The sequence below is a fragment of the Roseateles subflavus genome (assembly GCF_030285365.1).
GTDB classification, from domain to species: domain Bacteria; phylum Pseudomonadota; class Gammaproteobacteria; order Burkholderiales; family Burkholderiaceae_C; genus Roseateles_B; species Roseateles_B subflavus.
Genome location: NZ_JASVDS010000003.1, coordinates 559,516 through 615,251 on the forward strand (window position 1 = coordinate 559,516; position 55,736 = coordinate 615,251).

Sequence of the window (55,736 nt, forward strand, 5' to 3'; positions counted from 1 at the left end):
TGAAGTGGCTGGCGTACTTGAGCGAGGTCGTGCAGATGCCGGCGGAGAGGCCGAAGGGCGTGTCGTTGGCCAGCGCCAGGGCGTGCTCGTAGCTGTCTGCGGGGATCACGCTCGCCACGGGGCCGAAGATCTCCTCGCGGCAGTGCTGCATGGCGTTGTCGCAGTCCGCGAAGAGGGCGGGCTGCAGGTAGAAGCCGGGCTTGTCGAGCGACAGGCGCTCGCCGCCGCACACGAGGCGTGCGCCCTCGGCCTTGGCGATGTCGATGTACTTCAGGTCCTGCGCCAGCTGGGCTTCGTCGACGACAGGGCCGATCTGCGTCTGCGGGTCGAGCGCGTCGCCCACGCGCAGCGCGCGCGTGGCCTCGCCCAGGGCCTGGACGAAGCGCGGATAGATGCCTTTTTGCACGATGATCCGCGAGGAGGCCGTGCAGCGCTGGCCCGTCGAGAAGAAGGCGCTTTGCAGCACCGAGTTCACCGCGACGTCGAGGTCGGCATCGTCCAGCACCACGCAGGGGTTCTTGCCGCCCATCTCCAGCTGGAAGCGGGCCCCGCGCGCCACCGCGGCCTGCGCCACGCGCTGGCCCGTGCCCACGGACCCCGTGAAGCTGAGCGCCGCCACACGGCGGTCGTCCAGCAGGGTCTGGCCGACCTGCGAGCCCGGGCCCATCACCAGGTTGAAGACCCCGGCCGGCAGCCCGACGCGGCTGATGATCTCGGCCATCGCCCAGGCCGAGCCCGGCACGAGGTCCGCCGGCTTGAGCACGACGGTGTTGCCGAAGGCGAGGGCGGGGGCGAGCTTCCAGGCCGGGATGGCGGCCGGGAAGTTCCAGGGCGTGATCAGGCCGACGACGCCTAGCGGCTCGCGGGTCACCTCCACCTCCACGCCGGGGCGCACCGAGGCGAGCTTGTCGCCTCGCAGACGCAGCGCTTCCTGGGCGAAGAACTTGAAGATGGCGCCGGCGCGCGCCACCTCGCCGATGCCCTCGGGCCGCGTCTTGCCCTCCTCGCGGGACAGCAGCGTGCCCAGCTCGTCCTTGCGGGCGAGGATCTCGCTGCCGATGCGGTCCAGCGCGTCGGCCCGGACCTGCGGGCTGCTGAGGCCCCAGGCCGGCGCGGCCTCGGCGGCGGCGGCCATGGCGCGTTCGGTCAGGGCGACGTCCGCCTGAGCGTAGCGGCCGATGACGTCCCGGGTGTCGGAGGGGTTGAGGTTGTCACGCTGGCGCGGGCCGTCCAGCCATTCGCCGCCGATGTAGAGAGGGTGCAGGGGAGCGCTCATGGGCTTGTCTCGCAGGAGGAATGAGGGAGTCTCGATGCGAATATTGTAAATATATTTGAATCGATCGGGTGTCCCGCATGATGCCCCCGAAGCGCGGCGCTGTCATGGGGCGAGGTCAAGGCCCGCCGGATTCGCTGCGGTGGGCGCGACCGGGCCCAGCGCTGCCGGCGGCGCGGGCCGCGCCGGCTCATCCGGCCCGGCCAGCGCCGTGAGGGCCCGCACCAGGCCGCTGCGGCTGGGCTGGTCCACGAAGACGCAGCGCTTGCCATGCCGCTTGCAGTGCTCCTTCACGCGCCAGTAGGCGTCGTGGCTGATGCAGCCGGTCTGGCAGATGACGAGGTCGGCCGCCGCCAGCGTGGCGTCCAGCTGCGTCACGGCGTGTTCCTCGCCCCCATCGTGATGCAGGAAACGGGCGCCGCGGGCCTCGACGAGGCGGCGGTAGACCGGGACCGTCGCGGCGCGACCCCCGACGCACAGCACGGCCTGGTGCTCCAGCGCCACGAGCGGCGCCGCCGGCAGCGACGGGGCGGGGCGCTCCTCGTCCGGCAGCGGCGTCTCGATGGCGCGCGCGGTCGCGACCTGGCCCTGCTCGGCCTGGCGCAAGGCCCGCCGCACACGCTGCAGGTCCTGCTCGAGCTGCTGGATGCGCGCCTGACCGTCGAGCAGCTGGCGCTCCCGCAGCAGCGCCTGGCGCAAGGCGGGCTGGGTGGCGTGCAGCGTGTCCAGCTCGCTCTGCAGGGCGGCGATGCGGCTGTCGCGCAGCACCAGCTCGGCGCGGGCGCGCAGCTGCTGGGCGAGCAGCTCGTCGATGCGGCGGTCACGCTCCGCGATGAGCTGGGTGCTGCGCTGCTGCGCGCGCCCGAGCTCCGCGCCGAGCACGCCGTTCTCGTGGGTCAGGGCCTGGATGCGCTGGAGGTCGGCGCGGTGCGAGCTGCCGACCTGGTGCTGGATCATGTGGATGTCCTGCAGCACCTCGTCCTGGAGCAGCGCGTCGCAGCGTGGATGGCTCAACGTCGCCCACAGCGCGCCGGCGACCTCCGCGCCGGCCGACGCCTGGCGCCAGGCGTCGCGCAGCTGCACCGTGGTCTTGAGGCGGGCGGCCTGCCGGACGGCGATGGCGTAGCGCTGGTCCAGCTCCCGGTTCAGGAGCTCGGCGATGCGACCGCGCTGCTTGCATTCGTGGATGGCGCCGCAGTGCAGTTCGTAGTCCTGCACCAGCGCCTCCCCGCCGAGCGCCTTGCCGACGCGCTTGCGCAGCACGGCCAGTGGCAGGCAGGCGCCGATGACGGGGCACAGCGCCTGCGACGGCAGCTCCCACAGCCGGCGGCGTCGGGAGCCGAGGACATGGTTGGGCAGGGTCAGCTCCGGCGGCGCCACGGGGGCGTCGGGCAGGGGGGCGGTCACCGTCTTGGGATCACACATGACGGGGCCCTCCGGGGAGGACGGGTTGGCGGGAAGTCGTGAGGCTCAGCATGCGCGGCTCCTGGCAGGGGCGTGGGTGCCCGCGTGGGGGAGTGGAGGCTGGCGGCAGCTGGCGAGAGAGCAAGAAGTGCGTCGGCAGTGGCGCGCGACGGCGGCGCGAGGCTATTTGGTCAGGATCAGCTTGCCCAGCTGCGTGAGCCGCAGGCGGTAGAGCTGGCCGGCGTGCTCGATCTCGAGTTCGCGGTCCTGGCCCAGCAGCTCGCGGCTGTGCAGGCGCCGGGGCGGCGGGCTCGGCAGGCGCTGCGGCAGTGCGGCCGAGGGCGTGGGGGGGATGAAGGAAGGTTTGTCCATGCCTGAATCATAAATGCGAATAATTCGCAATTGCAAGCTGTCAATGATTGCAGGGGCGGGTCTGCGAACACCCGCCGGCGGGGCCACAATCAGCCTCCACCGCTGCCGCCACTCGGGGGCAGCCCGCGCCAGCCACAAGACACCGCACAGGAGCCCGCCATGAAAGGTGATGCCAAGGTCATCGAGTACTTCAATGCCCAGCTGAAGAATGAGCTGACGGCCATCAACCAGTACTTCCTCCATTACCGCATGCTGAAGAACTGGGGCCTGGAGCGCCTCGCCAAGCATGAGTACGAAGAGTCCATCGAGGAGATGAAGCATGCCGACAAGCTGATGGACCGCATCCTGATGCTGGAGGGCCTGCCCAATCTGCAGGACCTCGGCAAGCTGTACATCGGCGAGAACGCTGTGGAGATCCTGCATTGCGATCTGCGCATCGAGACCGGCTCCCACCCCCTGCTGAAGGAGGCCATCGCCTACTGCGAGAGCGTGCGGGACTACGTCTCGCGCCAGGTGCTGGAGGAGATCCTCGCGGACACCGAGGAGCACATCGACCACCTCGAGACCCAGATCGAGCTGGTCAACCAGCTGGGCGAGCAGAACTGGCTGCAGTCCCAGATGGGCGCGGGCAGCGGCAGCTGACGCGCGTGCGGCGGTCGGGGATGGCCCCGCCGACGTCAGGGTTGGTAATTGAGAAACGTTCGCGTTTGCGTTAGCATCTGCGTACTGATTCACCGACCCGAGCCTCGGACCATGATCGTCTGCCTCTGCCACCGCGTTTCTGACCGCGACATCCGCCGAGCCGTCGCCGAGGGCACGTCCAACTTCGACGTCCTGCAGGATGACACCCGCGTGGCCTCGGCCTGCGGCGCCTGCCAGGATTGCGCCCGCGAAGTCTTCGACGAGGCGCTGGCGAAGCAGGGCTCGGTGCCCGCCGTGATGGCCGCGCCCCTGGCGCAGACCCGTCGCGTGATCCGCCTCGCCACCGCCTGAGCGGGCCTTCCCCGCGGGACGGCGCACACGTCGGCCCCCTGAAGACCGGACCGCTGTCCGGTCTTTTCATTTGCAGCGGAGGCCTCGTGCCTCAGAAGGCCAGCGCCGCGGCCGCGAAGGCCAGCCGGCGCGTCGGCAGCTGAGCGATCATGCTGTCGGCCGGCCCGGCCCACTGGCGCAGCCCGGCCTGCAGGTTCCATCGATCGCCCTGCCAGGCCACGGAGGCCGTCAGCAGGCGCCCGCCGTCCTGCGGGGCCCACAGCACATCCCCCGCCCAGCTCCAGGCGCCGTGCGTGCCGCTCAGCCGCGCAAAGACGTTGTGGCGCTGCAGGCTGCTGCTGGCGAAGCCCTGGGCCTGCCAGGCGAGGTTGCCGGCAATGGCCGCGTGCAGCGCGGCCGGCGCATGCAGGCCTTGCTGCACCAGCGCCGTGCCGCGATCCCGCCAGGCGTCCGCGTCCGCGCGGGACATCGCCTGCGAATCCCACCAGTACTCCACCAGCAGACTGAGCTGTGACGCCGTCGTCCACGTGCCGCCCAGCAGCAGCTGGCTGCTGCCCGACTGCGCCTCGCGACGCCAGGGCGAGGCCGCCGCGGGGATCGGCGCGTGCGTGTCCAGGCGCCAGACGAGGCTGCGCTCGTTGACCCGCGCCGAAGCATGCAGCTCCAGCGCGTCGCTGGCGACCCATGAGAAGGCGGCGCCCACGCTGGCGCGCTGTTCCCGGCCCAGGCGGGCGAAGCCGTGCCAGTCCCAGGCCCCGGCGCGCTGGTAGACGCGCAAGGCCAGCGCCTCCTCGTCCGCGCCTTGCCCCGCCGCGTCCGCCGGGTTCACCCAGACGAGGCTCCAGGCGGTCTCGGCGCTGAAGCGCTCCAGCTGCAGCACCGGACGGCCGCGGCTGTATGTGCCCAGCAGCGTGCGGCGCTCCTCCTGCGCCACCATGTCGTTGGGCCGGAAGGCGTAGCCCACGTCCCAGCTGACGAGCTTGCGGCCGAGGCTGTACTGCCATCCGTCCGCGCCGCCCCAGTCGCCCGAGGTGTAGAGCTCGTTGACGGCCGCGTGGCTGCGGGCGGCGCCGTGGTCGCGCTGCAGATGCTGGGCGTAGAGGGTGGCGTTCACCGGGCCACGGCGCGCCCGCCACTCGGCCTCCAGCAGCAGCGTCTGGCGCGGCGCGCCGTCGATGCCAGGCTGCAGCGCCTCGGCCGCCGCCAGCGGCCCCTGCCGGCTGCGCTCCGCGGACTGGACCTGGCTGCGCCACTGCACGCTGCTTTCGTCCAGGACGTCCGCCTGCGCTGCGCCCAGGCCCATGGACAGCGCCATCACGAGAAAGTGCCGGCTCATCCGCCTCACTCCAGGTTCGGGCTGCGCGCCAGGAACATCGGGTTGAACCAGGCCTCGGGCACCTCGCGGGGCTTGCGGGCGAGGTAGCGCACCTGCGTCAGCTTTCGCTGCGAGAGCGCGTCCTGCAGCAGCATCTCGCTGATCAGCGGGGTGCCCTTCTCCAGCTTCTCGTAGCGGAACTCGGCCGTCTTCGCGAGCTTGTCCGACTGCACATAGAGCTCGGCCCGCAGCGGTTCGTGCCGGGTCTTGCCCACCCACAGCAGAATGCGCTGGTAGCTGACGCCCTTGCGCGTGGCCTGCAGCGAGAGCTTGAGGCAGGCCTGATCGCCGCATCGTTCCTCGGCCAGGATCTCGCCGCCGTAGTCCTCGCTCCAGGACAGCGTGGCCACATCGCCGGTGGAGGCGTCGCCCAGCAGCTTCTGCAGCGGCGTGATGCGCAGGGGGCGCTGGCTGGCGGGCATCAGCAGCCAGAAGTCGTCGCCCAGCATCAGCACCTTCTGGCCCTTCTCCGCCGGACTCTGCATGAGCACCAGCGAACGGTGGTCCGTCTGCGTGAGCACCGTGTAGCGGCGTTCCTTGTCGAGCGAGCCGTCCGCGTGGAGCACGCGGACCTCCGTTTCGACCTGCTGCTGCGTCGCGCCGCCGGTGCGGTAGGCGTCGGCATGGCGCAGCACCGTGCTCGCGTCCAGCGCGTGGGCGGCAGGGGGGGCGATCAGGGCGGCGCACAGCACCGCGAGGGCATTCAGGGGCTTCATGGGCGGTCTCTTTCGATCGGGGAGTTCAGACGTGGGCCAGGGCGTCGACCACGGGCTGGTGCACGGTCCTGCGGGCGACGAGGGCGGCGCTGAGGCCGGTCAGCAGCAGCATGACGAGCAGCGTCCAGCCATAGAGCGGGCCGTCAATGGCGATGTGCAGCGGGTAGCCCTTGGTGGAGCCGGGCGGGGGCGGCATCATGACCGGCACCACCATCAGCAGCAGACTGATGCCGAGGGACAGCAGGGCGCCCAGCACCGCGCCGCCGCCGCCCAGCACGAGGCCTTCCAGGGACAGTGTCGTGAGCAGCTGCCGTGGCGTCGTCCCCAGCGCGCGCAGCGTGCCGATCTCCCGGGTGCGCTCGATGATGGCCATGGCCATGGCGTTGGCGACCACGAAGAGCACGATCAGCGCAATGATCAGGCCCAGCGCGCCGAAGATGCGGTTGTAGAGGTCGCGCACGGCCTTGTAGAAGGTCGCGAGATCCAGCCAGGTCTTGACCTGCAGCCCGCCATGCGCCCCCTGCAGACGCTGCTGCAGCGGGGCGGTGCTGGCCATGTCCTTGAGGAACACGCCGAGTGTCGAGACGCGCTCCGTGGCCAGCAGGGCCTGGGCGCTGGGCAGGTCAAGGTAGACGAGGCGCTTGTCCAGCTCGGCGATGCCGGTGGACACGACCCCGCGCACCGTCACGTCGACGGCGTTGAGCGCCCCTGCGGTGGTGCTGGCCAGCAGGGTGAGGCTGCTGCCGGGGCCGGCCTTGAGACTTTTCGCCAGGCCCTCGCCCAGCATCACCACCTGGCGCTCACGGCTCAGGATCACCTCGCCGGCCTTGACCTGCAGGAAGGGGCCCTTCACGGCGAACTCGGCGTCGGCGTCGATGCCGTTGGCCATCATCACCGTCGACTTCTCGCCGTTGGAGATCAGCCCCGTGAACTCCACCCGTGGCAGCACCTGGCGCACCTCCGGCTCGGCCAGCACGGCCCGGCGCAGGGGCTGCCAGTCGTCGAGGCCATGCTGCAGCGGCGTGTCCTCATCCTGGCTGAACTGGGCCGGCGTGCCCATCACCAGGTGGCCGGTGCTGCGGGCGGCGGACTGCGCGAGGCTCTCGTAGGTGAACAGCGCGAAGCCGCTGGCCAGCAGCAGGCCGGCGGTGCCCAGCGCGGCGATGGACAGCGTCACGGCCGAGCGTCGCTTGTTGCGCAAGGCGTTCAACCAGGCGAAGTGCATCCATTTCATCAGGGCGTTCATGCGTGGGCCTCCTGGGCGGATGCGGTGGATGCGGGGAGGTGGCGAGACGTGTCGTCGCCAGGTGCCGCGGCACGGACGATGCGGCCGTCCAGCAGGCCGATCACGCGGTCGCAGCGGCGCGTCAGCCGTTCGTCGTGGGTGGCAATGAGGAAGGCGGCGCCGCCCTCGTGGGCCAGGCGGCGCATCAGACCCAGCACCTGCTCCGCGGTGTGGGAGTCGAGGCTGGCGGTGGGCTCGTCGGCGATCACGAGGCGCGGCCGCTTGACCAGCGCGCGGGCCATGGCCACGCGCTGGCGCTGGCCACCGGAGAGGGCGTCCGGCCGGTGGGCCGCATGCGCCGAGAGCCCGACCTGCACCAGGGCCTCATCGACACGTCGGCGACGCTCGGCGGCCGGCACGCCGGCGAGGAACAGCGGGTAGTCGACGTTCTCCGCGACCGTCATCACCGGCACGAGGTTGAAGCTCTGGAACACGAAGCCGATGGCGTCGCGCCGCAGCAGCGTGGCCGCGAGCGCCTGGCGGGCGTCGACCGGGCGGCCGTCGAGCAAGACCTGACCCTCGTCGGGACTGTCGATCAGGCCGCAGAGGTTGAGCAGGGTGCTCTTGCCGCTGCCGGACGGCCCGGTGAGGGCCAGCAGCTCGCCTGCCTGGACGTCGAGGTCGACGCCCTGCAGCGCCGGCACCACATGCTCGCCGAGCCGATAGGTCTTGCGCACGCCGCGCAAGACCATCACCGAGGCGGCACTCACTGCACGCCCTTCAGCGCGGCCTGGGCGTCCCCCGCCTGGGGCAGCTGGCGGGCCAGCACCTGCTGGTACAGGCCGCGGGCACGCGGCAGGTCCTTGGCCTGCTCGGCCTGACGGGCGGAACGCATGAGGACGGCGCCCTGGAATCCGCCCGGTGCCTTGGCGAACAGCGGGCTGGCCTGGATCTCCTCCAGCAACTGCCGGCCGCGCGGACCGCGGTTGAACATCTCCGGCAGTCCGAGGAAGGTGTTGGCTGCGACGAAGCGGGTCTGCAGGCTGACCGGCGTGCCCTGGACCAGGGCTTGGTCATGCTCCGGGCCCAGCAGGCCGATCGCCTTGTCGATCAGAGCCAGCCCATCCTCGGCATAGCTCATCTTCTTCCACGGCGCCCAGGCGTCGCGCGCCTTGAGCGTGGTGGTGGCGCCGAGGTAGCTCATCAGCAGGGGGTGACCGGGCTCGGCCTTGAGCAGGGCCTGGAACTGCTCCGAGCTGGCATCGGTGGCATCGGCCTTGCCCTTGCTCGCCTCGGTGAACTGGGCGACGGCGGCCTGCAGCGCGGCCTCCGGCAGGGCGTGGGCGCTGGCGATGCACAGGGCGGCGGCGCAGCCGCCGAGGGCGGCGAGCAGGGAGCGTTGGGGGCGGTGGTTCATGGCGTCCTCATGTCGGGGTGGGTACATGGGACGCAGCGTAGGCAACGGGCCTGCGTCGGGCGAGGCCGACGCGACGGGGTGGCCTGCCGTGCCGCGAAACGCCGTCGCAGCGGCGCGAGATGCAGCGCCAAAAAGAAAGCCGGCACACGAGGTGCCGGCTCAAGGCGGCCGGAGCCGCCAGGACATTCCGCTGGGTCAGGGACGAGGCTTACTTCTTGGGAGCCTCGGTCTTGCTGTCCGTCTTGGCCGTGGCGGGTGCCGGGGTGGCGGCCGGGGTCACGGGGGCGGCAGGCTTGGCTTCAGCAGCCGGGGCCGCCTCCTTGGCGCCCTCCTTCGCGCCCTCCTTGTGGCTGGCCTTGTGCACATGCTTGTGCTCCGCCTTGTGCTCCATCTTGTGCATGGGCTTGGCCTCGGCCGTCTTCTCCGCGACAGGCGCAGCCGGGGCGGCGGTGCTCGCGGCGGCGACGGGCTTGATCTGCGGCGCTGCCGTGGCCGGCGCGGTGGCCGGGCTGGTGGCCGCGGGCTTGGCGGCCGGCGTGGTGGTGGCGGCAGGCGCCGTGGCAGCCGGCGTGGCGGCCGGAGCCGTGGTGGCCGGAGCGGCCGGGGCCTGGGCGAAGGCGGCACCGCTCAGGGCCAGCAGGGAAGCGATCAGGGTGGTCTTGGTGTTCATGGTCAGGTCCTTGTCGTGAGTGAAGGAAATCGGGGTGTCAGGAAGGCGGCGGAGGGCTTGGGGCCGCTCAGCCCGGGGTCTTGGTCGGGGCCGGCTTGACCGCTGCGGCGGGCGAGGGGGCCGGGGTGGCTGCCGTGTCAGGGGCGGCCTTCACCTGGGCACCGGCTGCGTGCTTGCCGGTGGCAGTGGCGGGCGCGGAGCCGATCGGGGCGGGGGTGCTCGCCGCAGCCTTCGTGCTCTTCTCGACCGCCGGATTCTTGGGGCTCGCGGGCTGCGCAGTCTGCGTGCTAGCGGTTGCCGTGGCAGCTGGTGCTGCGCTCGTCCCGGATGCCTGCTGGGCCGATGCCACCGTGGCGATCAGGGCCAGCATCGAGGGGATCAGTGCAGTCTTCAGTGCTTTCATCTGGGGGCTCCAGGGTTGGTGAACTTGTGCCTCCTCAACGAGACCCGACGAGCGCCAGTTGACGCCGGGAAGCGCCCTTTCAAAGCGTTACATCTGTGTTGCAGATCTGCAAAACGAGCCGGCGAGAGGCGAAGCAGTGGGGTCAGGTCTTGCCTGATGCGCGGCGGCAGTCGGGTGACAGAATCGACGCCAGCACAGGAGACACCCATGACCCACCGCTTCGATTGGCACAACCCCTACGCGAGCACGCGCAGCCCCGTGTTCGCGCGCAACGTCGTGTCCACCTCGCACCCGCTGGCGGCTCAGGCGGGCCTGCGCATGCTGGCCGCGGGCGGCAATGCGGTGGATGCGGCCGTGGCCTGCGCGGCGGTCATGACGCTGGTCGAGCCCTGCAGCAATGGTCTGGGCTCCGACGCCTTCTGCATCCTGTGGGACGGCCAGCGCCTGCATGGCCTCAATGCCTCCGGTCCCGCGCCGCAGGCATGGACGCCTGCCCACATCCGCCGCCGCTATGGCTGCGCGCAGGACGCCATGCCCAAGCGCGGCTGGGGCGGCGTGACGGTGCCCGGCGCCGTCGGGGCCTGGATGGCGCTCAGCGAGCGCTTCGGCCGGCTGCCCTTTGCCGACCTGATGGCGCCGGCCATCGAGATCGCCGAGCGCGGCTATGCGGTGCCCGTGGGTGTGCAGGGCAAGTGGGCGATGGCCGCGGCGCTGGAGGAGCTCACCACGCAGGCGGGCTTCGCGCAGGCCTTCCTGCCGCGCGGGCGCGCGCCGGCGGTCGGCGAGCTGTTCCGCTTCCCGGACGCCGCCCGCAGCCTGCGGCTCATCGCGCAGACGAAGGGCGAGGCCTTCTACCGCGGCGAGATCGCCGCCGCGCTGGCGGCCTTCGCGCGCGACACCGGTGGCGACCTCACCGAGGCGGATCTCGCGGCCTACCGCCCGCAGTGGGTCGATCCCATCCAGCAGACGCACGCCGGCCACGCATTGCACGAGATCCCGCCGAACGGGCAGGGCATCGCGGCGCTCATCGCGCTGGGCATCCTGCGGCACACGCGCTACCGCGAGCACGGCCCGGACGATGCGGCCGGCCTGCACCTGCAGATCGAGGCCATGAAGCTCGCCTTCGCCGATGTCTACCGCTACGTGGCCGAGCCCGCGGCGATGGACCGTTCCGTCGAGGCGATGCTGGACGAGGCCTACCTGGCCCGGCGGGCGGCGCTGATCGACCCGTCGCGGGCCATGGACTTTGCGCCGGGCAACCCGGTCAAGGGCGGCACCATCTACCTGACCGCCGCCGACGAGCGCGGCATGATGGTCAGCTTCATCCAGAGCAACTACATGGGCTTCGGCTCCGGCCTCGTGCTGCCGGGCTACGGCGTCTCCCTGCAGAACCGCGGCCACTGCTTCACGCTGGCGGACGGCCACCCCAACCAGGTGGCGCCGGGCAAGCGGCCCTTCCACACCATCATCCCGGCCTTCCTCACCCGGGACGGCCAGGCGCAGATGAGCTTCGGCGTGATGGGCGGCAACATGCAGCCGCAGGGCCATCTGCAGACGCTCGTGCGCATGCTGGACCACGGCCAGCAGCCGCAGGCGGCGTGCGACGCGCCGCGCTGGCGCTTCAATGCCGGGCGCTCGATCAACGTGGAGCCGCACATGGCACCGCAGACCGTCGCCGCCCTGGCCGCCCTGGGCCACGAGATCGGCGACATCCACGACAGCTACCAGGACTTCGGCGCCGGTCAGTTCATCTGGCGCCTGGGCGATCCGGCCGTCGAGGGCTATGCCGCCGCGAGCGACCCGCGCCGCGACGGGGCGGCCGTGGGCTTCTGAACGCGCCCCCGGGGGGGGGGGCGCCGGAGCGCGTCCTGGTGCGCCGCCCCTGACCATCAGCACTGCATGAACAGGGGACATTGTGCGAAGCTGGCGCCGCCGTGCTTGTGGTCGCCCCCGTGCCGCTGCTAGCATGCCCGGACCCTCCCACCCTGCCGCAGGACGCCCCATGACCAAGCTGCTCGACCGCACCAGACGCTGCACCCGCCGTGCCGTCTCGGCGCGTCCGTGCGTGCCGGGGCGAGGTCGTTCGCCGCATTGAAGTCTGGCGCCGAGCTTCGGCACTGACGCTCGGCACTGACCCTCGGCACAGACGATCGGCCTGGTTGCGGCGCTGCCGCGACGGCCTCTTTTCCTGCAAGCCTGCGCACCCGCAGGCAGATGCCGTCTCCACGAGAGCCGGCCTTCGGAGATTTTCATGCAAGCCCAAGCCACCGGCTGGCTGGACCGGATCAAGCAAGCCCTGACCCTCCCCGACGGAGACCTGCTGCGAGACCGCGTGTACCGCCGGCTCTGGACCTCGATCCTCATCAGCTCCCTCGGGGGGCAGATCACCCTGCTCGCGCTGCCGCTCACCGCGGCCGTGCTGCTCAACGCCACGCCCACGCAGATGGGGCTGCTGACCTCCATGGAGATCGCGCCCTTCGTGCTTTTCTCGCTGCCCGGCGGCGTGTGGCTGGACCGCGTGCGAAAGCTGCCCGTCTACATCGTCGGCGAGGCCGTGCTGGGCCTGGCCGTCGGCACGGTGCCGGTGGCCGCCTGGATGGGCTGGCTCACGATGAGCTGGCTTTACGTCGTCGGCTTCATCCTCGGCACCATCTACACGATCGCCGGCAGCGCCGCGCAGATCGTGCTGACGCAGGTCGTCACCCGGGACCGCCTGGTGGAGGCGCACGCGAAGAACGCGCTGGCCTCGTCCGGCGCCGAGGTCGTGGGGCCGGGTCTTGCCGGGGCGCTGATCAAGCTCCTCGGCGCGCCCATGGCCCTGGCGGCGGACGCCTGCCTGGTGATGGTCTCCGCGCTGATCCTGCGCGGCATCCGCGTGCGGGAGGAGCTGCACCATGTCTCGGGCGCGGACTTCTGGCGCGACCTCAAGGCGGGCGTGCGCTTCGTGCGGCACCAGCAGCTGCTGGTGGCGCTGGCCTGCGCCGTGGGCGGCTGGCAGTTCTTCTACAACGCCGCGCTGGTGGTGCAGATCCTCTTCGCGACGCGCACGCTGGGCCTGTCCGGCGAGACGGTGGGCCTGTGCTACGTGGCGCTCGGTGCCGGCACCGTGATCACGAGCGTGCTGGGCCATCGGATCAGCAAGCGCCTGGGCCCCGGCCCGAGCCTCATCGCCGGCTTTGCCACCTGTGGCCTGGGCTGGCTCGTGCTGGGCCTGGCCCCGCTGGGACCCTGGGGCGTGGCGGCCTTCGCCTTCATGCTGTTCACCTTCGGCGTGGGCGCCGTGCTCATCTTCATCAACTTCCTCTCGCTGCGCCAGGCCGTGACGCCCGCGCCGCTGCTGGGCCGCATGACGAGCACGATGCGCTGGCTGATCCTGATCCCCGCCGGCCCCGGCGCCCTGCTGGGCGGCTGGCTGGGCGAGCACGTGGACCTGCGTGCCTCGCTGATGTTCGCGGGCCTGGGCGGCCTGCTGCTGAGCGCGGTGGTGTGGCGCCTGGGCACGATCCGCGGCGTGGCCGTGCTGCCGGTGCTGCAGGACCTCGGCACGGAGTCCACCCTCGGGGCCGAGGCCCAGCCCGGTCTGATCCCGGACGTCGGCGCGCAGGGCGTCTCGGCGAAGTGAGGCGCGTGCGATGAGTGATGTGAACACCCCCAGCGCCGTGCCGCCCCTGGTGCTGCTGAAGGTGCCCGAGGAGCTCAGCAGCGAGCGGCTCGTCCTGCTGTCGGCCCGGGCCGGCTTCGGGCAGGCCGTCAACGCGGCGGTGGTCGAGTCCTTCGAGCAGCTGCGCCCCTGGATGCCCTGGTGCCAGGCCTTGCCTGCCGTGGAGGACAGCGAGGCCGTGATGCGCCAGATGCAGGCCCGCTTCCTGCTGCGCGAGGACCTCTGCTACTACTTCTTCCGCCGGGGCGAGGACGGCCGCCCGGGCCGCCTGCTGGGCGGCTGCGGCCTGCACCGCATGGACTGGGCGCTGCGGCGCTTTGAGATCGGCTACTGGGTGCGCAGCTCCGCGCAGGGGCAGGGCTACGTCAGTGAGATGGTGCAGCGGCTCAGCCGCCTGGCCTTCGAGCAGCTGCGGGCGCGCCGGCTGGAGATCCGCTGCGATGCCCGCAACACGCGCAGCCGCGCCGTGGCGGAGCGCAACGGCTTCACGCTGGAGGCGGTGCTGCGCCACGCCATGCTGGGAGTGGACGGCGAGCCGGTCGACCAGTGCATCTACGCGCGCTGGCCCTGAGCGGCGCGCTCAGGCGGCCGGGCTGAAGCGGTCCACGGCGTCGGTGATCAGCCCGTCCAGCCCCAGCGCGCGCAGGCGCTGCGCGGTGGGCTCGTCGTTGACGGTGTAGACGAGGGCCCGCATGCCGGCCGCGTGGATGGCGTCCAGGCGCGCGGCGTCCATCAGCAGGTAGTTCGTGATGACGGCACAGCAGCCCAGCGCCTTCGCCTCGTCCAGCCAGCTGTCGCGAGGCAGGTTCAGCAGCAGCGCGCGGCGCTCGTCGGGCGCGCTGTGGCGCACGCCGGCCAGCGCCTCGGGATCGAAGGAGCTGAAGACCGGGCGCAGCGTCTGGCCGGCCCACAGGCGCGTCACCTCGCGGCCCAGCACCTCGCCCGTCTCCCAGGCCTGGCCCGGATTCGGCTTGAGCTCGATGTTGATCGCCAGCTGGTTCGCGATCAGGAAGGCGGCCATGGCCTCCAGCGAGGCGAGGGGCTCGCCCGCGTGCTGGCGGCTGTGCCAGCGCCCGGCGTCCAGTCTGGAGAGCTGACTCCAATCCTGCGCCCCGGCCGGTCCGCGGCCGGAGCTGGTGCGGTCCAAGTCATCGTCATGCAGCAAGAAGGGCACGCCGTCCCGCGAAAGCTTGAGGTCGCATTCGAAGGCGCGATAGCCGAAGGCGGCGCCCGCGCGGAAGGCCGCCAGCGTGTTCTCCGGGGCCAGGCGGCCGGCGCCGCGATGGGCGATCCAGAAGGGCAGGGGCCAGGGGGGGGTGTCGGTGCTCATGAGGTGCGATGGCAGTGGTGGTTCGATTCTGAGGGGTTCGCAAGGGGCCTGAACAGCCCCGGATCTCCTGGGGCGATGGCCTCGGCGGGGCGTGTGCGCATGGTGCACTGCGGTAGGATTCAGGCCCGATGCCCAGTCAGGCAAAGGCGGTTCCCACGCGGAGCCGCGATGCCTGCGCCGGCGCCGGGCTGCCGGGTGCGATCCGCCCGGGGCCTCGGTGGGGCGGGTCGGGAAGGGGCGCAGGGCCCGCTCGCACCCGGAGCGCGGCCTGACGAGGCCCGGTTCCACTGTTCCAGCCACGCCCGCGGCAGCTTGCCGCCGCGGACAACCAGGGCCCCCGACCGGGCCCGGACGCCATGAATGCACCGCATCCCCTGATGCCCGAGATCCTGGACCCCGCCATCGCGAACGAGGCCGCGCACGAGGCACCGCGCCTGCGCGAGATTCCCTACAACTACACCTCCTTCTCCGACCGCGAGATCGTCATCCGCATCCTCGGCGCCCGCGCCTGGGACCTGCTGAACTCGCTGCGCGAGGAGCGCCAGACGGGCCGCTCCGCCCGCATGCTCTACGAGGTGCTGGGCGATGTGTGGGTGGTGCAGCGCAATCCCTATCTGCAGGACGACCTGCTGGACAACCCCAAGCGCCGCGGCCAGCTGATTGAGGCCCTGCACCACCGCCTGCACGAGGTCGAGCGCCGCCGCAAGCCGGAAGCCGACCCGCAGCGCGACGCGTCCGTGGGCGAGCTGCTGCAGCTCGCCGGCCAGGCGGTGCGCCAGTTCGCCGACCAGTTCGAGGAGGTGGCCGAGCTGCGCCGCCGGGCCACCAAGGCGCTGGGCCGCCACACGGCGCGCGACAACATCAAGTTCGACGGTCTGTCCCGCGTGGCCCACGTGACCGACGCCACCGACTGGCGCGTCGAGTACCCCTTCGTCGTGCTCACGCCCGATTCCGAGGCCGAGATGGCCCGCCTGGTGAAGGGCTGCATCGAGCTCGGGCTGACCATCATCCCGCGGGGAGGCGGCACCGGCTACACCGGCGGCGCCGTGCCGCTCGTGTGGAAGAGCGCCGTCATCAACACCGAGAAGCTCGAGGCCCTGCGCGGCGTCGAGATGATCCAGCTGCCGGGCCTGGACCGGCCCGTGGCCACCGTCTTCAGCGAGGCGGGCGTGGTGACGCAGCGCGTGTCCGACCTCGCCGAGCAGCACGGCTTCGTCTTCGCCGTGGACCCGACCAGCGCCGAGGCCTCCTGCGTGGGCGGCAACATCGCCATGAACGCCGGCGGCAAGAAGGCCGTGCTGTGGGGCACCGCGCTGGACAACCTGGCCAGCTGGAAGATGGTGACGCCCGAGGCCAAGTGGCTGGAGGTGATCCGCCTCAACCACAACCTGGGCAAGATCCATGACGTCGAGACCGCCAGCTTCGAGCTGCGCTACTACGACGCCTCCGGCAAGAAGCTCGAGCGCACGGAGCGCCTCGACATCCCGGGCAAGACCTTCCGCAAGGAGGGCCTGGGCAAGGACGTCACCGACAAGTTCCTGGCCGGCCTGCCCGGCATCCAGAAGGAAGGCTGCGACGGCCTGATCACCAGCTGCCGCTGGGTCGTGCACCGCATGCCCAAGCATGTGCGCACGGTCTGCCTGGAGTTCTTCGGCAATCCGAAGGAGTGCGTGCCGTCCATCGTGGACATCAAGGACTTCATGTTCGCCGAGGCGAAGGAGGCGGGCGGCGCCATCCTCGCGGGCCTCGAGCACCTCGACGACCGCTACCTCAAGGCCGTCGGCTACGCGACCAAGAGCAAGCGCGGCGGCCTGCCCAAGATGGTCCTGATCGGCGACATCGTCGGCGACGACGAGGACCGCGTCGCCCGCGCGACGAGCGAGGTCGTGCGCCTGGCCAACGGCCGTTCGGGCGAGGGCTTCATCGCTGTCTCGGCCGATGCGCGCAAGAAGTTCTGGCTGGACCGCAAGCGCACGGCCGCCATCTCCAAGCACACCAACGCGTTCAAGGTGAACGAGGACGTGGTGATCCCGCTGCCGCGCATGGGCGAGTACACGCTGGGCATCGAGCGCATCAACATCGAGCTCTCGCTGCGCAACAAGCTGGCGCTGGTGGACCGCCTCAAGACCTTCTTCCGCCAGGACCGTCTGCCGCTGGGCAAGACCGACGACGCCAGCGAGATCCCCAGCGCCGAGCTGCTGGAGGACCGCGTGCAGCAGGCGCTCGCGCTGCTCGACGAGGTCGGCGCGCTGTGGCAGGCCTGGAAGGACGGCCTCGACGTCGTCCAGCCGGACACGCAGCGCAGCTTCTTCGACCAGCTGCAGGACAAGAGCCTGCGCGCCTCGTGGAAGACGCAGATCTTCAAGCCGCTGCAGTCGATGTTCGCGGGCGCGGCCTTCGCCGAGATCCTCGACGAGTGCAAGCGCCTCCACCAGGAAGTGCTCAAGGGCCGCGTCTGGGTGGCCCTGCACATGCATGCCGGCGACGGCAATGTGCACACCAACATCCCGGTGAACTCGGACAACTACGAGATGCTGCAGACGGCGCATGAGGCCGTGGCCCGCATCATGACCCTGGCGCGCTCGCTGGATGGCGTCATCTCGGGCGAGCACGGCATCGGCATCACCAAGCTGGAGTTCCTCACCGACGAGGAGCTGGCCGACTTCGCCCAGTACAAGGCCGAGGTCGACCCCGAAGGCCGCTTCAACAAGGGCAAGCTGCTGCGCCCGAACGCCAGCACGCACGGCACCTTCGCCGACCTGACCAACGCCTACACGCCCAGCTTCGGGCTGATGGGGCATGAGTCGCTGATCATGCAGCAGAGCGACATCGGCGCCATCAGCGAGAGCGTCAAGGACTGCCTGCGCTGCGGCAAGTGCAAGCCGGTGTGTGCCACCCATGTGCCGCGCGCCAACCTGCTCTACAGCCCGCGCAACAAGATCCTCGCCACCTCGCTGCTCGTCGAGGCCTTCCTGTACGAGGAGCAGACGCGCCGCGGCGTGTCGATCAAGCACTGGGAGGAGTTCGAGGACGTGGCCGACCACTGCACGGTCTGCCACAAGTGCGCGACGCCCTGCCCGGTGAAGATCGACTTCGGCGACGTCACCATGAACATGCGCAACCTGCTGCGCAAGATGGGGCAGAAGAGCTTCCGCCCGGGCAATGCCGCGGCCATGTTCATGCTCAACGCCACGAACCCCGAGACGATCAAGATGGCCCGCACGGCCATGGTGGGCGTCGGCTTCAAGGCGCAGCGCTTCGCGCACGACCTGCTCAAGGGCCTGGCCCGCAAGCAGACCGAGGCACCCCGCGCCACGGTGGGCACCGCGCCCATCAAGGAGCAGGTGATCCACTTCATCAACAAGAAGCTCCCGGGTGGTCTGCCCAAGAAGACGGCCCGCGCACTGCTGGACATCGAGGACAAGGCCTACGTGCCCATCATCCGCGACCCGGCGAAGACGACGGTCGATTCCGAGGCGGTGTTCTACTTCCCCGGCTGCGGCTCGGAGCGCCTCTTCAGCCAGGTGGGCCTGGCCACGCAGGCCATGCTGTGGCATGCCGGCGTGCAGACCGTGCTGCCGCCGGGCTATCTGTGCTGCGGCTACCCGCAGCGCGGCTCGGGCCAGTTCGACAAGGCCGACAAGATGATCACCGACAACCGGGTGCTCTTCCATCGCGTCGCCAACACGCTGAACTACCTGGACATCAAGACCGTGGTCGTGTCCTGCGGCACCTGCTTCGACCAGCTGCAGGGCTACAAGTTCGAGGACATCTTCCCCGGCTGCCGCATCGTGGACATCCACGAGTACCTGCTCGAGCGGGGCATCACCCTGGACTCCAAGAAGGCCTACCTCTACCACGACCCCTGCCACTCGCCCATGAAGCAGCAGGAGCCGATGAAGACGGTGCGGGCCCTGGTCGGCCCGGAGGTGGTCAAGAGCGAGCGCTGCTGCGGCGAGTCCGGCACCCTGGGCGTGACCCGGCCGGACATCTCCACGCAGATCCGCTTCCGCAAGGAGGAGGAGCTGCGCAAGGTCGAGACCGAGCTGCGCGATGCCGGCAAGGTCGGCACGCAGGAGGACCTCAAGATCCTGACCAGCTGCCCCAGCTGCCTGCAGGGCCTGAGCCGCTACGGCAATGACCTGCAGAACGGCCTGCTGGAAGCCGACTACATCGTCGTCGAGATGGCCCGCCAGATGCTCGGCGAGCAGTGGATGCCGGACTATGTCGCGCGGGCGAATGCCGGGGGCATCGAGCGAGTGTTGGTTTAACCCCCCCCCTACTGGCTTCGCCAGCCCCCCCAGGGGGGCGAGGGTGGCTGCCCGGCGGAGCCGGATCAGCACCCTCCGTGCGGGGCGAAAAGGCCTGGCTGCTGCGCAGCAGGCCTTTTCTTTCTTATGGCGGGTGCTGTGCGTGAGGGCCTGGCTACTGCGCAGCAGGTCCTTCTTATTTTTGGCGGGTGCTGTGCCTGAGGGCTTGGCTGCTGCGCAGCGGGCCCTTTCCTTTCGGCACGGGCTACGTGATCGTCGCCGTGCTCGATGTATCGCCCGGCCTCAGCCCCGCCCGCGGCTGGGCGCCTTGTGGGGTGCCGAGGAGCGGAGCGGGCCGGAGCAGCGCGCGACAGCGCGCATCGTCATCTGACTGGGCGCGTTTGTCCGAGCGCAATGAGCGCAGCGAATGCAGCGAGTTACGCGCCCGCTCCGGACCGTGAGCACCGCAGGGGAGCCGGGGGCCGCAGGGCCGGCCGGTCCACATGAAGCCCGGCCGCGGGTGGGGCTGAGGCCGGGCCGCCAATGAGCGCAGCGAATGCAACGAGTTACGCGTCCGCTCCGGACCGTGAGCACCGCAGGGGAGCTGGGGGCCGCAGGGCCGGCCGGCCCACATGAAGCCCACCCGCGGGTGGGGCTGAGGCCGGGCCGCCAATGAGCGCAGCGAATGCAGCGAGTTACGCGCCCGCTCCGGACCGTGAGCACCGCAGGGGAGCCGGGCCGCAGGGCCGGCCGGCCCACATGAAGCCCAGCCGCGGGTGGGGCTGAGGCCGGGCCGCGCCAGCCGTCGCGGGAAGCTATTCCGCGGTGATCTTCCGGGACTTGATGAGCGCATGCCAGAACTCGGTCTCGCGCTGGATGTGCTTCGCCAGGGCGGCGCCGTCACTGGGCGCGACTTCGAGGCCGAAGTCTTCGAGACGGGTCTTCAGCTCGGGCACGGCCAGCGCCTTCTGCAGCTCGGCACTCAGGCGCTGGATGACGGGCTCGGGCGTACCCTTGGGCACGAAGAGCCCCTGCCAGGCGGACAGCTCGACGTCCTGGATGCCCAGCTCGGCAAAGGTCGGCACATCCGGCAGCGTCGCGACGCGCCGGGCGGACAGCACGGCCAGCGGCTTGAGCTTGCCGCTGCGGAAGTGGGGCAGGGCGGCGGCGGTGTCCAGCACGCCCATGGGCACGACGCCCGCCAGCATGTCCTGCGTGGCGAAGGCGGTCCCACGGTAGGGCACGTGGACGATGAAGCTGCCGGTGCGCTCCTTGATCAGCTCCATCGCGAGGTGATGCGGGCTGCCGATGCCGGGCGAGGCATAGCTGAACTGGCCGGGGTTCTTCTTCACCAGCGTCAGCCACTGCGCGGCACTCGTGATGCCGGACTGCGCATTGACGCTCAGCACCAGCGGGAAGCGGGCCATGAAGCCCACGGGCACGAAATCGCTGACGGCATAGGGCAGCTTGCGGAAGAGGGCGCCGTTGAAGACCATCACGCCGTTGTCGCCGCTCAGCAGGGTGTAGCCGTCGGGCGGGGACTTGGCCGCGTTGTCCGTGCCGATCTGGCCCGCCGCGCCGGGGCGGTTGTCGATGACCAGGGTCTGGCCCAGCTGCCGGCCCAGCTGCGGCGCCAGCTGGCGGGCGAGAAAGTCTGAACCGCCGCCGGCCGGGTAGGCCACGACCCAGCGGATCGGCTTGGCCGGCCAGGTGTCGGCCTGGGCGGACGAGGCCAGGAGGGGCAGGCTGGCAAGCCCGGCGAGCAGCGTCAGCACCTGACGGCGCAGGAGCAAAGGGCGAGGCATCGGCATGGGGTCTCCGTTGAATGGCTTTTCTGGTGCCGGATTCTGGCCCAGCCCGGGCGGCGATGACGGCTCCTTCGGTGGCGCAGTGCCTCGCCGGCGCTGGGGGATACTGCCCGGATTCCCGCTTCCGAGATGTCGCCATGAGCGCCCCTTCCCCCCCGACGGACTGCCCGCTGTGCCGCGAAACCGGCGGGCATCTCGTGTTCCAGGCGCCGCACTGGCGGCTCATCCGTGCCGACGAGCCGAACTTCCCGGCCTTCTACCGCCTCATCTGGCAGGCCCACGTGGCCGAGTTCAGCGACCTCCCACCGCCGCAGCGGCAGGCCTGCATGGAGGCCGTCTGCGCGGTGGAGCAGGTGCTGCGCGACGCGCTGCAGCCCACCAAGATCAATGTGGCCAGCCTGGGCAACGTGGTGCCGCACCTGCATTGGCACGTGATCGCCCGGTTCGACTGGGACAGCCATTTCCCCAACCCGGTCTGGGGCCAAGCCGTGCGGCAGCTGCCGTCGCCGGCGGTGCAGCGCCTGGCCATCCCCCTCGCCGAACTGGACCAGCGCCTGGCGCATCGCCTGCAGGCGATGCCCGCCCAGCCGGCGCCCTGACGGGCGCGCGCCGCGTGCCGGGCATCGCCGGCGAAGGCGCGAGCCTGCTACTTGCTGCAACAGTGGCACGCGGGCGCCGATCGGCCGCAGGGCCGATGGGCAGGGGCATCCAAGGGGTCAGGACTTGCCTTTTCCGTGCCCGGGCTGCTTGCATCTGCATACAAGTGGGGCCCTGTCAGAGCTAACGTCTGGAAGGTCTTACAGCTTGCCGCAACCCCTCCGAAGGGCGATGCTTCGTCTGCAAGTCAGCGCCTATCGGCGCAGGCCTGCGGATCCCTCCTCTTCGGCCCCGCTCGCGCGGGGCCCTTTTTTTGTGGGTCCCCGATGCGCCCCGGGCGCTTGGCCCGCCCGCCCCAGCCCTGCCGCCGGCCGGGCTTTGCCCCGCCTGCAGGGCCAGCCGCTACACTGGGACCCCCTAGGACCGACTCCCTCCTTCCCATGGCTGGCCTCAGCGCAGCAAGCCCCCTGCCCACCGAACTCACCGTGCACCAGCAGTCCCGCCGGCTGGAGATCGCCTTCGATGACGGCGCCCGCTTCTCCATCCCCTTCGAGCTGATGCGCGTCCTCAGCCCCTCGGCGGAGGTCAAGGGCCACGGCCCGGGCCAGGAAGTCCTGCAGACGGGCAAACGCGAGGTGCTGATCGAGGCCCTGAGCCCGGTCGGCCACTACGCCGTGCAGCCTCGCTTCTCCGACGGGCACGACAGCGGCCTGTACACCTGGGACTACCTCTACGAGCTGGGCCTGCGCCAGGACGAGCTCTGGGCCGAGCACCTGGCCCGCCTGGCCGCCGCCGGCCTGGACCGTGACGCGCCGATGGCCCCCAAGGGCGGCGGCCATTGCGCCAGCCATTGAGCACCGACGCTCCATCCCGACCTCCGCATTGATCGAGACCCCCATGAGCAGCACCCATTTCGGCTTCCAGACCGTTGACGAGCAGGAGAAGGCCGGCCGCGTGCGCGGCGTCTTCGACTCGGTGGCTTCCCGCTACGACATCATGAACGACCTGATGTCCATGGGCCTGCACCGCGCCTGGAAGGCCTACACCGTGGCCGTCGCCAATCTCAAGGAAGGCGATCGCGTGCTGGACATCGCCGGTGGCACGGGCGATCTGTCCCGGGCCTTCGCCCGCCACGTGGGCAGCACCGGCATGGTCGTGCACACCGACATCAACGAGGCCATGCTGCGCACCGGCCGCGACCGCCTCTTGAACGAGGGTCTGGTCCTGCCGACCAACCTCTGCGACGCCGAGAAGCTGCCCTACAAGGACGCCAGCTTCGACCTCGTCAGCGTGGCCTTCGGCCTGCGCAACATGACGCACAAGGACGTGGCGCTGGCCGAGATGTGCCGCGTGCTCAAGCCGGGCGGCCGCCTGCTGGTGCTGGAGTTCTCGAAGGTGGCCGCGCCGCTGCAGAAGCCCTACGACTGGTACAGCTTCAAGATCCTGCCCCGCCTGGGCCAGATGATCGCCGGCGACGCCGAGAGCTACCGCTACCTGGCCGAGTCCATCCGCATGCACCCGGGCCAGGCCGAGCTCAAGGCCCTGATGAAGCAGGCCGGCTTCGGCCATGTGGATGTGCACAACCTCAGCGGCGGCGTGGTGGCGCTGCATGTCGGCATCCGTTGCTGATGTCGGCCTGATCCCGGACGCGAAGTCGCGAAATATCGGCAGTTCTGCCGGGCGCCAGGGGGGCTGAACTGCCCGGCGGCGCCTGCAAGCCTCGTTACACTCGCCCCGTACACGCCGGGCCGCCCAGGGCGGAGCCGGGCATGCCCTCGCGGCTGCCGCCGGATCTGCGGTGTCGGGCGCATGCGCCCGGCCGCGTCGGTCGGGCGGTGCACGCTGGGGTGCAGCAAGGTTTGGAGCGCTATGAAATCGACGAAGCAACGGGTCCTCCCTCTCCGCCTGATGCGGGCTGGCAGCACGGCTGTGGCCCTGGCCGCCCTGCTGGCGGCCTGTGGCAGCAAGGAGGATGGCGTGACGCAGGCCGCCGCCAAGGTCAACAAGGAAGAGATCACCGTCCACCAGATCAACCAGCAGCTGCAGCGCCAGCCGGGCCTGACGGCCAGGCTCGGGGAGAAGCAGGCCGAGGCGCTCTCGCGCCAGGTGCTGGAGCGTCTGATCGACCAGGAACTCTCCGTGCAGCAGGCGCAGTCGCTCAAGCTGGACCGGGATCCGCGCGTCGTGCAGCAGATCGAGCTGGCCAAGCGCGAGATCCTGGCGCGGGCCTACGCCGAGCGCATCGGGGACTCTGTCAGCAAGCCAAGCGCTGACGAGATCGCGAAGTTCTACAACGAGAAGCCGGCGCTGTTCAAGGAACGCCGGGTCTACAGCCTGCAGGAAATGAGCATCGAGGCCTCGCCCGAGCAGTTCGAGAGCCTGCGCCAGCACCTGCAGGGGGCCCGCAGCCTCGGCGAGTTCGCGGAGTACCTCAAGAGCGCCGGCGTGCGCTTCAATGTGAACGAGGCGGTGCGCCCGGCCGAGCAGCTGCCGATGAACAGCCTCGACACGATCTCCCGCATGAAGGATGGCGACACGGCCGTGCAGGTCACGCCGACCGGGCTGCAGCTGCTGCACCTGGCCAGCTCGCGCGCCAATCCGGTGGACGAGGCCACCGCGCGCCCGGCGGTGGAGGCGTTCCTGAGCAACCAGCGCAAGGCCGAGGCCATCCAGAAGGACCTGAAGGCCCTGCGCCAGACCGCACGGATCGAATACCTGGGCAAGTTCGCCGGGCGGCCGGCCGACCCGGCATCTGCCCCGGCCGCCGTGGTGTCGGCGGCGTCCGCGGCGTCGGCAGGCGAGGCGGCCTCCGCGCCGGCCGTGCCGGCCAGCGACGTCGCCAAGAGCCTGGGGCTGAAATGAGGCGCTCCCTGCTGCGGGCCTGCGCCCTGATCCTCGCGACCTCCGCCCCCGCCGTCGCGCTGGCGCAGGCGCCCGTCCCGGGGGCCGGCACCCCGGCTTCCGCAGCGTCGGCCACCGCCTCCGCGCCGGAGTACCGGCTCGCGGCAGGCGATGCCATCCGCATCAACGTCTACCAGAACCCGGACCTCACGCTCGAGACCCGCGTCTCCGAGAGCGGCTCGCTGTCCTATCCGCTGCTGGGGAGCGTCAAGCTCGGTGGTCTGAGCCTGAGCCAGGCCGAGCAGCTGATCGCCGACGGCCTGCGCAATGGCAACTTCGTCAAGCAGCCCACCGTGACCATCGTGGTGCTGCAGGTGCGCGGCAACCAGGCCAGCGTGCTGGGCATGGTCAACCGCCCGGGGCGCTACCCGCTCGAGATGGGCGACACCCGGCTGTCCGACCTGCTGGCGGCGGCCGGCGGCGTGGCGCTGGCGGGCTCCGACCTCATCGTGCTGAGCGGCCGTCGACAGGGCAAGCCCTACCGCCTGGAGATCGACCTGCCGAGCCTGTTCGCGACGCAGGGCCGAGAGCAGGACGTGATCGTGCAGAACGGCGACGTGCTGTGGGTCGACCGTGCGCCCATGGTCTACATCTACGGCGAGGTCAACCGGCCCGGCTCGATGCGCCTGGAGCGCGGCATGACGCTGATGCAGCTGCTGGCGACCGGCGGCGGCACGACGCAGCGCGGCACGCAGAAGGGCATCACCGTGCACCGCCGCCTGCCCGACGGCAAGATCCAGATCCTGCGCCCCGACATGGACGAGTCGATGAAGGAAGGCGATGTGGTCTATGTGCGCGAGAGCCTGTTCTGAGGACCGCCGGTGAACCTGTCGCAGCTGATCCCCATCCTCATCGCGCGCTGGCGCACCGCCGCCATCGTTTTCGCCGGCCTCCTGCTGGTGGTGGTGGTGGCCACGCTCGCCACGCCCCGGCGCTACACCGCGACGGCCTCGGTCGTGGCGGACGTCAAGCCCGACCCGGTCTCGGCGATGCTCATGCAGAGCGCCGTGACGCCGGCCTACATCGCGACGCAGGTCGACGTGATCCGCAGTGAGCGCGTCGCCCAGCGCGTGGTGCGCAATTCCGGCCTGGCGGACGACCCCAGCGTCCGGGCCAAGTGGCTCGACGCCACCCGCGGCGAGGGCAAGATCGACAGCTGGCTCGCCGAGTCCCTGCGGCCGGGGCTCGAGGTCAAGCCGTCCGCGCAGTCCAGCATCATCGAGGTGTCGTACAAGGCGCCCGATCCGCGCATCGCGGCCAACATGGCCAATGCCTTCGTGCAGGCCTATATCGAGGTCACGCTGGACCTCAAGGTGGATCCCGCACGCCAGTACCGCAGCTTCTTCGACACCCGCGCCAAGGAGGCGCGCGAGCGCCTGGAAGCTGCGCAGGCCAAGCTCTCCGCCTTCCAGAAGGAGAACGGCATCATCGCCACCGACGAGCGCCTGGACGTCGAGAACAGCCGCCTGAACGAGCTCTCCACCCAGCTGGTGACGCTGCAGGCGATTTCCGCCGAATCCACCAGCCGGCAGAACCAGGCCGTGAACTCGGGCGATCGCCTTCAGGAGGTGCTGGTCAACCCGGTGATCGGCGGCCTGAAGTCCGACCTCAGCCGGGCCGAGGCCAAGCTGCAGGAGCTCAACGCGCGCTACGGCGACAACCACCCGCAGGTGGTCGAGGCCCGCGCCAACATCGGTGAGCTCAAGTCCCGCATCGAGACCGAGGTGAAGCGCGTGACCGGGGGCGTGGGCGTGGCCGCCTCCATCAACCGCCAGCGCGAGGCCGACGTGCGGGCCTCGCTGGAGGCGCAGCGCGGCAAGCTGCTGCGCCTCAAGGCCGTGCGCGACGAGGGCTCGGTGCTGCTGCGCGACGTCGAGAACGCCCAGCGGGCCTACGACGCCATCCAGACCCGGCTCACGCAGACCAATCTCGAGAGCCAGACCACGCTGTCCAACGTCAACATCCTGACGCAGGCGGAGGTGCCGCTGAATCCGTCCTCGCCCAAGACCTACCTGAACCTGCTGATGGGCGTCTTCCTCGGCACGTTCGCAGGCCTCCTGGCCGCCGTGGCCCACGAGCTGCTGGACCGCCGCGTCCGCACGGCACAGGACATCGCCGCCTTCGCCGGGCTGCCGGTGCTGGTGGTGATCCCGGCCCGCGAGTCCGCGGGGCCGCGCCGCTGGTGGCGGCGCCGGGCCGGGCGCGGTCCGGCTGCAGGCCGCGCGACGGGAGTCTCGACATGAGCGACCTGAACATCACGTCCCCCGACGGCCCCGCCCGCGAGCCGTCCATCGGCGCGCTGATCAGTCAGACGCGCAACCTCAGCGCCGAGCAGGTCGAGCAGGTGCTGGCCTACCAGCGAGCACATGGCCTTCGCTTCGGCGATGCCGCCGTGAAGCTGGGCTTCGCCAGCACCGACGACGTGCTGTTCGCGCTCGCCCAGCAGTTCCAGTACCCGCTGGCGCCCAGTGCCGGCCCGGCGCCCAGCCCCGAGCTGGTCAGCCTGAGCCAGCCCTTCGGCGTGCAGGCCGAGGCCTTCCGCGCGGCCCGCAGCCAGCTCCTGATGCGTCTGCAGCAGGAGGGCCGCGAGCGCCGCGCCCTGGCGGTGGTCAGCCCCGAGGTGGGCGATGGCAAGAGCTTCTTCTGCGCCAACCTCGCCGTGGCGCTGGCCCAGCTGGGCGGGCGCACGCTGCTGATCGACGCCGACCTGCGCGGCCCGCGCCAGCACGAGCTCTTCCACCTCGAAGGCGAGGGCGGCCGCACGGGCCTGGCCGACATCCTTTCGGGGCGCGCCGGGCAGGGCGTGATCCGGCAGGTCACGGGCGTGCCGAGCCTGTTCGTGCTGCCGGTGGGCACGCCGCCGCCGAACCCGCTGGAGCTCGTCGAGCGGCCCGCCTTCGGCCTGCTGCTGCGGGACCTGCTCGGGCGCTTTGACCACGTCCTGATCGACACCCCCGCCGCCGCCCTCGGCTCCGACGGCACCGTCATCGCCGCCCGCGCGGGCGCCGCCGTGGTGCTGGCGAGGCGCCACGCGTCGCGCCTGGCCTCGCTGCAGGCGCTGGTCGGGAGCTTTGACCACAGCCCGGCCGAGATCCTGGGCGTGATCCTCAACGAGCACTGAGAGGCGACGGCACGTGAGCCCGGCCGACGCCGCCTCCCGCAGCGCCCGGCATGCCCCGGTGCTGCCGCCGCCCGGCGCGCGCGCGACGCTCGCCTGGCTGGCGCTGGGCTGGCTGCTGCTGTTCGGCCTGAGCTACCGGGACCTGATGCGCGGCCTCTGGGCCAGTGACGAGCAGGGCCACGCGCCCATGATCCTCGCGGTGGGCCTGTGGCTGCTGGCGAGCCGACTGCGGGCGCTGCCCCCCGTCGGCGATGCCCGCGGCTCGGCCGGCTCGCGCTGGGGCCTGCTGCCGCTGCTGCTCGGGCTGGCCGCCTTCGTCCTGGGGCGCTCCCAGGCGATCTGGACGCTGGAGATCGGCGCCCAGGTGCTGGTGCTGGCCGGCCTCGTGCTCGCGTTCCTCGGCTGGCGCGGTCTGCGGGCGGCCGCCTTTCCGCTGGGCTTCCTGCTCTTCATGATTCCCTGGCCCGGTGACTGGACGCTGGCGCTCACCACGCCGCTGAAGATCGCCGTCTCCGGCGTCGCCAGCCAGCTGCTGTACTGGGTCGGCTATCCCGTCGGGCAATCGGGGGTTGTCCTCACCGTGGGCCCCTACCAGCTGCTGGTGGCGGACGCCTGCGCCGGCCTGAACTCGCTCTTCACGCTCGAGGCGCTGGGCCTGCTCTACATGCACGTCGTGAAGCACACGGCCGTCTGGCGCAATGCCGTGCTGGCGCTGCTGGTCGTGCCCATCTCCTTCGCGGCCAATGTGCTGCGGGTGCTGGTGCTGGTGCTCGTCACCTACCACTTTGGTGACGCGGCCGGGCAGGGCTTCATCCACGGCTTTGCCGGCCTGCTGCTGATGCTGGCGGCGCTGCTGCTGATCATGACCGCGGACGGCCTGCTGGGGCGCCTCGGACGCTGGCGGGGCTGGCCATGAACGCGCAGCGCCGGGCCCTGCTGGTGGCCGCCGCGATGGGCGGGACGGCCGTGCTCGCCGAGCAGGCGCGGCCGCGCCGCTTCCTGGCCGACGAGGAACCCCGCGTGCCGCTCGCCCAGCTGGTGCCCACCCGCTTCGGGGCCTGGCAGCTGGATCCGTCCATCGTGCCCCTGGTGCCCAATCCCCAGCAGCAGCAGGTCCTGGCCGAGACCTACGACGAGGTGCTGGCGCTGAGCTTCCGCAATCCGCAGCGCGAGCTCGTCATGCTGAGCCTGGCCTACGGGCGCAACCAGCACAAGGGCATGATGATCCACCGCCCGGAGATCTGTTACCCGGCCCAGGGCTTCCGCCTGGAGCAGGACGTCTTCGATGCGACCGTGCCGCTGGCCGGCGGGCCGCTGCCGCTCAAGCGCCTCGTGGCAAGCCAGGGGCGCCGGCACGAGCCCATCAGCTACTGGGTCGTCGTGGGCGACGAGCTGACCTCCTTCGGCTACCCGCACCGCTGGGCCGCCCTGCGCTACGGCCTGCGCGGCCTCATCCCCGACGGCGTGCTCGTGCGCGTGTCCTCGCTCAGCGCGGACAATGCCCAGGGCTTCGCGCTGCACGCCGGCTTCATCCGCGACTGGGCCCAGGCCCTGGACCCCGCGGCGCGGCGTCGCCTGCTGGGGCGCGGCCATGGCTGAACCTTGTCCCACCTCCGCTTCGCAGGCACACACATGAGCATCAAGAAAGCGCTGATCACCGGCGTCACCGGCCAGGACGGGGCGTACCTGGCCGAGCTGCTGCTGGGCAAGGGCTACGAGGTGCACGGCATCAAGCGCCGGGCGTCGTCCTTCAACACGGACCGCATCGACCACCTCTACCAGGACCCGCACGTCGACAACCAGCGCTTCATCCTGCACTACGGGGACCTGACGGACAGCAGCAACCTGATCTCCATCATCCAGCGCGTGCAGCCGGACGAGGTCTACAACCTGGCCGCGATGAGCCACGTGGCCGTGAGTTTCGAGATGCCCGAGTACACGGCCAATGCCGACGGTCTCGGGACGCTGCGCCTGCTGGAAGCCATCCGCATGCTCGGCCTGGAAACGAAGACGCGCTTCTACCAGGCGTCCACGTCCGAGCTCTATGGGCTGGTGCAGGAGACGCCGCAGCGCGAGCGCACGCCCTTCTACCCACGCAGCCCCTACGCCGTGGCCAAGCTCTACGCCTACTGGATCACCGTCAACTACCGCGAGGCCTACGGCCTGCACGCGAGCAACGGCATCCTCTTCAACCATGAGAGCCCCGTCCGGGGCGAGACCTTCGTGACCCGCAAGATCACGCGGGCGCTGGCCCGCATCGCGCTGGGCCTGCAGGACTGCGTGTACCTCGGCAACCTCTCGGCGCAGCGTGACTGGGGCCATGCCCGCGACTACGTCGAGGCGATGTGGCGCATGCTGCAGCAGCCGCAGGGGGACGACTACGTCATCGCGACCGGCGTGCAGCACAGCGTGCGGGACTTCATCGCCCTGGCGGCCGCCGAGCTGGGCCTCACGCTGGCCTTCGAGGGCGAGGGGCTGGACGAGGTGGCGCGGGTGAGCGCCATCGCCGCCGTCGAGGGCCCGCCGCCGCGTTGCCGGGTGGGCGATGTGATCGTGCGGGTCGATCCGCGCTACTTCCGCCCGACGGAGGTCGAGACGCTGCTGGGCGATGCCAGCAAGGCCCGCGAACGCCTGGGGTGGGCACCGACCACGTCGATCGAGACCCTGGTGCGCGAGATGATGGCCGCCGACTACAGCGCGGCGCGGCGCGACGAGCTCGTCAAGAGCGCCGGCTTCCCGGCCTACGACGCGCACGAATGATCCCCGCTCCGGAGGCCGCCATGCACAGCATTCCCAGCGACGCCCGCATCTTCGTCACCGGCCATGGCGGCATGGTCGGCTCGGCCCTCGTGCGCCGGCTGCAGGCGCGCGGCTACACCCAGATCCTCACGCGCACCCGCGCGCAGCTCGATCTTCTCGACCAGGCGGCGGTGTACCGCTACCTCGTCGAGCACCGGCCGGACTACGTCTTCATCGCCGCGGCCAAGGTGGGCGGCATCCTCGCCAACGACACCGAGCGCGCCGACTTCCTCTTCCAGAACCTGCAGATCGAGCTGAACCTCATCCATGGCGCGCACCGCGCCGGCGTGCAGCGCCTGCAGTTCCTCGGCTCGAGCTGCATCTACCCGCGGGACTGCCCGCAGCCCATCCGCGAGGAGTACCTCCTCACCGGCCCGCTGGAGCCCACGAACGAGCCCTATGCCATCGCCAAGATCGCGGGCGTGAAGCTCGCCGAGAGCTACAGCCGCCAGCACGGCCGGCAGTACATCAGCGTGATGCCGACGAATCTCTACGGCCCGGGCGACACCTACGACCTGGCCAGCAGCCACGTGCTGCCGGCGCTCATCCGCAAGGCCGACGAGGCCCGGGTGCGCGGTGACGAGCAGCTCGTGGTGTGGGGCTCGGGCACGCCGCGGCGCGAGTTCCTCTACGTCGACGACCTGGCGGAGGCCTGCGTGCTGCTGATGGAGCAGGGCTACGACGGTCCGCTGCTGAACATCGGCACCGGCACCGACGTGAGCATCCGCGAGCTGGCGGAGACGGTGATGCAGGTGGTGGGCTTCGAGGGGCGCATCGTCTTCGATGCCAGCAAGCCCGACGGCACCCCGCGCAAGCTGCTGGATGTGTCGCGGATCCAGGCGCTGGGCTGGTCGGCCAGCACCGGCCTGCGCGAGGGCATCGCCCGGGCCTGGGCGGATTTCCGCCGAGGGCAGGCATGAGCGAGCGCCGCCCGGCCGCATCGGGCGGGCACTGGGGGGAGCTCGACACCCTCCGGTTCCTGTCCGCCTGCCTGGTGATGGCCTTCCACTACCTCGGGACGGACAGCCAGGGCTCGCGCTGGCATGGGCAGCATGGGGACGTCTACGGCTTCGCGGCCTGGGATGCCGTCTCCCGGCTGGGCGCCCTGGGCGTCGACCTGTTCTTCTTCATCAGCGGCCTCGTCATCGCCCACAGCGCCAACGGTGCCCGGCCCGCCGCCTTCGCAGCCTCGCGCTTCACGCGGCTGATGCCCACCTACTGGCTGGCGGTGCTGCTCACGGCGGGCGGCATCCTGTGGGCCGGCGAGGGGTACCGGTCCCTTGACGGCCTGCAGGTGCTGGCCAATCTGCTGTGCCTGCAGCGGGTGCTGGGCGTCGAGTTCGTCGACGGGGTGTACTGGTCGCTGCTGGTGGAGATGCGCTTCTACCTCCTCGTGATGCTGCTGCTGGTGTGCCGGCAGTTCCACCACTACCCGCGCTGGCTGGGCGTCTGGGCGGTCTTCGTGGGCCTGGACGCCGCCGGCGTGGCGCTGGGCCCGCTGCGGCAGGCGCTGGTGCTGTCGCAGGCCCCGTGGTTCATCCTGGGCGGCGCGGCCTGGCTTCAGACGCAGGGCCGCCGCCGCGAGGCCTGGCTGCTGTTCGCCGCCATGCTGTCGCTGATCGTCGCGCGGCAGTATGGCAAGTACGCCCAGCACGGCATGGCGGAGGGGGTCCTCGCCGCCCTGACCGTCAGCGGGATGGCGCTCCTGGTGATGGCCGTGCCCCTGGGCCGGCTGCCCTGGCTTCGCCTGCGCCACGGCGCCGCGCTGGCGGCGCTGACCTACCCCCTGTACCTGCTGCACGAGGACCTCGGCTTCGTGCTGATGCGCGAGCTGTGGCTGGGCAGCGCCGGGGCGACGGTGGCGGGCGTGGCCTGCGCCGCCCTCGGCCTGGCCTGGCTCGTGGTGAGGGCCTTCGAGCGGCCGCTGCTGCCGCCGCTGCGCCGGTGGCTCACGCAGCGCCTGGACCGCATCGCCGCGCTGCGCCGCGCCGGCCCCGCGGTGGCGCCGCCGGACGGCCGATGGGTCCTGCCATGAGCAGCCGGGCGGGCGTGGTCCTCAGCGGCATGCGATGGGGTGCCTTCGGCATGGCGGCCAGCGTCCTCGCCCAGATCGGCCTGATGGCCTGCCTCTCGCGCCTGCTCACGCCCGCGGACTTCGGCCTCATGGCCATGGCGCTGATCGGCCTGCGCTTCCTGGACTACTTCGCGCAGATGGGCCTGGGCCCCGCGCTGGTCCAGCGCCCCGAGCTGTCCGGGCAGGACATCCGCCTGGGCCTGGGCCTGAGCCTGCTCGTGTCGGGCGTCTGCGTCGGCCTCACCTGGTTGCTGGCGCCGCTGGCCGCCCGCTTTTTCCTCCGCCCGGACCTGGCCGGGATTCTCGACGTGCTCGCCCTGAACTTCCTGCTGCAGGGCCTGTCGACCGTGGCGCTGGCCCTGCTGCGGCGCGGCTTGCAGTTCCGCGCGCTGGCCCTGATCGACCTGGCCGCCTATGTGATCGGCTACGGGGCGGTGGGCCTGGCCCTGGCCTGGGCCGGCGCCGGGGTCTGGGCCCTGGTGGGCGCCACGCTGGCGCAGAGCGGGCTCAGCCTGGTGCTGGCCTGCTCGGTCGCGCGCCATGACTGGCGTCCCAGCCTGCGCGGCGATGTACGCGGCCTGCTGGGCTACGGTGCACCGCATTCGCTGGTCAGCTTCGTGGAGTTCCTCAGCTTCAATGTCGACACCACGCTCATCGGCCGCCTGCTGGGCGACGCGCCCCTGGGCACCTACAGTCGCGCCCGCCTGCTGACCAACCTGCCCACGGAGAAGGTGGCGGGCATCCTCGGGCGGGTGCTGTTCCCGCTGTTCAGCAGTGCGCAGGCCCAGCGGGAGCAGGTGGGCCAGGGCTTCCTGCTCGGGGTGCTGGGCATCGGCCTGGCCGGGGCCGCGCTGAGCCTCGGCATGGCCGCGGCGGCGGGCCCGCTCGTGGCCGTGATGCTGGGCCCGCAGTGGCAGGACGCCGTGCCGCTCGTGGGCGCTCTGGCCCTGTGCGTGCCCTTTCTGTACATGTGCCATGTCGCCGGTGTCGTGTGCGATGCCCTCGCGCTGCTGCGCCCCAAGCTGTTGCTGCAGGGAACGGCGCTCGTGCTGCTGATGGGCGCGGTCTGGCTGGCCCTGCCGCGGGGCATGACAGCGGTGGTGTGGGCGGTCCTGGCCGTCGAGGCGCTGCGCTGGCTCGCCTTTCTGGTGCTGCTGGTGCCGGTGCTCCAGCTGAGGTGGCGCGAGGTGGCGCGGGTGCACCTTGCTGTGGCAGGGATGGGCGGGCTCGTGTGGGGCGGCGTGCGGACGGCCCTCGCGTGGCAGGACGGGACGCCGGGGGCGGGCCTGGCCATCGCCGTGCTGGCGGGCGCGCTGTCCGGCCTGCTGGCGCTGGGCCTGGCCCGGCCCCTGCTGCGGCCGATCGCGGCCTACGGCCTGCTGCGCAGCCGGGTCCCGGCCCTGGCGCGCTGGTGGTGAGGGCGGATGGCCATGCGTGATCCCGTTGTGCAGCATCTGGGCTTCTGCGCGCCGGTCGCGGGGCAAGACCTGGCCCCGTTGATGGGCAGGCCTCCGGGCGATCTGCCCCGCGGCTACGAGGGCGCGCCGCTGATGGCGACCCTGATCCAGGGCCTGCTGGAGGCGGGACTGCGGGTGAGCGTCTTCACGCTCAGCGCGGACCTGCCGCCCGACGCGGGCCCGGTGTGCCTCTCCTCGACGCGCTGGCCGGGCCTGCGCGTCCACTTCGTGCCTTGCCGGCCCCGCGCGTGGCGACCGGCCGGGGGGCGGCCCGGCCGCATCCTCGACCTCTACCGCCTCGAACGGCAAGGCCTGTGTGCCGCCATCGCCGAGGCGAAGCCGCAGGTCGTCCATGCCCACTGGGCCTACGAGTTCGCATGGGCGGCGCTGGACAGCGGCATCCCGACGGTCGTCACCAGCCACGACTCGCCGCTGCTGGTGGCGCGCATGAACACCTGGGCCAAGCCGACCATCAGCCTGTATCGCTGGCTGCGGGTGCTGATGGCGCGGGAGGTCCTGCGCCGGGCGCGGCACCTGACCGTCGTGTCGCCCTACATGCAGGAGGCGCTGGCCGGGCTGGCGCGCGCCACGCCCGTCGTGGTGCCCAATGCCGTGCAGGCCGCGCTCGTGGCGCGGGGGCGCGAGCGCCAGCGTCCGGCCTGCCTGCGCATCGCCCTGATCAGCCACGGCTGGAGCCGACGCAAGAACGCCCGGCCGGCGCTGCTCGCCTTCGCGAGCCGCCGGCGCCAGGATCCGGCGATGGAGCTGCATCTGTTCGGCCATGAGTTCGAGCCGGAGGGCGCGGCCCAGGCCTGGTGCCGCCGGACGCCCGCGATGGCCGGCGCGCTGGAGGCGCTGCATTTCCACGGCCCCCTGCCGCACGAGGTCCTGATGCGGCGCCTCGAGGGCCTGGACCTGCTGCTGCATCCGTCGCTGGAGGAGTCCTTCGGCATGGTGCTGGTCGAGGCCCTGGCGCTGGGCCTGCCCGTGGTGGCGGGTGCGCACAGCGGCGCCGTGCCCTGGGTGGTGCAGGCCCCGGACAGCCTGTGTGACGTGCGCGACAGCACCGACATCGCCCGCGCGCTCGAACGCGTGAGCGAGCCGGCGACCTATGCCCGGCTGTCCGCGCTGGGCCGCCAGCAGGTACAAACACGCTTTGGGCTCGACGCGGTCGTGCGCGCCTACCTCCAGACCTACGAACAGGCCCTCGGCCCCGATGCCTGCGCGCCCGCGCCCTGACCCTTTCCATGCAGATCCAGACCCTCGTCCTCCTCAGCTTGCCCCTTGCCGTGGCGATGGCCCTGGCCGCGGGGCTGTTCGTCCTGCTGCTGTCGGCCTGGCGGTCCGTGGCCGTCGGCATCGGCTGGGCGGCGGCCATGGCCCTGACGGATACGCTCGTCATGGGCGCGCCGCTGCTGCACCTGGGCACGGCGGTCTTCGCCGGTGACCTGGCGAGCGTCGTGCTGGCCGCCGTCGCGCTCGGCCGCTGCCTCTGGGCGGGCAGCGAGGTGCGGCTGCACCGCGCCTGGCTGCTCTTCCTCCTGGTGATGGCCGTGAGCTTCGGGCGCGGCCTCCTCACCTACGGCACGACGGCCGGCGTGCATGTGCGGGACTACTTCTACTTCGCCGCCGTCGCCACCTACGTCATGACCTTCGACTGGCGCCGCGCCGGTTTCGGCGCCCTGTTCCGGCCCTGGGTGACGCTCGGCGGAGCGCTGGCGCTGCTGGTGCTCTACCGCTGGACGGTCTACTACCTGCCGATCCCCGACCTGCTGCCCCCGCAGGGTGTCTACAACGTCGATGGCGCGATCCGTGTCATCGGCTCCGGGGATGCGATCCTGCTCGGGCAGCTGCTCATCGTGCTCGTGTACTTCAGCGCCGTCGCGCCCACGCTGCCCGGCTGGCGCTTCCTGATGCTGCCGCTCGCGGGGCTCGTCCTGCTGCTGCAGCACCGGTCCGTGTGGCTGGCGGTGATGGTCGGCGCCGTGACGCCGCTCCTGATGGCCCGGGACAGCAGCCGGGCCGTGCGCCAGCTCAGCGCGCTGGTCCTGGTGCTGAGCCTGGTGCTGCTGCCGCTGATCGCGAGCGAGAAGGGCAGTGGCCTGGCCGCGCAGCTGGGGCAGTCGGCCGGACGCGCCCTGCGCGGGCAGGACACGGCCTCCGACCGCCTGCAGGGCTGGGCCGCCATGATCCGCAAGTGGCAGGACAGCGGGCCCGCGGCGGTGGCCATCGGCAATCCCTTCGGCACCGACAACAGCCGGGTGGTCATCGACGACGAGGGCCGGGTGCGCGTCATCACCTACTTCGCGCACAACATGTACGTCCAGACGCTCTACAACCTGGGCCTGGCCGGGCTCGGGGCCTTCCTGGCCGCCCTGGGCGCCGCGCTCGCGGGCCTGCGCCGGCTGGCGCGCGAGGAAGCGGCCGCCGGTCCCGCGGCGCTGCTGTTCACGCTGCTCGTGATGATGGCGGTCTACTTCATTCCCTACGGCGTCGGCCTGTGGCAGGGGCTGGTGATGGGCACGGCCCTGGCCTGGGTGCAGGCCCACGCGCCCGGTGCGGTCCGCGGGCCGCGCCTGGCCGCCGTGCAGGGAGGCGCCCATGCGCGCTGAGGTCCGCCGTCTATGGCGCCATGCCGCGATGGCCCTGCTGTGCCTGGGGCTCGCGGGGGCGGAGCCCGCGCTCGGCTCCGACGCGGTGAGCGTGGCCACCGCGACGCCGCGCCCGCCCGTGGAGGGCGCCTTCTGGGGCCAGCACTTCCATCGCCTGCAGGGCACGCCCGTGGGCGAGGCCGGAACGACGGCCTGGCCGCCCGTGCAGGTGGGCGCGCTGCGGCTGTGGGACGCCGGCGTGTCCTGGTGGTCGATCAATCCCGAGCCCGGCGTCTGGGACTTCCGCCGGCTGGACGTCTACGTGAACACGGCCCGGGCGCGCGGCGCACGGCTGCTGTACCCGCTCGCGCTCACCCCGCGCTGGGCCAGCGCCCGCCCTGCCGAGCCCTGCCCCTACAACCCCTGGGGCTGCAGCGCCGAGCCGCGCGACATGGCGGACTTCGCGGCCCTCGTGCGGGCCGTCGCGAGCCGCTATGGCGACCGCATCGAGGCCTACGAGCTCTGGAACGAGCCGGGGCTGTCCGAGCTGGAGATCGACCGGCGCCACCCGCTCTTCTTCACGGGCTCCGTGACGCAGCTGGTCGAGATGGCCCGGGTCGCGCGGGCCGAGCTGGATGCCGTCCAGCCGGGGGCCAGGCTCTGCACGCCGGGCTTCGTGAACGGCCCCCAGCGGCTCGACCTGTTTCTCGCGGCCGGCGGCAAGCAGTATGTCCAGGCCATCTGCTACCACTTCTATGCCTCCTCCGTCCGGCAGTCGGCGGCCGAGCTGGTCAAGGTGCGTGCCGTGATGCAGAAGCACGGGCTCGAGCACCTGCCGCTGTGGAACACCGAGTCCGGCGCTCCCATGCAAGGGGAGGGCCGCAACCCGGACGACGGCGCGGCCCTGATGGCGCAGCTGCACCTCTTCGGCGCAGCGGCGGGATGGTCCCGGTTCTTCTACTACGCCTGGGACAACCAGGACACCGGGATGCTCGACGCCGACGGCCACTGGCGCCGCGCCGCGACGGCCTATGCGGCGCTGCAGACCTGGGTGGCGGGCGTGCGCTTCCAGGGCTGCCGGCTGCTGGTCATGAAGCGCGTGCCGCTCATCGCCTGCCGGGGCGAGCGTGACGGCGAGCAGCGCCTGTGGCTCTGGAGCGATGGCCCCGCGACGGCCGAGACCAGCCCGGCCGAGCTGGCGAGTGCCCTCGGCCTGCCCGGCGCGACCTCGCTGCGGCGGGCCCAGCTGCTGTTCGCCCCGGCGGCCGATCGCCTGCCCGCGGTCCCGGAAGGCCGGCTGCGCATCGGCCGCATCCCGGTGCAGTTGCTCATCGCCGCGGACGGGTCCGCGGAGCCGGGACGCTGACATGACGACGATCCGCATCTGTGCGCTGCTCTGCAGCTTCAATCGCAAGGACGCCACCCTGCGCTGCCTCGAGGGCGTGGCGCGGGAGCGCGAGGCGCTGCGGGCGCGCGGCGGCGAGCTGTGTGCCGTGCTCGTCGACGACGGCAGCACCGACGGCACGGCCGAGCTCGTGGGCGCACGGCACGACTGGGTCCGGGTGATCCGCACCCGCGAGCCGCTGTTCTGGTGCCGCAGCATGCACCTGGCGCAGCAGCAGCCCGAGGCGCAGGCCGCGACGCACCAGTGGCTGCTGAATGACGACGTGGATCTGCGCCCGGGGGTGCTCACGGCCCTCTTGGACACGGAGGCCGCGCTGCGGGCGCGGGGCGAGGGCCCGCTGGTGGTCGTGGGCGCGACGGCGGATGTGCGCACGGGGCTCACGAGCTACGGCGGCGAGCGGCGCGGGTCCGGCTGGCGGCGCAGCCGTTTCGAGCATCTGGCGCCGGGCACGCAGCCTTTGCCCTGTGACGGCATGAACGGCAACATCGTCCTGCTGCCCCGCGACGCACGGGCGCGCGTCGGCGACCTGGACCCGGTCTTCGAGCACGCCATGGGCGACACGGACTACGCCTTGCGCGCGCGCACCCTCGGGGTCGGCGTGTGGCTGGCGCCGGGGCACTGGGGCTGGTGCTCGGACAATCCGCCGACCGGGACCTACCTCGATCCCGCGCTGCCCTGGCTGCGGCGCTGGCGTCACATGCGGTCCCGCAAGGGGCTGCCGTGGCGCTCCTGGCTGCACTTCACGCGCCGTCACATGGGCCTGGCCTGGCCGCTCTATTTCGCCTGGCCCTACGTCAAGCTGCTCAGCCAGGCCCTGCGCGGGCGGAGAGCCGGCCGTGGTTGAGCGGCACGACGGCCGACGCCTGCGCGTGGCGCTCATCACCAGCGCCCCGGCGCCCTACCGCGTCCCGGCCTACGCGGCCGCGGCGGCGTCGTCGGGCTGGGACTGGCACATCCTCTACTGCGCCCGTCCGTACATCGACCCCGACATCCCGCTGACGGCCCCGGGCGTGACGAGCCATTTCCTGCCCGGCCGCTTCCTGGCCTTCGAGCGCCGCTTCGTCCACGCCGATCCCGCCGCGTGGCGCGTGCTCACGGAGGTGCAGCCCGACGTCGTCATCACCACCGGCTTCATCCCCAGCTACCTGCTCGCCTATGCCTGGGCGCGCCGGCACGGGCGGCCGCATGTGGCGATGACGGACGGCACGCTGTGCCACGAGGCGCACCTGAGCGCCGTGCACCGGGCGCTGCGCCGCTGGGTCTACCGACGATCGGCAGCGGGCATCGGGGCGAGCCGGGCGTCGATGGCCTTGCTGCAGCAGTACGGCATGCCGGCGGACCGGGGCCACCTGGCGCCGATCTGCACGGACAACCGGCCCTTCGCGCCGCTGCCCGAGCAGCCGCGGCCGGTGGACATGCTGTTCTCGGCACGCTTCGTGGAGACCAAGCAGCCGCTCTTCGCGCTGGAGGTGGCACACCGCACCGCCGAGCGCCTCGGGCGGCCGGTGCGCCTGCGCTGGCTCGGCGCCGGGCCGCTGGAGCCCCGGCTGCGCGAGCGTGCGGCCGAGCGCGCCCGCACGGTGCACAGCGAGTTCCTCGGCTGGCGCCCCCAGGCCGAGCTGCCGGCGTTGTACCGCGAGGCTCGCCTGTTCCTCTTTCCCACGACCTGGGAGGCCTGGGGCCTGGTCGCCAACGAAGCCTGCGCGGCGGGCGTGCCGGTCTTCACCACGCCTGAGGCCGGGTGCGCCGGGGAGCTGGTGGTGGACGGCGTGAGCGGGCGCGTCGGGCCGCTGGACGCCGAGGCCTGGTCCCGCGCGGCCGCCGGCCTGCTGAGCGACACCGCCGCCTGGTCCCGCCTCTCGCAAGGGGCGCTGCAGTGCGTGGCCCCGCTGACGTTCGACGCGGCGGCGGCCGGCCTCGTCGGCGCCGTGCGCCAGGCGCTGGCCTCGCCCCGGCCCGGCCGCCCGAGCCCCTGACGCCATGCGCATCCTCCAGATCCACAACCAGTACCAGCAGCGCGGCGGCGAGGACGTCGTCGTCGACCGCGAGGCCGCGCTGCTGCGGGCCGACGGCCATGAGGTGATGCAGCTGCTGCGGCACAATGACGAGGTGCGCGGGCGGGCGTCCTGGCGCCTGGCCCTCGACGCCGTGTGGTCCCGCGAGAGTCACGCGGCGGTCCTGGCCCGGATCGCGCAGGCACGGCCGGAGCTCGTGCACGTCCACAACACGATGCCGCTGCTGTCGCCGTCGGTCATCCACGCGGCACGGCAGGCCGGCGTGCCGGTGGTGATGACGCTGCACAACTACCGTCTGGTGTGCGCCAACGGCCTGATGCTGCGCGCGGGCGCGCCCTGCGAGGACTGCGTGGGGCAGGTGCCCTGGCGGGCCGTCTGGCATCGCTGCTACCGCGGCAGCGCGGCGCAGAGCGGGGTGGTCGCCCTGACGCTGCAGGTGCATCGCGCCCTGGGCACCTGGCATCGCGGCGTGACCCGCTTTGCCGCCGTGTCGAGCCCGGTGCGCGAGGCGATGTGCCGCGGCGGGCTGCCGGCGGATCGCATCGAGGTGCTGCCGAACTTTGCCGAGACCGCCACCGAGCCCCCGTCGGATGCGCCGCGCCACGGCCTGCTGTATGTGGGCCGGCTCGCCCCGGAGAAGGGCCTGGACCTGCTCATGACGCTGGCGGCGCAGGGGGCGCCCGGCACGATCACGGTGGTGGGCGACGGCCCGCTGCGGGGCGCGCTCGAGGCCGTGCCGGGCCTGCGCTGCCTGGGCCCGCTGCCGCCCGCCGAGGTGCGGCGGGAGATGCGCCGCGCGCGGGCCTTGCTGCTGCCCAGCCGCGCGGCGGAGTCCTTCGGCCTGACGGTGATCGAGGCCTTCAGCGAGGGCCTGCCGGCGGTGGTGTCCGCGCAGGGCGCGCTGCCGGAACTCGTGCAGGCGGGCCGCACGGGCTGGGTCCTGCCGGCCGACGATCCGCCGGCCTGGCAGGCGGTGCTGCAGTCCGTGCTGCAATCGCCCGAGGAAGCGCGGCGTCGCGGCGAGGCCGCGCGCGAGGACTTCCTGGCCCGCTGGTCGCCCCCTCGCCACCGGGACGCGCTGATGGCCTTCTACGGCCGCGCGCTGGCTTCAGGACGCGGCTGATCCGCCGGCCGGGGACCCGAGCCCCGCGTCGCCCGGTGGCCGTCCCGCCGTCGCGCCCGTGCGGATCGCGCGGACCGTGAGGCCGCCGATCTCGCCGGGCACATACGAGAACGAGCTCATGTGAGAGCCCCAGATCTCCGTCGTGAGCGAGAGCATGAGCAGCTCGGCCAGCGCGGACTGGATGCCGGCCACGCTGTTGCGGTCCGCGTTGCTGTGGGCATAGCGCAGCACGCGCTCGCCCAGGGCCGCCTCGAGGTGCTGCCAGGCCGCGAGGCTGTCGGTGGCCACGAAGAAGCGCGTGCCAGGCGCCTTCGCCAGCCGGGCCTGCATGGCCTCGAGAAAGGCGCTCACCGGGCTGTGGGCGATGGCCTCGGCATGGTCGCCCTGGCGGATGTGCACGCCGATGCAGCCGGCCAGTGTCGCCCGCTGGGCGGCCACCGCCTGCGCGATGGCGGGCACCGGTCGCACGAAACCGTAGTCGGCGCCGGCCTCACCGATCTTCCAGCAGCTCGACACGAACATCGCCGACGCGGGATCCGCAGGCGCCAGCGCCTCGGCGATGGCCCGCTGGGTGGCGGCCTCGTGCTGCGGGTAGTCCGTCGAGGGCGGGAACGGCGGGAAGCGCGCGGCCAGGTCCTCGCTGATCCACTGCTGGCGGGCCGGCAGCTGCGGGGCCAGGCAGCGGCGCAGCCAGGCATGGGGCGCCGAGCCGGCCTGCCGGCGCGAGGTGGGCCACAGGGCGCGCACCGCCGGCAGCAGGCGGTCGGGCACGCCGCGGCAGTAGTCGTGCACGCGGAAGTCCTCGGGCGGCAGCAGCAGGTCCTGGTAGTCGCAATTCAGCGCCGCGTCGCGCTCCCAGAGCACCTGCAGCGGGCGGCCGAGCCGGCGGGCCTCGACCCGCGCCGAGGCGATCGTGCGCAGGCGGTTGGCCAGGCCGCTGACGGGCTTGAGGTAGAGCGCGGGAGCGGCCATGGCCTCAGCCCGTCCAGCCGCGCACGGCAAAGGGCGCCTCGGCCGCGGGATCCACCCCGGGCGCGAAGCAGCGCAGCCGCGGCGGCGGCATCGGCCTCCCGAGGCGTCGGGCCTGGATCAGTGCCTGCACCAGGTCCACCATCTCGTGCGTCCGGTGGGCGTGCGTGTGGGCACCGAGCACGTAGTCGCGCGCCCGCTGCCCCCAGGCCTGGAGGGCCTCGGGGGGCAGGTCCAGCGCGCGATCGACCGCCTGCAGCAGCGAAGGCAGGCTGTCATAACCTCTCCAGTGAACGTCCGGCGTGGCCAGGCGATCGACCCGCGGGACGCGGAAGTCCAGCAGCGGCACACCGCTGGCCAGGGCGATGTAGAAGCGGTCCGAGGTGTAGTAGGGCGCGATGGAGCCGGGAAAGCCGCCCAGCTGGAGGCGGCCCTGCAGCGCCGCCTGGTGCTGCCTGGCGTAGGCCACCGGCCCCTGCCAGGCCGGCTGGCCCGCCCAGTTCAGGCCGAAGAGGCCGAAGCGCCGGCCGTAGCGCCGGGTCAGCTGCCGGACCATCTCCGTCCGCTGCCGGCCGGAGCGGCTCAGTCGCGTGAAGGGATTGCGGCCGCCGTTGTGGCTGCCGATGAAGACGACGTCGAACGCCGGGGGCGCCACGGGGACCCCCGGCGCGCTGAAGCGGACCTGGCAGGCGCCGTTGGGCATCAGGAGCACATTGCGGGCGCCCCGGTCGATCAGCGCATCGGCCATGTAGCCCATGGAGGTCAGGAAGCACATGTCCGACTGCGAGGCGGCCTGGAACAGGCTGGCCGGCGGGCGCTGCAGCCAGCGACCGTAGGGGTCGCCGCCCGTCGTCACGACCAGCAGCTGCGGCCGGATCCGTCGGGCCTCGGCGATGAAGGGGCGCGGGTCCGCCAGCGGGCCGTGGAACCACTGCAGCATCAGCACGTCGATGGCCTCGTCGGCGACGATCTGCAGCGCCCGGCGGTAAAGCGCGGGCCAGTGCGCGGGATCCGGCGATGCCTCCGGGCCCGAGGGCAGGTAGGGCAGGCAATGGAAGGCTTCGATCACGCCGCGGGCCTGCAGCTCGACCAGGGCCTGGTGGTAGCCTGGCTGGTCGGCCGGGGAACGGCCCTGGAGCAGCAGCAGCAGGCGCATCACGAGGCCCGGCGGCGGCCCGGACGCAGGCAGGCGCGCAGGCACAGCGCCACGAAGAGGCTGTTCCCGATCAGGTAGCGCCGCCACAGCCGCCGCGGCTCCTGCACCAGCCGGAACAGCCATTCCAGCCCGTGGCGCTGCATCCACTGGGGTGCCGTCTTCTGCAGGCCGCCGATCAGGGCGAAGGCGTAACCCACGCCCAGGCAAACGGCCTGGAGGTGGGGACGGTGGGCCTGCATCCAGAACTCCTGCTTGGGACAGCCCAGGCCCACGAAGACCAGGGCGGCGCCCGAGGCGTTGATGCGGGCGGCGAGCGCCGGGTCGTAGGCCGGCTGCTGCGGCAGCAAGGGCGGGGACTCCTGGCCCACGAGGCGCAGCGCCGGGCATCGGGTCCGAAGCGAGGTCGCCATGGCCTCCAGCTCGTCGGGCGAGCCGCCGAAGAGGTAGACGCCCAGCCCTTGCTGCGCGGCTTCGTCGCACAGGGCCAGGGTCAGGTGCGGGCCGGTGACGCGCTCCAGGCGCAGACCCTCGAAGCGGCGCAGCGCCCACACGAGGGGCATGCCGTCGGTGACGACCAGGTCGGCCTCCCGCATCAGCCGAGCGAGTGCCGGCGCGCGCCGGGCCTGGGTGAGCATGTCGACATTGGCCGCGCAGACGGTGCCGCCCTGACCGCGACGGGCCAGGTCCAGCACCTGGTCGACGGCCGCCCGCAGCGTGCCGGCACAGAGCCGGATGCCGAACAGCTGTGTTTCCTGCAGCGGCGGAGGGCGGGACGGTGGCATGCGGGGGGCTGCGGTGGGGGCGGCGGGGTGCGCTGGCACCCATGAGTGGGTGGATTGTGCCGCCAAAAACGGGCGGTCCTTCGCAGACAATGCGGACCATTCGTTTTCGCAAGGCCCCCCGCCGCGGGGTCGGCGAAGGCGCGTTGCTATCGGAGTGGAAATGAAAGTTTTGGTCACCGGGGCCGCCGGCTTCATCGGCATGCATGTCAGCCAGATCCTGTTGGGGCGGGGCGACGAGGTCGTGGGCCTGGACAACCTGAACGACTACTACGACCCCCAGCTCAAGCGCGACCGCCTGGCGCGCCTGACGGGCCGGCCGGGCTTCAGCTTCGTGCAGCTGTCCGTGGAGGACCGCGCCGGCATGGAGCGGCTGTTCGCCGAGCAGAAGTTCGACCGCGTGGTGCACCTGGCCGCGCAGGCCGGCGTGCGCTACTCGCTGCAGAACCCGCATGCCTACATCGACAGCAACATCGTCGGCTTCATGAACATCCTGGAAGGTTGCCGCCATCACGGCGTGCAGCACCTGGCCTATGCGTCCAGCTCCAGCGTGTACGGCGGCAACGTGCGCATGCCGTTCTCGGAGCACCACGGGGTGGATCACCCGGTGAGCCTCTACGCGGCCACCAAGAAGGCCAACGAGCTGATGGCGCACACCTACAGCCATCTCTACCGCCTGCCCACCACGGGCCTGCGCTTCTTCACGGTCTACGGCCCCTGGGGCCGCCCGGACATGGCGCTGTTCCTCTTCACCAAGGCCATCCTCGAGGGCCGGCCCATCGACGTGTTCAACCACGGCCAGATGATCCGCGACTTCACCTACATCGACGACATCGCCGAGGGCGTGGTGCGGGTGCTGGACCGCCCGGCCACGGCGGACGAGGGCTACGACGCGATGACGGCCGACCCGGCCCGTTCCGACGCGCCCTACCGCGTCTTCAACATCGGCAACCACGACCCGGTGAAGCTGATGGACTTCATCCACGCCATCGAGCAGGCCGTGGGCCGCGAGGCGCAGAAGAACTTCCTGCCCCTGCAGGACGGCGACGTGCCGGCCACGCATGCCGACGTCGAGGAACTCGCCGCCTGGACGGGCTTCAAGCCCGCGATGCCGGTGCCGCAGGGCGTGGCCAACTTCGTGGCCTGGTACCGCGACTACTTCAAGGTGTGATCGCACCTTGAACGGACGCCGCGCCGCCGGGTGCGGCCGGTCCGGCCAAAAAAAGGGGCCGCTTGTCGCGGCCCTTTGTCATGGCGGCAGGCCGCTCAGAGCAGCTTGCCGGCCAGGATGTCGACGATGCGCTCGGCGGCCTTGCCGTCCCACAGCGCGGGGCGGCGGCCGCGCTTGCCGCCGTGGCGGATGGCGTCGAGCGCCAGCGGGATGATCTTGGCGGGGTCGGTGCCGGCCAGCACATTGCTGCCCTCGTCGACGGTGACCGGGCGCTCGGTGTTCTCGCGCATGGTGATGCAGGGCACGCCCAGGGCGGTGGTCTCCTCCTGCAGGCCGCCGCTGTCGGTGAGCACGACCACGGCATCCTTCCACAGGTGCAGGAAGGACATATAGGCCTGCGGGCCCATCAGCGTGACGTTGCGGCCGAGGTCGATGCCGAACTTCTCGATGTTGGCGCGGGTGCGCGGATGCACCGGGAAGATCAGGGGCAGCTCTTCCGAGACGGTGCGCAGCACGGTGGCGATGCGCTCCAGCGCCTCGGCGCTGTCCACGTTGGAGGGCCGGTGCAGGGTCACGACGCCGTAGCGCGCATGGGCCTTCTTGTAGGCGTCGGTCTCGAGGCCCGAGGTGTCCATGGTCTTGAGCTTCTCGGCCTGGAAGAGCACGTTGTCGACCATCACATGGCCGACGTCGTAGACGATGGACAGGTCCTTGCCCTCGCGCTTGAGGTGCTCGTAGCCGCTGGGCTCGGTGACGAAGAACCAGTCGGAGATGGCGTCCGTCACGAGGCGGTTGATCTCCTCGGGCATGGTCATGTCGCCGCTGCGCAGGCCGGCCTCGACGTGGGCCACGGGCACGCAGGCCTTCTTGGCGACGACGGAGCAGGCGAGCGTGGAGTTCACGTCACCCACCACCAGGCAGGCGGCGGGCTTCTCGGCGTTCACCAGGTCCTCGTAGGCCTGCATGATCTTGCCGGTCTGGGCCGCGTGGCTGCCGCCGCCGCAGCCCAGGCGCACGTCCGGCTGGGGAATGCCGAGCTCCTCGAAGAAGACGTCGTTCATGTCCCGGTCATAGTGCTGGCCGGTGTGCACGATCTTCCAGGCCAGCCGGCCGTCCGCCTGCAGCGCGCGCACGATGGGCGCGATCTTCATGAAATTGGGGCGGGCGCCGGCGACGAGATGGATGCAGGGTTTGGACATGGGGCAGGCCAGATGCGGTGTTGCCGGGCATTCTAGGCGGGGGGGCTGCCCGGGCCAGCGTTCCGGCGCCGTGCTCCCCGCAGACGAGGGGCATGCCGCTGCCCGCTGCGCACGCGCCTCGCGGGCTCAGAAGCCGGGCGTCGTGGCCAGGCTGGGCGCCTGGCGATCCTTGTCCGCCAGCAGGGGCGTGAGGCCGTCGAGCGGCCAGGCGATGCCCACCGCCGGGTCGTCCCAGGCGAGGCCGGCCTCGCTGGCGGGGGCGTAGTAGTCGGTCGTCTTGTAGAGGAAGTCGGCGGTCTCGCTGAGCACGAGGAAGCCATGCGCGAAGCCCGGCGGGATCCACAGCTGGCGGTGGTTGTCGCTGCTGAGCTCGGTGCCGGTCCAGCGGCCGAAGCGGGGGCTGTCGCGGCGCAGGTCCACGGCCACGTCGAAGACGCGGCCCAGGGATACGCGCACCAGCTTGCCCTGGGCATGCGGCGCGCGCTGGTAGTGCATGCCGCGCAGCACGCCGCGGCCGGAGCGGGACTGGTTGTCCTGCACGAAGCGCACCTCCCGACCCACGGCGGCATCGAAGGCCTGCTGGTTCCAGCTTTCCAGGAAGAAGCCGCGGGCGTCGCCGAAGACGCGGGGCTCGATGAGCAGCACCTCGGGCAGGGCGGTCGGCGTGATCTTCATTGGCCGGCCCTCTCGCGCAGCAGCTTCATCAGGTACTGGCCGTAGCCGTTCTTCAGCATGGGCTGGGCCAGGCGCTCGATCTGGGCCTCGTCGATCCAGCCGTTGCGGAAGGCGACCTCCTCCGGGCAGGCCACCTTCAGACCCTGGCGCTTCTCGAGCGTGGCGATGAACTGGCTGGCGTCGAGCAGGCTGTCATGCGTGCCGGTGTCGAGCCAGGCATAGCCGCGGCCCATGATCTCCACCTGCAGCTGCTGCTGGCGCAGGTAGGTGGCGTTGACGTCGGTGATCTCCAGTTCGCCGCGGGCGCTGGGGCGGATGTCGGCAGCGATGTCGCAGACCTGCTCGTCGTAGAAGTAGAGCCCGGTCACGGCGTAGTTGCTCTTGGGCTGCTTCGGCTTCTCCTCGATGGAGATGGCCTGCAGGTCCCGGCCGAACTCGACCACGCCGTAGCGCTCGGGATCCTGGACGTGGTAGGCGAACACCGTGGCCCCCGTCGGCGTGTCCGCCGCGTGCTGCAGGATGGCCTGGAAGTCGTGGCCGTAGAAGATGTTGTCGCCCAGCACCAGGGCCGAGGGCGCGCCGCCGATGAAGTCGCGGCCCAGCACGAAGGCCTGCGCCAGGCCGTCGGGGCTCGGCTGCACGCAGTACTGCAGGTTCAGGCCCCAGCGCGAGCCGTCGCCCAGCAGCGCCTCGAAGCGCGGCAGGTCCTGCGGCGTGCTGATGAGCAGGATGTCGCGGATGCCCGCCAGCATCAGCGTGCTGAGCGGGTAATAGACCATGGGCTTGTCGTAGACCGGCAGCAGCTGCTTGCTCATGGCCAGCGTGGCCGGATGCAGCCGGGTGCCGGAGCCTCCGGCGAGGATGATGCCTTTGCGCTTCTTCATGCAGACCTCCGAGGCCCCGAGCATGCCACGGCCGGCCGGGCGCCAGCCCGCAATGAGGCGGATGATTTGCCCGGAGTTCTCAGAGGCCGCCCAGGCACTCGCGGATCATGCGGCGCACGCCGGGCTCCCAGGGCGGCAGCCGCAGCCCGAAGTCAGCCTCGAAGCGCCGGCAGTCCAGGCGCGAGTTCAGCGGGCGTCGGGCGGGCGTCGGGTAGTCCTGGCTGGGGATGCCCACGACCTCCTGGCAGCGCAAGACCTGACCCTGGCGGCGTGCCTCGTCGATCACGAAGCGGGCGTAGTCGGCCCAGCTCGTGCTGCCCTGGGCGGCGAGGTGGTACAGGCCGCCGGAGGCCGGCTCGCGCAGGCACTGGCGCAGCGCATGGGCGCTGCCGTCGGCCAGCAGCTCGGCCCCGGTGGGCGCGCCGATCTGGTCATTCACCACGCGTAGCTGCTCGCGCTCGGCGGCCAGGCGCAGCATGGTCTTGGCGAAGTTGCCACCCCGTGCCGCATACACCCAGGAGGTGCGCAGGATCAGGTGGCGGCAGCCGCTGGCCTGGATCGCCTGCTCGCCCTCGAGCTTGGTCCGGCCGTAGACGCTCAGCGGCCCGGTCGCGGCGGTCTCGTCGCGCGGACCGTCACCGCTGCCATCGAAGACGTAGTCCGTGCTGTAGTGCAGGAGCAGCGCCGCACGTTCCTTCGCGACGCGGGCCAGCCGGGCGACGGACTCGGTGTTGACGAGGCGCGCCAGCGCGGGCTCGGACTCGGCCTTGTCGACGGCGGTGTAGGCCGCGGCATTGACGATGGCGTCCGGCGCGAGGGCGCGGGCCAGGGCCTCGAGCCGATCCGGATCCCCGAGATCGGCGCCCTCGGCGCGACCCGGTGCCAGCAGCTCACCCAGCGGCGCGAGCGAGCGCTGCAGCTCCCATCCGAGCTGGCCGGAGGCCCCGAGCAGGAGGATCTTCATGCGCCGTACTGCTGCTGGACCCAGTCGCGGTAGGCACCGGACTGCACGCGCTGCACCCACGCGGGATGGTCGAGGTACCACTGCACCGTCTTGCGGATGCCGGTGGCGAAGGTCTCGGCCGGGCGCCAGCCCAGCTCGCGCTCGATCTTGCGGGCGTCGATGGCATAGCGGCGGTCGTGGCCGGGGCGGTCCTTCACGTAGGTGATGAGGCGGCTGTAGGGGCCGGCGGCATCGGGGCGCAGCTCGTCCAGCAGGGCGCACACCGTCTTCACGATGTCGATGTTGGCCATCTCGTTCCAGCCGCCGATATTGTAAGTCTCGCCCACGCGGCCCTCGGCCAGCACGGCGCGGATGGCCGAGGCGTGGTCGCGCACATAGAGCCAGTCGCGGATCTGCTGCCCGTCGCCGTAGACCGGCAGGGGCTTGCCCGCCAGCGCGTTGACGATCATCAGCGGGATCAGCTTCTCGGGGAAGTGGTAGGGCCCGTAGTTGTTCGAGCAGTTGGTGGTGAGCACCGGCAGGCCGTAGGTGTGGTGCCAGGCGCGCACGAGGTGGTCGCTGGCGGCCTTGGAAGCCGAGTAGGGGCTGTTGGGCTCGTAGGCGTTCGTCTCCGCGAAGGCGGGGTCCTCGGCCTTGAGCGAGCCGTAGACCTCGTCCGTGGAGACGTGGTGGAAGCGGAAGGCCGCGCGCTCGGGCTCGGGCAGCCCTTGCCAGTGCTGGCGGGCGGCCTCCAGCAGCGTGTAGGTGCCCTCGATGTTCGTCTTGATGAAGGCGCCGGGGCCGCTGATGGAGCGGTCCACGTGGCTCTCGGCCGCGAAATGGATCAGCGCGCGCGGGCGGTGCTCGGCCAGCAGGCGGTCCACGAGGGCGCGGTCGGTGATGTCGCCCTGCACGAAGACATGGCGGGCATCGCCCTGCAGCGACGCCAGGTTCTCGAGGTTGCCCGCGTAGGTGAGGGCGTCGAGGTTGACCACCGGCTCCTCGCCCTGGGCGAGCCAGTCGAGGATGAAGTTGCTGCCGATGAAGCCGGCGCCGCCGGTGACCAGGATTGTCATGTGAGGAACCTCAGGGCCTGTCTGCCACGATGGACGCCCATCCTAGCGGACAGCCGGCCCCTCATTTCCGTCCATAACTGTCATCAAAACGGACAATATCGTCCTCGCCGAGGTAGGCGCCGGACTGCACCTCGATGATCTCCAGCGGCACCTTGCCCGGATTGGCCAGGCGGTGGACCTGGCCGAGGGGGATGTAGGTGCTCTGGTTCTCCGAGAGCAGCAGCACCTGCTCGCCGTTGGTGATCTCGGCGGTGCCCGAGACCACGATCCAGTGCTCGGCGCGGTGGTGGTGCATCTGCAGGCTCAGCGAAGCGCCGGGCTTGACCATGATGCGCTTGACCTGGAAGCGCTCGCCCATGTCGATGCTGTCGTACCAGCCCCAGGGGCGGTAGACCTTGCGGTGCAGGTTCTGCTCGGCGCGCTGGCGCTCGCTGAGCTGGCTGACGATCTTCTTGACGTCCTGGCTCTTGCTGCGATCGGCCACCAGCACGGCATCGGCCGTCTCGACGATCACGATGTTGTCCAGACCGACGGCGCTGACGAGGCGGCTGCTCGCATGGATCAGCGTGTTGTGGCTGTCCGCCAGCAGGGCGTCGCCCACGGTGGCGTTGCCGGCGGCGTCCTTGGGCGCGACCTGCCAGACGGCATCCCAGGCGCCGAGGTCGTTCCAGCCGGCGTCGAGCGGGACCATGTGCAGCGGGATGTCGCTGCCGGGGCAGCGCTCCATCACGGCGTAGTCGACGGATTCGGCCGGCACGGCGGCAAAGAGGGCCTTGTCGGGGCGCACGAAGACGCCGTCGGGCTGCGCGCCGGCAAAGGCGGCACGGGTGGCGACGTCGATGTCCGGGCGGAAGCGCAGCAGCGCCTGCAGCCAGGTGCTGGCACGCATCACGAACATGCCGCTGTTCCAGAAGTAGCCGCCGGCGGCGAGGTAGCCCTCGGCGGTGGCCAGGTCGGGCTTCTCGACGAAACGCTCGACCTGCCACTGCGCGCCGTCGGCGCGGCTCTTGATGTAGCCGAAGCCCGTCTCGGGGCGGTCCGGCGTGATGCCGAGGATCACGATGCCACCGCCGTCGGCTAGGCGCACGGCCTGCTGCAGCGACGCGGTGAAGGCGGCCTCGTCGACCACGGTCTGGTCGGCGGGGGTCACCACCAGCACGGGGTCCTGGCCGGCGGCCAGTGCCTGCAGCGCCGCGAGGCTCACGGCCGGTGCGGTGTTGCGGCCCACGGGCTCCAGCAGCACGGCGGCGGTCTGGATCTTCGCGTCGCGGAGCTGGTCCAGCACCAGGAAGCGGTGCTCCTCGTTGCCCACGATGAGGGCGGGCAGGGCGGCGATGTCCGACGTGGCGAGGCCCGCCACGCGCTGCACCGCCTGCTGGAACAGGCTCTGCGTGCCGGACAGCACCAGGAACTGCTTGGGGAAGCCGGCGCGGGAGAGCGGCCACAGCCGCGTGCCGCTGCCGCCGGCCATGATGACGGGTTGGATCTGGATCGTGCTCATGTTCGTTCGGTGAATGCGGGCGGCAGGGCGCGTGCGCTCAGGCCTGGAAGCCCTGGGGGTTCATCGACTGCCAGCGCCAGCTGTCCTCGCACATGCGCTGCAGGTCGTGCCGGGCGCGCCAGCCCAGCAGGGCCTGCGCCTGGGCGGGGTCGGCGTAGCAGGCGGCCACGTCCCCGGGGCGGCGGGCCACGATGTCGTAGGGGATGGGGCGGCCGCTGGCCTGCTCGTAGGCCTTGACGAGCTCCAGCACGCTGTAGCCCCGGCCGGTGCCGAGGTTGACCGTCAGCGAGCCCGGCTGCTCGAGCAGGCGGCGCAGCGCGGCCACGTGGCCATCGGCCAGGTCGCAGACGTGGATGTAGTCGCGCACGCCGGTGCCGTCGGGGGTGTCGTAGTCGTCGCCGAAGACCTGCAGGCGCTCGCGGCGGCCGATGGCTACCTGGGCCACATAGGGCATGAGGTTGTTCGGGATGCCGCGCGGGTCCTCGCCGATGCGGCCGCTCTCGTGGGCGCCGACCGGGTTGAAGTAGCGCAGGCAGGCCGTCTGCCACTGCGGGTCCGAGGCGCCGAGGTCGCGCAGGATGGTCTCGCCCATGAGCTTGGTCGCGCCATAGGGGTTCACCGCGCTGACGGGGGCGTCCTCGGTCAGCGGCAGGCGCTCGGGCACGCCGTAGACCGTCGCGCTGGAGCTGAAGACGATGCGCCGGCAGCCGCTGCGCTGCATGGTCTCGCAGACGTTGACGAGGCCGCCGATGTTGTTGCGGTAGTAGGCCAGCGGCTGGCTGGTGGACTCGCCGACGGCCTTGAAGGCCGCGAAATGCACGACGGCGTCCGGCCGGTGGCGCTCGAAGACCTGCGCCAGCGCGGGCGTGCACACGTCCACCTGCTCGAAGACCGGCGCCCGGCCGCCGAGCTCGCGCAGGCGCTCCAGCACGAGGGGTGAGCTGTTGGAGAAGTTGTCGACGCCGACCACCTCGTGCCCGGCCGCCTGCAGGGCCAGCCAGGTGTGGGACGCGATGTAGCCGGCGGCGCCGGTCAGCAGGATCTTGGCCATGGCGGGTGCGAGGGTCAGCGCAGGATCAGCTGCGCGTTGCAGCCGAAGGCGTTGGCGTTGTAGGGAAGGGAGAACTGGGTCGAGGTGCTGCTGCGCTGCTCGTGCGAGAGCTGGCACCCGAGCTGCGTGTTGCGCCACGGCGTCCAGCTGGCGCCCATCGACAGGACGCGGTTGCTGTCGCTGCCGTCGATGGCCTGGCCGAGGTTGCTCGTGTAGCGCAGGTCCCGGTGGGTGTTCAGCACACTGGCGTTGAGCGCGATCTTGGCGCTGAGCTCGTAGGTCGCGGCCACGCGCACCGAGGTGCTGCTGCGGTTGTTCTCGGTGCGGATCAGGCCGGAGAACAGGCTGCTGCTGTCCTGGCCGGCGTCGCGGGCGAGCTGGGTCGAGAGTCGCAGCTTCGGGCTGGGCTCCCAGTTCCATTGCACCGAGCCGGTCATGCCGCTGACGTCATTGGCGGCCGAGACGCCGTAGCGTGTCCGGGCGTGGCCGAGGCGGGCGTTGTAGCTGCTGGCGCCGCCGGGTTCCCAGTCGAGGCTGAGGGTCACGTCCTTGCGGTCCAGGTCCTCGCCGATGCCGCCGGCGACGACGCGCTCGAAGTAGCTGCCGCGGGTCAGGCGCCCGCCGAGGCCGAGCTTCAGGCCCGGGCGGGGGCGGTAGTTCACGCCCAGGTTGCCGCTGTGCTGGCGGTAGTTGTAGGGGCGGTAGCTGGCGAGGCTGTAGCGGTCGCGCAGCCAGCCGACGCCGCCCTCCAGCTGCCAGGCGCCCGCCAGGCCGTAGCGGACCTGGGCACCGAGCTGGTCGGTCGTCTGCACATTGCGCTCGGCCACGCTGGGGCGGTCGCCGGGATTGAACGCGGCGAGCGAACGGTTCGTGCTGCCGTTGAAGGAACCGCCGAGCTTCTCGAAGGCTTCCCAGCTGAGGCCGCCTGACAGGCTGTACCCGCTGTTGTCCAGCGTGCGGTTGCGGCGGTAGCGCTGCTGGCGCACGGCGGCGTCCAGCACCAGGCGCTGGCGGCCGTAGACCTGGTCCAGCCCCGCGCGCAGGCTGGCGCTGCCGACCCAGTCGCTGCTCTGCGGGCTGCCGTCGCTGAGCCGGTAGAGGTTCGAGACATGCGTGAGACCCGCACCGACGCCGACGTAGTAGGGGGTCGTCTCCGCCGCGGCCTGCAGCGACAGCAGGAGCAGGGCGGCGGCGCTGGCCGTCGCGGGGGTGTTCCCGGGGCGCGAGGCGGGGCGTGCAGAGCGGGTGTGGCGGACGGCGGGATCGGGCATGGGCGGGTCAGCGGTGTTGTCGTCGGGCGATGTCTTCAATAGGCATTGCGGTCGAGCACCACCAACCGGACGGTGCGCGCGATGATCTGGAGGTCCAGTCCGAGGGACCAGTTGCGCAGGTACTCCAGATCGTATTCGACCCGTGCGCGCATCTTGTCCAGAGTATCGGTCTCCCCGCGAAGGCCGTTCACCTGCGCCCATCCCGTGATCCCGGGCTTGACCTTGTGCCGGACCATGTAGGCCTTGATCAGCTCCCGGTACTGCTCGTTGTGGGCCACCGCATGCGGGCGCGGCCCGACGATGCTCATGCGGCCCTGCAGCACATTGAAGAACTGCGGCAGCTCGTCCAGCGAGGTGCGACGCAGGAAGGCGCCGAAGCGGGTGACGCGGGGGTCGTCCCGCGTGGCCTGGCGCACCTCGGGGGTGTCGTCCATGACGCGCATCGAACGGAACTTGTAGACCTTGATCTCCTCGCCATCCAGTCCGTTGCGCCGCTGCTTGTAGATCACCGGTCCTGGCGAGCTGAGCTTCACGCCGGCGGCGATGGCCAGCATCAGCGGGGCCACCAGCAGCAGGATCAGGCTGGCCAGCACGAGGTCGCTGAGCCGCTTGACCAGCTCGTTGCTGCCGGTGAACGGGGTGTCGCAAATCCCCACGACCGCCATGCCGTTGAGGTCCTGCAGCCGACCCTGGATGATGCTGATGCCGAAGATGTCGGGCACGAAGAACAGCGAGGCCGTGGTGCCCTGCAGCTGCTCCAGCAGCGCCACGATGCGGGGCTGCGACCCCAGGGGCAGGGTGATGTAGACCTCGCGCACGTTGTGGCTGCGGATGAAATGCGCCAGACCGTCCAGTGCGCCGAGGTGGTGATCCCGCGCGTCGGCGTGCACCCGCTCACCCCGGCGGTCGTCGAAGAAGCCCAGCAGCTCGCGGCCCTGCGTGCTGTCCGACAGCAGCGCCTGTGCAACCTTCGCCCCCAGCGGTCCGGCCCCCACGATGACGGCGCTGCTGCGCGAGCGCGGCCGCCGGGCCCGCCAGCGCAACAGGCGGTGCCCGATGCCCACGCTGGCCCACTGCAGCAGCGGCGTCAGGCCGGCCCACCACGCCAGCACCCGGGTGTCGAAATAGCCCAGGCTGCTCGTGGCATAGGCGAAGGCCCACAGGATGCCCAGCAGGACGAGCCAGTGGCTGACGATGTCGGTGATGGCGCTGACCGGGTGCGTGCTGAAGCGGTCCCGGCCGGGGAAGGTCAGCGTGAAGACCAGCAGGCACAGGACGTAGCCCGCACGGATCAGGGGCTCGTCGAACCAGGCGCTGACGGCCAGGAAGCAGGCGACGTTGAGGCAGGGCTCCAGGAACGCCGCGACCAGGGCCGGGACCGGCTGGGGGGCGCTGTAGAACGTTCTCTTGTAGCTGCGTTCCTCGAACATCTGGCGGGAGCTCCGGCGCCGGGCAGGCCGCGCACAGGGTGTGCGGGACCGGCCGGCGGCTGATTCTCCCTCAAGACGCAGCGCCGGGGCGGGCCGTCGAGGGGCGTGGGGTCGGGTCTTGCCACCCAGCCGGGCCACGGGCCGTGCGCCGCCGCGACTCGGCCTGCCCTCAGCCGCCACTCAGCCCCCACTCAGCCTGGGGCGGCGCGGCCTGCCTACAATCCGCGCATGATTCAAGACTGGTCGACGCTCCTCGCGCCGGCGGTGCAGGACCGCATCGCCCTCCTGCTCAACCACGTCCTCTCCCGCGAAAGCGTGGCGACGGACCGCCTGCGCCCCCATGCGGGCCGCGTGCTGCGGGTGCACCTGGCCGGCTGGCCGGCGCTGTTGCCGGCCGCGCCGGACATGCTGCTGGCCATCACGCCGGCCGGCCTGTTCGAGCGGCTCGACGGCGCGCCGCAGGAGGCCCTGCGCCTCGAGGTCGATGCCAGCAACCCCGCGGCCCTCGCGCTGGGCGCCCTCAGCGGCGCGAAGCCGGGCGTGCAGGTCCAGGGCGACGCCGCCCTCGCCGGTGACATCAGCTGGCTGATGGAGCACCTGCGCTGGGACATCGAGGACGACCTCGCCAAGCTCGTCGGCCCCATGCCCGCC

Annotated in this window: 51 protein-coding genes (2 of these 51 only partly in view); 27 read left to right on the forward strand and 24 right to left on the reverse strand. The window is 71.5% G+C overall.

The genetic code is table 11. The features are described from left to right. From QRD43_RS13515 to hemP, 3 genes are all read right to left on the reverse strand, one after another. A protein-coding gene (locus QRD43_RS13515; protein ID WP_434063875.1) for an aldehyde dehydrogenase family protein crosses the window boundary here: on the reverse strand, nt 1–1,276 show its 5' portion. The gene continues 167 nt to the left of window position 1, outside the view; 1,276 of the gene's 1,443 nt are visible here — the first part of the coding sequence; it begins with the start codon at nt 1,274–1,276; its stop codon lies off the left edge, out of view. A gap of 102 nt (nt 1,277–1,378) precedes the next feature. Continuing rightward, entirely contained in the window at nt 1,379–2,698 is a 1,320-nt protein-coding gene (locus QRD43_RS13520) for a DUF2325 domain-containing protein (RefSeq protein WP_285982991.1), read from the reverse strand. Between the two features lie 162 nt (nt 2,699–2,860). Then, on the reverse strand, nt 2,861–3,049 hold the full coding sequence (gene hemP, locus QRD43_RS13525; RefSeq protein ID WP_285982992.1) for a hemin uptake protein HemP: 189 nt from the start codon (nt 3,047–3,049) through the stop codon (nt 2,861–2,863). A gap of 159 nt (nt 3,050–3,208) precedes the next feature. Here hemP and bfr point away from each other — a divergent pair, with 159 nt between their 5' ends. Then, complete coding sequence (gene bfr, locus QRD43_RS13530; protein WP_285982993.1) at nt 3,209–3,691, forward strand: bacterioferritin; 483 nt, start codon at nt 3,209–3,211, stop codon at nt 3,689–3,691. Between the two features lie 111 nt (nt 3,692–3,802). Further along, a complete protein-coding gene (locus tag QRD43_RS13535; RefSeq protein WP_285982994.1) occupies nt 3,803–4,042 on the forward strand; it encodes a (2Fe-2S)-binding protein in 240 nt (79 codons plus the stop codon). A gap of 91 nt (nt 4,043–4,133) precedes the next feature. Here the strand turns inward: QRD43_RS13535 and QRD43_RS13540 are convergent, their stop codons facing one another. The 7 genes from QRD43_RS13540 to QRD43_RS13570 form a co-directional block, all read right to left on the reverse strand. Further along, nucleotides 4,134–5,378 (reverse strand): hypothetical protein, encoded by a 1,245-nt coding sequence (locus tag QRD43_RS13540; RefSeq protein ID WP_285982995.1) that lies wholly within the window; start codon nt 5,376–5,378, stop codon nt 4,134–4,136. A gap of 5 nt (nt 5,379–5,383) precedes the next feature. Next, complete coding sequence (locus QRD43_RS13545; RefSeq protein WP_285982996.1) at nt 5,384–6,133, reverse strand: outer membrane lipoprotein-sorting protein; 750 nt, start codon at nt 6,131–6,133, stop codon at nt 5,384–5,386. Nucleotides 6,134–6,158: 25 nt separating this feature from the next. Beyond that, nucleotides 6,159–7,379, reverse strand: a complete 1,221-nt coding sequence (locus tag QRD43_RS13550) for an ABC transporter permease (protein WP_285982997.1) — start codon at nt 7,377–7,379, stop codon at nt 6,159–6,161. Continuing rightward, nucleotides 7,376–8,128 carry an ABC transporter ATP-binding protein gene (locus tag QRD43_RS13555; protein ID WP_285982998.1) on the reverse strand — a complete coding sequence of 251 codons (753 nt, stop codon included), beginning with the start codon at nt 8,126–8,128 and terminating at the stop codon, nt 7,376–7,378. Before QRD43_RS13555 ends, QRD43_RS13550 begins: the two co-directional genes overlap by 4 nt. Further along, on the reverse strand, nt 8,125–8,775 hold the full coding sequence (locus tag QRD43_RS13560; protein ID WP_285982999.1) for a hypothetical protein: 651 nt from the start codon (nt 8,773–8,775) through the stop codon (nt 8,125–8,127). The genes QRD43_RS13555 and QRD43_RS13560 overlap by 4 nt, the downstream gene beginning before the upstream one ends. 208 nt (nt 8,776–8,983) lie before the next feature. Beyond that, a complete protein-coding gene (locus tag QRD43_RS13565; RefSeq protein WP_285983000.1) occupies nt 8,984–9,445 on the reverse strand; it encodes a hypothetical protein in 462 nt (153 codons plus the stop codon). Between the two features lie 67 nt (nt 9,446–9,512). After that, a complete protein-coding gene (locus QRD43_RS13570) occupies nt 9,513–9,848 on the reverse strand; it encodes a hypothetical protein (RefSeq protein ID WP_285983001.1) in 336 nt (111 codons plus the stop codon). 207 nt (nt 9,849–10,055) lie between these two features. On the opposite strand from QRD43_RS13570, the gene QRD43_RS13575 reads away from it, so the two are divergent. From QRD43_RS13575 to QRD43_RS13585, 3 genes are all read left to right on the forward strand, one after another. Beyond that, complete coding sequence (locus tag QRD43_RS13575; RefSeq protein ID WP_285983002.1) at nt 10,056–11,681, forward strand: gamma-glutamyltransferase family protein; 1,626 nt, start codon at nt 10,056–10,058, stop codon at nt 11,679–11,681. 418 nt (nt 11,682–12,099) lie between these two features. Beyond that, nucleotides 12,100–13,470: an MFS transporter gene (locus QRD43_RS13580; protein WP_285983003.1), complete on the forward strand. Its 1,371-nt coding sequence runs from the start codon at nt 12,100–12,102 to the stop codon at nt 13,468–13,470. 10 nt (nt 13,471–13,480) lie between these two features. Beyond that, nucleotides 13,481–14,080, forward strand: coding sequence for a GNAT family N-acetyltransferase (locus QRD43_RS13585; protein ID WP_285983004.1), 600 nt, complete (start codon nt 13,481–13,483; stop codon nt 14,078–14,080). Between the two features lie 9 nt (nt 14,081–14,089). Here QRD43_RS13585 and ugpQ read toward each other — a convergent pair whose 3' ends face one another. Beyond that, complete coding sequence (ugpQ, locus tag QRD43_RS13590; protein ID WP_285983005.1) at nt 14,090–14,839, reverse strand: glycerophosphodiester phosphodiesterase; 750 nt, start codon at nt 14,837–14,839, stop codon at nt 14,090–14,092. Nucleotides 14,840–15,195: 356 nt separating this feature from the next. On the opposite strand from ugpQ, the gene QRD43_RS13595 reads away from it, so the two are divergent. Further along, nucleotides 15,196–19,110 (forward strand): DUF3683 domain-containing protein, encoded by a 3,915-nt coding sequence (locus QRD43_RS13595; RefSeq protein WP_285983006.1) that lies wholly within the window; start codon nt 15,196–15,198, stop codon nt 19,108–19,110. Between the two features lie 794 nt (nt 19,111–19,904). Here QRD43_RS13595 and QRD43_RS13600 read toward each other — a convergent pair. After that, entirely contained in the window at nt 19,905–20,900 is a 996-nt protein-coding gene (locus tag QRD43_RS13600) for a Bug family tripartite tricarboxylate transporter substrate binding protein (RefSeq protein WP_285983007.1), read from the reverse strand. A 134-nt stretch (nt 20,901–21,034) separates the two neighbouring features. On the opposite strand from QRD43_RS13600, the gene QRD43_RS13605 reads away from it, so the two are divergent. The 19 genes from QRD43_RS13605 to QRD43_RS13695 all read left to right on the forward strand — a co-directional run bounded on the left by QRD43_RS13605 (nt 21,035) and on the right by QRD43_RS13695 (nt 40,980). Beyond that, complete coding sequence (locus QRD43_RS13605) at nt 21,035–21,496, forward strand: HIT family protein (protein WP_285983008.1); 462 nt, start codon at nt 21,035–21,037, stop codon at nt 21,494–21,496. A 438-nt stretch (nt 21,497–21,934) separates the two neighbouring features. Beyond that, entirely contained in the window at nt 21,935–22,348 is a 414-nt protein-coding gene (locus QRD43_RS13610) for a gamma-butyrobetaine hydroxylase family protein (RefSeq protein WP_285983009.1), read from the forward strand. Between the two features lie 43 nt (nt 22,349–22,391). After that, a complete protein-coding gene (gene ubiE / locus QRD43_RS13615; protein ID WP_285983010.1) occupies nt 22,392–23,123 on the forward strand; it encodes a bifunctional demethylmenaquinone methyltransferase/2-methoxy-6-polyprenyl-1,4-benzoquinol methylase UbiE in 732 nt (243 codons plus the stop codon). Between the two features lie 240 nt (nt 23,124–23,363). After that, on the forward strand, nt 23,364–24,356 hold the full coding sequence (locus QRD43_RS13620) for an EpsD family peptidyl-prolyl cis-trans isomerase (protein WP_285983011.1): 993 nt from the start codon (nt 23,364–23,366) through the stop codon (nt 24,354–24,356). Continuing rightward, the gene (gene epsE, locus QRD43_RS13625) at nt 24,353–25,207 is read left to right on the forward strand and encodes a polysaccharide export protein EpsE (protein WP_285983012.1); all 855 of its coding nucleotides are present in this window, start codon (nt 24,353–24,355) and stop codon (nt 25,205–25,207) included. Before QRD43_RS13620 ends, epsE begins: the two co-directional genes overlap by 4 nt. A 9-nt stretch (nt 25,208–25,216) precedes the next feature. Next, on the forward strand, nt 25,217–26,638 hold the full coding sequence (gene epsF / locus QRD43_RS13630; protein WP_285983013.1) for a chain length determinant protein EpsF: 1,422 nt from the start codon (nt 25,217–25,219) through the stop codon (nt 26,636–26,638). Beyond that, nucleotides 26,635–27,516 carry a polysaccharide biosynthesis tyrosine autokinase gene (locus QRD43_RS13635; protein WP_285983014.1) on the forward strand — a complete coding sequence of 294 codons (882 nt, stop codon included), beginning with the start codon at nt 26,635–26,637 and terminating at the stop codon, nt 27,514–27,516. Before epsF ends, QRD43_RS13635 begins: the two co-directional genes overlap by 4 nt. Nucleotides 27,517–27,529: 13 nt before the next feature. Continuing rightward, nucleotides 27,530–28,432: an exosortase B gene (gene xrtB / locus QRD43_RS13640; RefSeq protein ID WP_285983015.1), complete on the forward strand. Its 903-nt coding sequence runs from the start codon at nt 27,530–27,532 to the stop codon at nt 28,430–28,432. Then, entirely contained in the window at nt 28,429–29,115 is a 687-nt protein-coding gene (gene epsI / locus QRD43_RS13645; protein WP_285983016.1) for an exosortase-associated protein EpsI, B-type, read from the forward strand. The genes xrtB and epsI overlap by 4 nt, the downstream gene beginning before the upstream one ends. Nucleotides 29,116–29,148: 33 nt before the next feature. Next, a complete protein-coding gene (gmd, locus tag QRD43_RS13650) occupies nt 29,149–30,276 on the forward strand; it encodes a GDP-mannose 4,6-dehydratase (protein ID WP_285983017.1) in 1,128 nt (375 codons plus the stop codon). Nucleotides 30,277–30,296: 20 nt separating this feature from the next. Beyond that, nucleotides 30,297–31,235: a GDP-L-fucose synthase family protein gene (locus QRD43_RS13655; RefSeq protein WP_285983018.1), complete on the forward strand. Its 939-nt coding sequence runs from the start codon at nt 30,297–30,299 to the stop codon at nt 31,233–31,235. Then, nucleotides 31,232–32,350, forward strand: coding sequence for an acyltransferase family protein (locus QRD43_RS13660; protein WP_285983019.1), 1,119 nt, complete (start codon nt 31,232–31,234; stop codon nt 32,348–32,350). The genes QRD43_RS13655 and QRD43_RS13660 overlap by 4 nt, the downstream gene beginning before the upstream one ends. Further along, entirely contained in the window at nt 32,347–33,807 is a 1,461-nt protein-coding gene (locus QRD43_RS13665; protein ID WP_285983020.1) for a lipopolysaccharide biosynthesis protein, read from the forward strand. Before QRD43_RS13660 ends, QRD43_RS13665 begins: the two co-directional genes overlap by 4 nt. A gap of 12 nt (nt 33,808–33,819) precedes the next feature. Then, the gene (locus tag QRD43_RS13670) at nt 33,820–35,085 is read left to right on the forward strand and encodes a glycosyltransferase family 4 protein (protein ID WP_285983021.1); all 1,266 of its coding nucleotides are present in this window, start codon (nt 33,820–33,822) and stop codon (nt 35,083–35,085) included. 8 nt (nt 35,086–35,093) lie between these two features. Further along, on the forward strand, nt 35,094–36,458 hold the full coding sequence (locus QRD43_RS13675) for an O-antigen ligase family protein (RefSeq protein WP_285983022.1): 1,365 nt from the start codon (nt 35,094–35,096) through the stop codon (nt 36,456–36,458). Continuing rightward, a complete protein-coding gene (locus tag QRD43_RS13680) occupies nt 36,448–37,803 on the forward strand; it encodes a hypothetical protein (protein WP_285983023.1) in 1,356 nt (451 codons plus the stop codon). The genes QRD43_RS13675 and QRD43_RS13680 overlap by 11 nt, the downstream gene beginning before the upstream one ends. Before the next feature lies 1 nt (nt 37,804). Then, complete coding sequence (locus tag QRD43_RS13685) at nt 37,805–38,686, forward strand: glycosyltransferase family 2 protein (RefSeq protein ID WP_285983024.1); 882 nt, start codon at nt 37,805–37,807, stop codon at nt 38,684–38,686. Continuing rightward, nucleotides 38,679–39,818, forward strand: coding sequence for a glycosyltransferase family 4 protein (locus QRD43_RS13690; RefSeq protein WP_285983025.1), 1,140 nt, complete (start codon nt 38,679–38,681; stop codon nt 39,816–39,818). Before QRD43_RS13685 ends, QRD43_RS13690 begins: the two co-directional genes overlap by 8 nt. Nucleotides 39,819–39,822: 4 nt before the next feature. After that, the gene (locus tag QRD43_RS13695; protein ID WP_285983026.1) at nt 39,823–40,980 is read left to right on the forward strand and encodes a glycosyltransferase family 4 protein; all 1,158 of its coding nucleotides are present in this window, start codon (nt 39,823–39,825) and stop codon (nt 40,978–40,980) included. On the opposite strand, the gene QRD43_RS13700 is transcribed toward QRD43_RS13695, so the two are convergent. The 3 genes from QRD43_RS13700 to QRD43_RS13710 are packed head-to-tail and all read right to left on the reverse strand — an operon-like array spanning nt 40,966 to nt 43,887. After that, nucleotides 40,966–41,952, reverse strand: a complete 987-nt coding sequence (locus tag QRD43_RS13700) for an O-fucosyltransferase family protein (protein ID WP_285983027.1) — start codon at nt 41,950–41,952, stop codon at nt 40,966–40,968. The two genes, QRD43_RS13695 and QRD43_RS13700, sit on opposite strands and share 15 nt — an antisense overlap. 4 nt (nt 41,953–41,956) lie before the next feature. Then, a complete protein-coding gene (locus QRD43_RS13705; RefSeq protein ID WP_285983194.1) occupies nt 41,957–43,105 on the reverse strand; it encodes a glycosyltransferase family protein in 1,149 nt (382 codons plus the stop codon). Then, on the reverse strand, nt 43,105–43,887 hold the full coding sequence (locus QRD43_RS13710) for a WecB/TagA/CpsF family glycosyltransferase (protein WP_285983028.1): 783 nt from the start codon (nt 43,885–43,887) through the stop codon (nt 43,105–43,107). Before QRD43_RS13710 ends, QRD43_RS13705 begins: the two co-directional genes overlap by 1 nt. 160 nt (nt 43,888–44,047) lie before the next feature. On the opposite strand from QRD43_RS13710, the gene QRD43_RS13715 reads away from it, so the two are divergent. After that, nucleotides 44,048–45,055 carry an NAD-dependent epimerase gene (locus tag QRD43_RS13715; protein WP_285983029.1) on the forward strand — a complete coding sequence of 336 codons (1,008 nt, stop codon included), beginning with the start codon at nt 44,048–44,050 and terminating at the stop codon, nt 45,053–45,055. A gap of 95 nt (nt 45,056–45,150) precedes the next feature. Here the strand turns inward: QRD43_RS13715 and wecB are convergent, their stop codons facing one another. The 9 genes from wecB to QRD43_RS13760 all read right to left on the reverse strand — a co-directional run bounded on the left by wecB (nt 45,151) and on the right by QRD43_RS13760 (nt 55,085). After that, nucleotides 45,151–46,254: a non-hydrolyzing UDP-N-acetylglucosamine 2-epimerase gene (wecB, locus tag QRD43_RS13720; protein WP_285983030.1), complete on the reverse strand. Its 1,104-nt coding sequence runs from the start codon at nt 46,252–46,254 to the stop codon at nt 45,151–45,153. 126 nt (nt 46,255–46,380) lie between these two features. Then, complete coding sequence (gene rfbC, locus QRD43_RS13725) at nt 46,381–46,929, reverse strand: dTDP-4-dehydrorhamnose 3,5-epimerase (protein WP_285983031.1); 549 nt, start codon at nt 46,927–46,929, stop codon at nt 46,381–46,383. Further along, complete coding sequence (rfbA, locus tag QRD43_RS13730; protein WP_285983032.1) at nt 46,926–47,813, reverse strand: glucose-1-phosphate thymidylyltransferase RfbA; 888 nt, start codon at nt 47,811–47,813, stop codon at nt 46,926–46,928. The genes rfbC and rfbA overlap by 4 nt, the downstream gene beginning before the upstream one ends. 79 nt (nt 47,814–47,892) lie before the next feature. Further along, nucleotides 47,893–48,777 carry a dTDP-4-dehydrorhamnose reductase gene (gene rfbD, locus QRD43_RS13735; RefSeq protein WP_285983033.1) on the reverse strand — a complete coding sequence of 295 codons (885 nt, stop codon included), beginning with the start codon at nt 48,775–48,777 and terminating at the stop codon, nt 47,893–47,895. Further along, the gene (gene rfbB, locus QRD43_RS13740) at nt 48,774–49,832 is read right to left on the reverse strand and encodes a dTDP-glucose 4,6-dehydratase (RefSeq protein WP_285983034.1); all 1,059 of its coding nucleotides are present in this window, start codon (nt 49,830–49,832) and stop codon (nt 48,774–48,776) included. The genes rfbD and rfbB overlap by 4 nt, the downstream gene beginning before the upstream one ends. A gap of 61 nt (nt 49,833–49,893) precedes the next feature. Further along, complete coding sequence (locus QRD43_RS13745; RefSeq protein WP_285983035.1) at nt 49,894–51,333, reverse strand: mannose-1-phosphate guanylyltransferase/mannose-6-phosphate isomerase; 1,440 nt, start codon at nt 51,331–51,333, stop codon at nt 49,894–49,896. A 37-nt stretch (nt 51,334–51,370) separates the two neighbouring features. Beyond that, nucleotides 51,371–52,384 (reverse strand): UDP-glucose 4-epimerase GalE, encoded by a 1,014-nt coding sequence (gene galE, locus QRD43_RS13750; RefSeq protein ID WP_285983036.1) that lies wholly within the window; start codon nt 52,382–52,384, stop codon nt 51,371–51,373. A gap of 14 nt (nt 52,385–52,398) precedes the next feature. After that, on the reverse strand, nt 52,399–53,655 hold the full coding sequence (locus QRD43_RS13755; protein ID WP_285983037.1) for a porin family protein: 1,257 nt from the start codon (nt 53,653–53,655) through the stop codon (nt 52,399–52,401). 35 nt (nt 53,656–53,690) lie between these two features. Next, on the reverse strand, nt 53,691–55,085 hold the full coding sequence (locus QRD43_RS13760; RefSeq protein WP_285983038.1) for an undecaprenyl-phosphate glucose phosphotransferase: 1,395 nt from the start codon (nt 55,083–55,085) through the stop codon (nt 53,691–53,693). A gap of 228 nt (nt 55,086–55,313) precedes the next feature. On the opposite strand from QRD43_RS13760, the gene QRD43_RS13765 reads away from it, so the two are divergent. Continuing rightward, nucleotides 55,314–55,736: the 5' portion of a hypothetical protein gene (locus QRD43_RS13765; RefSeq protein ID WP_285983039.1), read on the forward strand. The gene runs 93 nt beyond the window's last position; only the first 423 of its 516 coding nucleotides appear in the window; its start codon is at nt 55,314–55,316; its stop codon lies beyond the right edge, outside the window.

Coding starts and splice junctions, on each gene's coding strand:
- QRD43_RS13520 (WP_285982991.1), bottom strand. CDS start 2,698: ATGTGTGATCCCAAGACGGTGACCGCCCCCCTGCCCGACGCCCCCGTG.
- hemP (WP_285982992.1), bottom strand. CDS start 3,049: ATGGACAAACCTTCCTTCATCCCCCCCACGCCCTCGGCCGCACTGCCG.
- bfr (WP_285982993.1), top strand. CDS start 3,209: ATGAAAGGTGATGCCAAGGTCATCGAGTACTTCAATGCCCAGCTGAAG.
- QRD43_RS13535 (WP_285982994.1), top strand. CDS start 3,803: ATGATCGTCTGCCTCTGCCACCGCGTTTCTGACCGCGACATCCGCCGA.
- QRD43_RS13540 (WP_285982995.1), bottom strand. CDS start 5,378: ATGAGCCGGCACTTTCTCGTGATGGCGCTGTCCATGGGCCTGGGCGCA.
- QRD43_RS13545 (WP_285982996.1), bottom strand. CDS start 6,133: ATGAAGCCCCTGAATGCCCTCGCGGTGCTGTGCGCCGCCCTGATCGCC.
- QRD43_RS13550 (WP_285982997.1), bottom strand. CDS start 7,379: ATGAACGCCCTGATGAAATGGATGCACTTCGCCTGGTTGAACGCCTTG.
- QRD43_RS13560 (WP_285982999.1), bottom strand. CDS start 8,775: ATGAACCACCGCCCCCAACGCTCCCTGCTCGCCGCCCTCGGCGGCTGC.
- QRD43_RS13565 (WP_285983000.1), bottom strand. CDS start 9,445: ATGAACACCAAGACCACCCTGATCGCTTCCCTGCTGGCCCTGAGCGGT.
- QRD43_RS13570 (WP_285983001.1), bottom strand. CDS start 9,848: ATGAAAGCACTGAAGACTGCACTGATCCCCTCGATGCTGGCCCTGATC.
- QRD43_RS13575 (WP_285983002.1), top strand. CDS start 10,056: ATGACCCACCGCTTCGATTGGCACAACCCCTACGCGAGCACGCGCAGC.
- QRD43_RS13580 (WP_285983003.1), top strand. CDS start 12,100: ATGCAAGCCCAAGCCACCGGCTGGCTGGACCGGATCAAGCAAGCCCTG.
- QRD43_RS13585 (WP_285983004.1), top strand. CDS start 13,481: ATGAGTGATGTGAACACCCCCAGCGCCGTGCCGCCCCTGGTGCTGCTG.
- ugpQ (WP_285983005.1), bottom strand. CDS start 14,839: ATGAGCACCGACACCCCCCCCTGGCCCCTGCCCTTCTGGATCGCCCAT.
- QRD43_RS13595 (WP_285983006.1), top strand. CDS start 15,196: ATGAATGCACCGCATCCCCTGATGCCCGAGATCCTGGACCCCGCCATC.
- QRD43_RS13600 (WP_285983007.1), bottom strand. CDS start 20,900: ATGCCGATGCCTCGCCCTTTGCTCCTGCGCCGTCAGGTGCTGACGCTG.
- QRD43_RS13605 (WP_285983008.1), top strand. CDS start 21,035: ATGAGCGCCCCTTCCCCCCCGACGGACTGCCCGCTGTGCCGCGAAACC.
- QRD43_RS13610 (WP_285983009.1), top strand. CDS start 21,935: ATGGCTGGCCTCAGCGCAGCAAGCCCCCTGCCCACCGAACTCACCGTG.
- ubiE (WP_285983010.1), top strand. CDS start 22,392: ATGAGCAGCACCCATTTCGGCTTCCAGACCGTTGACGAGCAGGAGAAG.
- QRD43_RS13620 (WP_285983011.1), top strand. CDS start 23,364: ATGAAATCGACGAAGCAACGGGTCCTCCCTCTCCGCCTGATGCGGGCT.
- epsE (WP_285983012.1), top strand. CDS start 24,353: ATGAGGCGCTCCCTGCTGCGGGCCTGCGCCCTGATCCTCGCGACCTCC.
- QRD43_RS13635 (WP_285983014.1), top strand. CDS start 26,635: ATGAGCGACCTGAACATCACGTCCCCCGACGGCCCCGCCCGCGAGCCG.
- epsI (WP_285983016.1), top strand. CDS start 28,429: ATGAACGCGCAGCGCCGGGCCCTGCTGGTGGCCGCCGCGATGGGCGGG.
- gmd (WP_285983017.1), top strand. CDS start 29,149: ATGAGCATCAAGAAAGCGCTGATCACCGGCGTCACCGGCCAGGACGGG.
- QRD43_RS13655 (WP_285983018.1), top strand. CDS start 30,297: ATGCACAGCATTCCCAGCGACGCCCGCATCTTCGTCACCGGCCATGGC.
- QRD43_RS13660 (WP_285983019.1), top strand. CDS start 31,232: ATGAGCGAGCGCCGCCCGGCCGCATCGGGCGGGCACTGGGGGGAGCTC.
- QRD43_RS13665 (WP_285983020.1), top strand. CDS start 32,347: ATGAGCAGCCGGGCGGGCGTGGTCCTCAGCGGCATGCGATGGGGTGCC.
- QRD43_RS13670 (WP_285983021.1), top strand. CDS start 33,820: ATGCGTGATCCCGTTGTGCAGCATCTGGGCTTCTGCGCGCCGGTCGCG.
- QRD43_RS13675 (WP_285983022.1), top strand. CDS start 35,094: ATGCAGATCCAGACCCTCGTCCTCCTCAGCTTGCCCCTTGCCGTGGCG.
- QRD43_RS13680 (WP_285983023.1), top strand. CDS start 36,448: ATGCGCGCTGAGGTCCGCCGTCTATGGCGCCATGCCGCGATGGCCCTG.
- QRD43_RS13685 (WP_285983024.1), top strand. CDS start 37,805: ATGACGACGATCCGCATCTGTGCGCTGCTCTGCAGCTTCAATCGCAAG.
- QRD43_RS13695 (WP_285983026.1), top strand. CDS start 39,823: ATGCGCATCCTCCAGATCCACAACCAGTACCAGCAGCGCGGCGGCGAG.
- QRD43_RS13700 (WP_285983027.1), bottom strand. CDS start 41,952: ATGGCCGCTCCCGCGCTCTACCTCAAGCCCGTCAGCGGCCTGGCCAAC.
- QRD43_RS13705 (WP_285983194.1), bottom strand. CDS start 43,105: ATGCGCCTGCTGCTGCTGCTCCAGGGCCGTTCCCCGGCCGACCAGCCA.
- QRD43_RS13710 (WP_285983028.1), bottom strand. CDS start 43,887: ATGCCACCGTCCCGCCCTCCGCCGCTGCAGGAAACACAGCTGTTCGGC.
- QRD43_RS13715 (WP_285983029.1), top strand. CDS start 44,048: ATGAAAGTTTTGGTCACCGGGGCCGCCGGCTTCATCGGCATGCATGTC.
- wecB (WP_285983030.1), bottom strand. CDS start 46,254: ATGTCCAAACCCTGCATCCATCTCGTCGCCGGCGCCCGCCCCAATTTC.
- rfbC (WP_285983031.1), bottom strand. CDS start 46,929: ATGAAGATCACGCCGACCGCCCTGCCCGAGGTGCTGCTCATCGAGCCC.
- rfbA (WP_285983032.1), bottom strand. CDS start 47,813: ATGAAGAAGCGCAAAGGCATCATCCTCGCCGGAGGCTCCGGCACCCGG.
- rfbD (WP_285983033.1), bottom strand. CDS start 48,777: ATGAAGATCCTCCTGCTCGGGGCCTCCGGCCAGCTCGGATGGGAGCTG.
- rfbB (WP_285983034.1), bottom strand. CDS start 49,832: ATGACAATCCTGGTCACCGGCGGCGCCGGCTTCATCGGCAGCAACTTC.
- QRD43_RS13745 (WP_285983035.1), bottom strand. CDS start 51,333: ATGAGCACGATCCAGATCCAACCCGTCATCATGGCCGGCGGCAGCGGC.
- galE (WP_285983036.1), bottom strand. CDS start 52,384: ATGGCCAAGATCCTGCTGACCGGCGCCGCCGGCTACATCGCGTCCCAC.
- QRD43_RS13755 (WP_285983037.1), bottom strand. CDS start 53,655: ATGCCCGATCCCGCCGTCCGCCACACCCGCTCTGCACGCCCCGCCTCG.
- QRD43_RS13760 (WP_285983038.1), bottom strand. CDS start 55,085: ATGTTCGAGGAACGCAGCTACAAGAGAACGTTCTACAGCGCCCCCCAG.